This window comes from Streptomyces sp. NPDC003379 (genome assembly GCF_053589195.1).
In genome coordinates, this window is the sequence record NZ_JBSFRK010000002.1 from 153573 (window position 1) to 208893 (window position 55321).

Sequence of the window (55321 nt, forward strand, 5' to 3'; positions counted from 1 at the left end):
GGTGCTCCGCGGTGTGGGTTCAGGAACTCACATCATGTCTTCGATGTCCGCGGCGATCGGATCGGCGTCCGTGCCGATGACGACCTGGATCGCGGTGCCCATCTTGACGACGCCGTGGGCGCCGGCGGCCTTCAGCGCGGCGTCGTCGACGAGGCTCGGGTCGTGGACCTCGGTGCGGAGGCGGGTGATGCAGCCCTCGACCTCTTCGATGTTGTCGATGCCGCCGAGCCCGGCGACGATCTTCTCAGCCTTGCTGGCCATGTGTTTCTCCCTGGTTCCAAAGGACGCGGCCTCAGCACGCCGTAGGTCCGCTGTGTCACGTTAACGCACGGTTGGACCATCTTCGCGGGCGGTCACGGCGGGCGTGCCCAATGATGACGATCAAGGTGTCGGCTCGCGCCGAGGCGGCGCTCCCACCCGTTCCCAACTCGCTCCAACTGGTCTACACCAGTTTCCCACGACCGCCAAACCTGGCTTGTTCCGGGAGGACGCCGATGAGTTCCGACGCCGCCGCGGTACCGCGGAAGAAGTGGTGGAACGGCCTGTTCCAGGGGTTGCAGAAGATGGGCCGCAGCCTTCAGCTGCCCATCGCGGTCCTGCCGGCGGCCGGCATCCTCAACCGTCTCGGCCAGCCGGACGTCTTCGGTGAGGACGGCCTCGGCTGGACGAACGTCGCGAAGGTGTTCGCGGCGGCGGGCGGTTCGCTGCTGGACTCCTCGCTCGGGCTGCCGCTGCTGTTCTGCATCGGTGTCGCGATCGGCATGGCGAAGAAGGCGGACGGGTCGACGGCGCTCGCGGCGGTCGCCGGTTTCCTCGTCTACTACGGGGTGCTGCGGGCCTTCCCCGAGGACTGCCCCGCGGACACGACGTTCGGCGCCGCGGGCATGTGGAGCGGCGTCTGCGTCGCGGAGGACGGCACGGTCGCGCAGGCAGCGTTCCAGAATCCGGGGGTCTTCGGCGGCATCGTGATGGGTCTGCTGGCCGCGTGGTTCTGGCAGCGCTTCCACCGCGTGAAGCTGGTCGACTGGCTCGGCTTCTTCAACGGCCGTCGGCTGGTGCCGATCATCATGGCCTTCGTGGGGCTCGTCTTCGCGGGCCTGTGCGTCTGGATCTGGCCGCCCATCGGTGACGCGCTGACCAGCTTCTCCAAGTGGCTCGTCGACCTGGGCTGGCTGGGCTCGGGCATCTTCGGTGTCGCCAACCGGGCGCTGCTCACGGTGGGTCTGCACCAGTTCCTGAATACGTTCGTATGGTTCCAGTTCGGCGACTACACGAAGCCGGACGGCACGATGGCGCACGGCGACATCAACCGGTTCCTGGCGGGTGATCCGACGGCGGGCCAGTTCACGTCGGGGTTCTTCCCGATCATGATGTTCGCGCTGCCGGCGGCGGCCCTCGCGATCACGCACTGCGCGCGTCCGGAGCGGCGCAAGGTGGTCGGCGGTCTGATGCTGTCGGTGGGCCTGACGTCGTTCGTCACGGGCATCACCGAGCCGATCGAGTACTCGTTCCTCTTCATCGCGCCGCTGCTGTACGCGCTCCACGTGGTGCTCACCGGTGTCTCGATGGCGGTGACGTGGGCGCTGGGTGTGAAGGACGGCTTCAGCTTCTCCGCGGGGCTGATCGACTACGTCATCAACTGGAGCCTGGCGACCAAGCCGTGGCTGATCATTCTGATCGGTCTTGGCTTCGGCGTCGTGTACTACTTCGTATTCCGCTTCGTCATCACGAAGTTCGATCTGGCGACTCCGGGACGTGAACCGGAGGAGGAGGCGGAGGCGTTGGACAGGGAGCAGACGAAGGCGTAATCGTCCGCCGCGGAGAGCCACGGAGAGGCCGCGGAGAGCCTTCCCCGTCCGCTCAGGGCCCTCGGATCGCAAGGTCCGGGGGCCTTTGGCCTGTCATGTCCAGATATGGCCCAGGCCACAGGAATCGCAGGTTCCTTACGCCACCTTCACCGTGCTACAACAGGTCTACACCACTTATTGGTGTAGACCACGCGGCATTCTCGCCGCGTCCCCCGGAGACGCCGCCGTCCCCCACTTCCATGTCCCCAGGCGGCGCCTTGCCCACTGGAGGAAGTTGTGTCCACGGCCAGTTCCGCTCCCGCGGCCGAGAAGAAGAAGGGCGCCGGCGTGATGGCTGTCATGCAGCGCATCGGCCGCAGCCTCATGCTGCCGGTCGCCGTGCTGCCCGCAGGCGCCCTGCTCGTCCGTCTCGGCAACCCCGACATGCTGGGCCGGGACTCCTTCCCGGCCTTCGTCACCAAGATCGCCTCCTTCATGGCGGCGGGCGGCAACGCGATCCTCGACAACATGGCGCTGCTGTTCGCCGTCGGCATCGCGATCGGCTTCGCCAAGAAGTCCGACGGCTCGACGGCGCTGGCCGCCGTCACCGGCTACCTCGTCTTCAAGAACGTACTCGCCACGTTCACCGACCCGAACCTCGACAAGATCGCGAAGGTCGTCGACGGCAAGATCGTCATGATCGAGGCCCCCGTGGACGCCAAGGTCCTCGGCGGTGTCGTGATGGGCATCGTCGTGGCCCTGCTGTACCAGAAGTTCTACCGGACCAAGCTGCCCGACTGGGCGGGCTTCTTCGGCGGCCGCCGTCTCGTCCCGATCCTCTCGGCCTTCGCGGGCCTGGTCCTCGGCATCGCGTTCGGCTACATCTGGCCGGTCCTCGGCACGGGTCTGCACAACTTCGGTGAGTGGCTGGTCGGTTCGGGCGCCGTGGGCGCGGGCATCTTCGGTGTCGCCAACCGTGCGCTGATCCCGGTCGGCATGCACCACCTGCTGAACTCCTTCCCGTGGTTCCAGGCGGGCTCGTACGAGGGCAAGAGCGGCGACATCAACCGCTTCCTCGCCGGTGACCCGACCGCGGGCCAGTTCATGACCGGCTTCTTCCCGATCATGATGTTCGCCCTCCCGGCGGCCTGCCTCGCGATCGTCCACTGCGCCCGTCCCGAGCGCCGCAAGGTCGTCGGCGGCATGATGTTCTCGCTCGCGCTCACCGCGTTCGTGACCGGTGTGACCGAGCCGATCGAGTTCACCTTCATGTTCATCGCGCCGGTCCTGTACGCGATCCACGCGGTGCTCACCGGTGTCTCCATGGCGCTGACCTGGGCGCTCGGCATGAAGGACGGCTTCGGCTTCTCGGCGGGCGCGGTCGACTTCTTCCTGAACCTCGGCATCGCGAAGAACCCGTGGGGCCTGGCCCTGGTCGGCCTCTGCTTCGCCGCGGTCTACTACGTGGTCTTCCGCTTCGCGATCACCAAGTTCAACCTCCCGACGCCGGGCCGCGAGTCCGACGAGGAGCTGGCCGAACTCCTGAAGGCCGAGGCGAAGTAGCCTCCGCCCGAACCGGGGACGACGAGAGCCCCCGCCGTTGACACCAACGGCGGGGGCTCTGTCAGATCTCGTACGTGACTCCGGGCGCCGCCAGGTCCGCCGGGCCGTCGTACACGGCGCGCGCGTCCGCGAGGTTGACCTGGGGGTCCGTCCACGGCGGGATATGGGTGAGCAGCAGCCTCCCCGCACCGGCGCGCTGGGCGCACTGGCCGGCCTCGCGGCCGTTGAGGTGCAGGTCGGGGATGTCCTCCTTGCCGTGCGTGAACGCGGCCTCGCAGAGGAACAGATCGGTGCCGGTGGCGAGTTCGTCCAGGTGGTCGCAGGTGCCCGTGTCCCCGGAGTACGTGAGTGACCTCCCGCCGTGCTCGACACGGATGGCGTACGCCTCGACGGGGTGGTGCACCTTCTCGGTGCGCACCGAGAACGGGCCGATGTCGAAGGTGGCCGGCTTGACCGTGTGGAAGTCGAAGACCTCGCTCATCGAGGAGGCCGAGGGCGTGTCGGCGTACGCGGTGGTCAGCCGCTGCTCGGTGCCCTCGGGGCCGTAGACCGGGAGGGGGGCGCAGCGGCCGCCGTCGTGCCGGTAGTACCGCGCCACGAAGTACGCGCACATGTCGATGCAGTGGTCGGCGTGCAGATGGCTGAGGAAGATCGCGTCGAGGTCGTACAGACCGATGTGGCGCTGCAGCTCGCCGAGGGCGCCATTGCCCATGTCGAGCAGCAACCGGAAGCCGTCGGCCTCTACGAGGTAGCTCGAACAGGCCGATTCCGCGGACGGAAACGACCCCGAGCAGCCGACGACGGTGAGCTTCATGAAGCTGGGACCTCCGCGCTGGCAGGAGAGCTGGGGGGTGGTGTGCGGTCCGTCGAGCGTAAGGCGCAAAAGGCCTGGTCGCTCCTCCGTCGAGGGCCGTTGTGGGGGAACTCACCTGCGCTGTCACCGGTTCGGGGGGCGCGTGGGGCCGTTGGTGGGGCGGCGGGCGGTACGAGGAGTGCGCCGGTACCGTCGTGCGTATGGACACGTCGTGGTGGCTCGCGCTGGCCGCCGTGGTGGTGCTGGCCCTGGTCGTCGCGCTGGTGGACGGCTGGGGCCGCGGGCCGCGGCGGTCGAGCACCCGTCCGCCGGGCCGGCCGCGGCCGCCGCGGGGGCCCCGGCGGCGGTTGCCCGCGCCGCGGCCCGCGGAGATCTGGTGGGCGCGGGTGCCCTACGAGGACGGGCCCGGCGGGAAGGACCGGCCGTGTCTGGTCCTCTCGGTGCGCGGGGAGAGGGCCCTCGTCGCGAAGATCACCAGCCGGTACCACGAGGAGCGGGCGGGCGTGATTCCGCTGCCGCCGGGCTCGGTGGGTGACGCGGAGGGGCGTCCCAGTTTCCTGGAGACCGATGAGCTGAGGGACGTACCGCTGTGGGAGTTCCGGCGCAGGGCGGGGGTGGTGGATCCGGTGTTGTGGGATCAGGTGCGGTACTTGGCCGGTTGAGCCTGGAGATGCCGCTGCCCGGGCTGGAGAACCAGGCCGGGCAGCGGGATTCCGAGCCGACTACGCCCAGAGTTGCCCGTGCAGCGTCTCGATCGCCGCCTCGGTCGTCGCCGCGGTGTAGACGCCCGTCGACAGGTACTTCCAGCCGCCGTCGGCGACGACGAAGACGATGTCGGCGCTCTCGCCGGCCTTGACGGCCTTGTTGCCCATGCCGATCGCCGCGTGCAGCGCCGCGCCCGTGGAGACGCCCGCGAAGATGCCCTCCTGCTGGAGGAGTTCGCGCGTGCGCGTCACCGCGTCGGCCGAGCCGACGGAGAAGCGGGTGGTCAGCACGGAGGCGTCGTACAGCTCGGGGACGAAGCCCTCGTCGAGGTTGCGCAGGCCGTAGACGAGGTCGTCGTAGCGCGGCTCGGCGGCGACGATCTTGATGTCCGGCTTCTGTTCGCGCAGATAGCGGCCGACGCCCATGAGCGTGCCCGTGGTGCCGAGGCCCGCCACGAAGTGGGTGATGGTGGGCAGGTCCGTGAGGATCTCCGGGCCCGTCGTGGCGTAGTGGGCGCCCGCGTTGTCGGGGTTGCCGTACTGGTAGAGCATGACCCAGTCCGGGTGCTCGGCGGCCAGTTCCTTGGCGACGCGGACCGCGGTGTTGGAGCCTCCGGCCGCCGGGGAGGAGATGATCTCGGCGCCCCACATGGCGAGCAGGTCGCGCCGCTCCTGCGAGGTGTTCTCCGGCATGACGCACACGATGCGGTAGCCCTTGAGCTTGGCCGCCATGGCGAGCGAGATGCCGGTGTTGCCGGAGGTCGGCTCCAGGATCGTGCAGCCGGGCGTCAACCGGCCGTCCTTCTCGGCCTGTTCGACCATGTGCAGCGCGGGCCGGTCCTTGATGGAGCCGGTCGGGTTGCGGTCCTCCAGCTTGGCCCAGATGCGGACGTCGTCGGACGGCGACAGGCGCGGCAGGCGGACGAGCGGCGTGTTGCCGACCGCGGCGAGCGGGGAGTCGTAGCGAGGCATCCGGGATCGGGCCTAGACCATGCCGCCGGCGACGGCCGGCAGGATCGTGACGCTGTCGCCGTCGGCGAGCTTCGTGGAGATGCCGTCGAGGAAGCGGACGTCCTCGTCGTTGAGGTACACGTTCACGAAGCGGCGCAGCTTGCCGTCGTCGACGATGCGCTCGGCGATGCCCGCGTGCCGCGAGTCGAGGTCGGTGAAGAGCTCGGCGAGGGTTCCTCCGCTGCCCTGGACGGCCTTCTCGCCGTCGGTGTAGGTGCGGAGGATGGTCGGGATGCGGACCTCGATGGCCATGGCTGAGGGCTCCTGTCGGAAGAGTTCGGGTGAGTGGGCGCGCGGCGGCCCGGTGGTGCGCCGGTGTGCGCGTTCGTACGCGGATGAGGCGCCGCGGCCCGTTTCCGGCCGTACGGCGGCAGGGGTCAGCGCGAACAGATGGCGCTGCTGAGCCTGCACAGGTCGACGTGCAGACGCGCCACGAGCAGCATGCCCGGCATCTTGTCGCTCACGTCGTAGGGAACCATGGGCTCATCGTATCGATTCCCGGTCCGGGTTCTGGAATGTGATCTCGCATGGTGGACGGTTTCCGTCCATTAGCTGGATGCCGGGAGGTAGGTGACCGTCGGGGCGCCCGTCGCCGGGTGCACCGCGACCTCCGCCGTCACGCCGTACACCTCGGCGAGCATCTCGCTGGTCAGGACCTCCTTGGGGGTGCCGGAGGCGACCGGCCGGCCGTCCCGCAGGACGTACAGGCGGTCGCAGTAGTACGCCGCGAGGTTCAGGTCGTGCAGGGCGAGGAGATTGGTCGTGCCGAGGCCGCCGACCAGGCCGAGGATCTCCAGCTGGTAGCGGATGTCGAGGTGGTTGGTCGGTTCGTCGAGGATGAGGACCGTGGGCTGTTGCACCAACGCCCGCGCCACCAGGGCGCGTTGGCGCTCGCCGCCGGAGAGCGCGGCGAAGGAGCGGTCGGCGAGGCCCGCCGCGCCGACGCGGGCGAGGGCGGCCCGCACCAGTTCCTCGTCGCGCCCGGTGTCGCCCTCCCAGAAGCGTTTGTGCGGGGAGCGGCCCATCGCGACGATCTGCCGCACGGTGAGGTCGAAGCCCGCCTGGCCGTCCTGCGGGACGGTGGCGATGTGCCGGGAGCGGGCCTTGGCGCCGAGGCCCGCCAGGTCGGTCCCGTCCAGCAGGACGCGGCCCTCGGTGGGGGTGAGCGCCCCGTACACGCAGCGCAGCAGGGTCGTCTTGCCGCTGCCGTTGGGGCCGACGACGCCGACCGTCTCGCCCTCGGCGACGGCCAGTGAGACGCCGTCGAGCAGGCGTGCGCCGCCGGGAAGGGTGTAGCCGACGTTCTCGGCGCGCAGCATCATGCCGACACCCCTTCGTGCGTCTGGCTCCTGCGCAGCAGCCACAGGAAGAACGGGCCGCCGGTCAGCGCGGTGAGCACGCCGACCGGGATGTCCTGCGGCGCGGCCACCGTGCGTGCGGCGAGGTCGGCGCCGACCAGGAACACCGCTCCCATCAGCGCCACCACCGGCAGCAGCGGGCGGTGGGCGGCGCCGACCAGCATGCGGGCGGCGTGCGGCACCATCAGGCCGACGAAGCCGATGGCGCCGCTGTACGCGACGAGGACTCCCGTCAGGAGCGAGGCGAGGACGAAGACGGCGGCGCGGAAGCGGGCCGTGTCCAGGCCGAGGACGGTGGCGCCCTCCTCGCCGACGAGCAGCAGGTCCAGGGGTCTGGCCAACGCGACCAGGAGCGCCGTGCCGACGGCCAGGACGGCGCAGGGCAGGGCGAGCATGTCCCAGCGGGCGCTGCCGAGGCCGCCGAGCGTCCAGTACAGGACTTCCTTGAGGTGGTCGGCGCTGTCCGCGGTGACCAGGATGAGGCTGGTCAGCGCGGTCAGGATGTACGAGACGGCGACGCCCGCGAGGATCAGGCGCCCGGTGGCGAATCCCCCGCCGCCGGTTCTCGCCAGGGCGTAGACGAGGACCAGGGAGATCAGCGCGCCCGCGAAGGAGGCGGCGGGGATGGTGACGGTGGTGGTGAGGGCGGTGCCGAGGCCGAAGATGCCGCCGAGCACGATCGCGGAGACGGCGCCTACGGAGGCGCCCGAGGAGACTCCGAGCAGGAAGGGGTCGGCGAGGGGGTTGCGGACCAGCGCCTGGAGGACGGTGCCGATGACTGCCAGTCCTGCTCCGACGGTGGCGCCCAGTAGGACTCTGGGGAGTCTTACGTCCAGGACGATGGTTCTGAACGGGGAGGGTTCTGCTCTGCCGCTCAGGATCTCCAGGACCTGGCCCGGGGGGATTCTGACTGAGCCGAGGGCCAGCCCGGCGACTGTCGCTGCCGCGAGGGCTGCGGTGAGGGCTCCGCAGATCAAGAGGTGCCGCCCCTTTGACCTCGGTGTGTCGCCCTTCGGGCTCGTCCTCAAACGCCGGACGGGCTGAAACCTGCCTCCCCCGGGCCGGAACGGGCGCCGGACGGGCTCTGTTTCCTGGCCCCTCACAGCTGTGCCGCCAGCTTTCCCACCGCCTTGGGTGCTCTTACTCCCGTCACCGCGTCCGACAGCGGCAGCACCGCGAAGCGCTTGTGCTTGATGGCCGGGACGTCTGCCAGGGCCGGGTCGTCGAGGAGGCGCTGCTTCTTCTGGGCGACCGTCGTGGCGCCGTAGTCGAGGATCACGATGATCTCGGGCCGGCGCTCGACGACCGTCTCCCAGGACGCGTCGCCGAAGGACTTGTCCACGTCGGCGAAGACGTTGCGGCCGCCCGCCCGCTCGACGATGTCGTTGCCGATGCCCCGGCCGCCCAGCGTGAACGCCGTCTTGTCGCCGCTGTCGTAGACGAAGACCGGGACCGGCTTCCCGGCCTTCGACTTCTTCTCGGTGGCGGCCAGTTCACGCTTCGCGCCGCTCACCCACGTGTCGGCGCGTTCGCGCACCCCGAAGGTGGAGCCGACCTCGCGCACCTCGCGGTACACGTCGTCCATCGTGACCGGGCGCTTCGCGCAGCCCTCGATGTCGAGGCGGCTGTCGATGCCGGACTTGGCGAGCGCGGAGCGGCTGCGGCCGTCGCCCGCGAGGAAGGCGCTGGCGTAGCCGCCGTAGACGAAGTCGGGGTTGGCGGAGAGCAGCTTCTCGTAGGAGGGGTACTCCTTGGCGAGCACGGGGACGGACTTGTACGCCTTCTCGTACTTCGGCAGGACCTTGTCGTCGAGGTAGGCGGTTCCGGCGAGGCGGTCGCGCAGGCCCAGTTCCAGCATCACCTCGGTGACGTGCTGGTTCATGGTGACGGCGCGCTTCGGGGGTGCCTCGTACGTCGTCTTCACGCCGCAGTTGGTGACGGTGTACGGGAATCCGGCGGCCTTGGCGGCGGGCTTCCCGGAGTCGTCGCCGGGTGAGGCGGAGCATGCGGCGAGCGGGATCAGCAAGGTGGTCGCGACGAGGGCGCGTATGGGGCGGGACATGGCGGGGCTGCCTCCTCCAGGGGATTTCCGCGTCCCCTGCGTGGTGTGGAGAAGGGCGGCAGGTCAGTTCCTGACTCCCCCGCCCCCGCGTGGGGTGGGGTCACAGTGGCGGGACCGTGCCGGGTTCGCACCGGCTTCCTGGCTCCTGCCGCCCTAAGAAGGTGGTCGGGGGTCAGTATGCCTCGACGACCTGCACGTCTTCCTCGGTGACCTCGCCGTCCACGATGCGGTACGAGCGGAACTGGAAGGGGCCCGCGTCGTCGGCGTCCGCGGTGGAGACCAGGACGTAGTGGGCGCCGGGCTCGTTGGCGTAGCTGATGTCGGTGCGGGAGGGGTAGGCCTCGGTCGCGGTGTGCGAGTGGTAGATGACCACCGGCTCCTCGTCGCGGTCGTCCATCTCGCGGTAGAGCTTGAGCAGGTCACCCGAGTCGAACTCGTAGAAGGTGGGGGAGCGCGCGGCGTTCAGCATGGGGATGAACCGCTCGGGGCGGCCGGTGCCCGCCGGGCCCGCGACCACGCCGCATGCCTCGTCGGGGTGGTCCTGGCGCGCGTGCGCGACGATCTGGTCGTGGAGGGCCTGGGTGATGGTCAGCATGGCAGTCAGGATAAGCAGAGGGCCCGCGCCGTACCGGAATGTGGTACGGGCGGGCCCGAATGCTGGACAGGTGCCCCGAGAAGGTGCCTGCGGGGCCGGTGTCAGTCCTTCTCGACCGGCTCGCTGTCGGAGGCGACGGCGGCGGGGTACTTGCGCTTGTTGAACGCGGCGGCCTGCGGGTCGCGGCTCTTGAGGATCAGGTAGGCGACCCCGAGGATCGCGGCCCAGACCGGAGCGGCGTACAGCGAGACACGCGCGTCCTTGTCGACGCCCATCATCACGATGACCATGCCGATGAAGAGCAGCGCGAACCAGCTGGTGTACGGGGCTCCGGGCGCCTTGAAGGTGGACTGCGGCAGCTCGCCGCGGTCGGCCATGCGGCGGTAGCGGATCTGGCTGGCCAGGATCATGATCCAGGCCCACATGCCGGAGATGGTCGCGAAGGAGACGACGTAGTTGAACGCCTCGCCCGGCCACTGGTAGTTGATCCAGACGCCGACCAGCATGAACGCGGCGGAGGCCGTGGTGCCGACCAGCGGCAGGCCGTTCTTCGTGAGCTTGGTGAAGAACTTCGGGCCCTGGCCGTTGAGCGCCAGGTCACGCAGCATGCGGCCGGTGGAGTACATGCCGGAGTTGCAGGAGGAGAGCGCGGCGGTGAGGACCACGAAGTTCACGATCGCGGCGCCGACGCCGAGACCCATCTTCTCGAAGGCCGCGACGAACGGTGAGACGCCGGGCTGGAAGTGCGTCCACGGCACGACCGACAGGATCATGATCAGCGCGCCGACGTAGAAGACGGCGATGCGCCACGGCACGGTGTTGATGGCCTTGGGCAGGACGGTCTTCGGGTCCTTGGACTCGCCCGCGGTGACGCCGACCAGCTCGACGGCGAGGAAGGCGAACATCACGATCTGGAGGGTCATCAGCGTGGAGCCGATGCCGTTGGGGAAGAAACCGCCCTGGTTCCACAGGTGCGCCACGGTCGCGGTGTCACCGGCGTCGGAGAAGCCGATGGTGAGGATGCCGACGCAGATCAGGATCATGCCGATGATGGCGGTGACCTTGACCATCGAGAACCAGAACTCCAGCTCACCGAAGAGCTTCACGGAGATGAGGTTCGCGCCGTACAGGATGACCGTGAAGACGAGCGCGTACGCCCATTGTGGGAATGAGTCGTGTGTCCAGTACTGCATGTACTGGGCGGCCGCTGTGACTTCCGTGATGCCGGTGACGACCCAGAAGAGCCAGTACGTCCAGCCGGTCACGAATCCGAAGAACGGGCCCATGAACTCGCGTGCGTACTCCGCGAAGGAGCCCGACACGGCGCGGTACATGAGGAGCTCGCCGAGCGCCCGCATGATGAAGAAGATGACGAGGCCCGCGATGGCGTACGCCAGGATGAGGCTGGGGCCGGCCTTGTGAATGGCCTTGCCCGCGCCGAGGAACAGGCCGGTGCCGATGGCACCGCCGATCGCGATCATCTGGATCTGCCGGGCCCCCAGACCGCGCTGGTAGCCCTCGCCCTCGCCGGACGGGCCGCCTGCGGCCTGCACGGCACCATTGCCGTCGTGCCCGTCGTGCTGCTCTTCGACCTGCACTGAGGTCATGGTGACGCCTTTCTCCATGCTGATCCGCGCCCGCTTACCGCGTGAAGGCTGCGGATCAGGTCCTGATCCCCCCGGATATGTATGGAGTGCTACCGGCGGTCTGCCGGCCCGAGCGCCCTCGGCGACATGGGTGGCGTCACCGAGTGGTCGTGAAGATTTATCACGGCGGCAACAGTGAGGGAATCAGCCACCTGTGGCGCAGACCACAGGGAGAAGCGGACAAAGTTCTCTTCGCGTGGCAAATGTGGGCAATGAAGTGACGGGATCGTTATCCGGATTTGAGCGTCCGCTGAGCGAACGGTCCGCCGGGTGAACGGAAGGTGTCCAGTACAGCAAATTTCGCTGTCCTATGCACCGGATATGGCCGGGATTCAGTCCAGCAACGTACCGACCAGCGTCTCCTGCAATCCGCCCAGCCAGAGATAGGCCATCACCATCGGCTTGCGGGGGTCGGAGTCGGGAAGCCGGTAGAGCAGATCGGCGTCGTCCTCCTCGGTGACTTCCAGGCGCGTGCCGATCGCGAGCCGCAGGTCGTTGAGGGCGCCGAGCCAGTGCCGGCACTCCTCGATCGACAGTTTCAGGACAGCTCCGCCCTCGCCGGAGGACGCCGTCGAGTCGAGCGAACGGATCACGGCCAGCGCGTCGTCACGCTTCTTCGCCCGCAGGTCGTTCTCCGTGAACCGGCGGAACTCGGCCGAATACGCCCGCAGCTCCTCCTCCTGCCCGATGTCCCCGGTCGCACTGCCGGGACCGCCGTACGCGTCCGGCAGCAGCCGCTGCATCACCGGATCGGCGGGCGGCTCGCTCGGGCCCTCGGCGAAGAGCTCCGCCAGGGGGTCGTCGGAGGGCTCGCCACCGGGGCCCGGACCGATCAGCTCCAAGAGCTGCACGGCGAGGGAACGGATGATCGAGATCTCGACCTCGTCGAGCGCGACGGCGGCGCCGCCCCCGGGGATCGGTTCGAATTGTCCTGGCATCAGATGCGTCGCTGCTTCCGGTCCGTCCCGCTACTTGCGGTCCTGCTGAAGGGTGGCCCACAGCCCGTACCCGTGCATGGCCTGCACGTCGCGCTCCATCTCCTCGCGGGTGCCGCTGGACACGACCGCGCGGCCTTTCTGGTGCACGTCCATCATCAGCTTGGTCGCCTTGTCCTTCGAGTACCCGAAGTACGTCTGGAACACGTACGTCACATAGCTCATGAGGTTGACCGGGTCGTTGTGCACGAGCGTGATCCAGGGGACGTCCGGCTCGGGGACGACGAACGTCTCCTCGTCGGATTCCGGGCGGGTGATCTCTGCGGGAGCCGTACTCACGTGCCCCATGCTGCCACCCCCGAGGGCCGCTCGCACAAACGGGCCACGAAATCGTCAGAGTGACGAGATGCGGGGTAGCATTCTCGGCATGAACACAGCGGACCTTGGCCTGCCGGTGGATGTTCCGTCGACAGCGCTCTTCACGGACCAGTACGAGCTGACGATGCTCCAGGCCGCGCTGAAAGCCGGTACGGGCGAGCGGCGTTCGGTCTTCGAGGTCTTCTCCCGCAGACTGCCCGAGGGGCGGCGCTACGGAGTCGTGGCGGGCACCGGCCGGGTCCTGGACGCCGTCGAGAACTTCCGCTTCGACGCCGGCGTCCTCGGCTTCCTGCGCGAGCGCTCCATCGTCGACGAGGCCACCCTCGAATGGCTGTCCGGCTACCGCTTCAGCGGCGACATCTGGGGCTACCCCGAGGGCGAGGTGTACTTCCCCGGCTCGCCGATCCTGCGGGTCGAGGGCGCCTTCGCGGAGTGCGTGCTCCTGGAGACCGTGATCCTCTCCATCCTCAACCACGACTCGGCGATCGCGGCCGCCGCCTCCCGGATGTCCTCGGCCGCCGGGGACCGCCCGCTGATCGAGATGGGCGCCCGCCGCACCCATGAGCTGGCCGCCGTCGCCGCCTCCCGCGCCGCGTACGTCGGCGGCTTCGCCACCACGTCGGACCTGGCCGCCGGCTTCCGCTACGGCATCCCGACCGTCGGCACCAGCGCCCACGCCTTCACCCTGCTGCACGACACCGAACGCGACGCCTTCCGCGCCCAGGTCGACTCGCTCGGCCGCGGCACGACCCTTCTCGTGGACACCTACGACGTCACCGAGGCCGTCCGGCTCGCCGTCGAGATCGCCGGGCCCGAGCTGGGCGCCGTCCGCATCGACTCCGGTGACCTGCTGCTCGTCGCCCACCGGGTGCGTCAGCAGCTGGACGAGCTCGGCGCCACCGGGACGAAGATCGTCGTGACCTCCGACCTCGACGAGTACGCCATCGCCTCGCTGCGGGCGGCGCCCGTGGACGCGTACGGCGTCGGCACGCAGCTCGTCACCGGCTCCGGGCACCCCACCGCCTCGATGGTCTACAAACTGGTGGCCCGCGCCCACTCGGCGGACCCCAAGGCGCCCCTGGAGCCCGTGGCGAAGAAGTCGCTGGGCGCCAAGAGCTCCGTCGGCGGCCGCAAGTGGGCCGCGCGGCGGACCGACGAGCACGGCGTCGCCGAGGCCGAGGTCATCGGCACCGGCCCCGTGCCGGGCGAGCTGGCCGACCGGCAGCTCCTGGTCGAGCTGGTCAAGGGCGGCCAGGTCGTCGCCCGCGAGCCGCTGGACGCGGTCCGCGACCGGCACGCCGCCGCGCGCGCCGGGCTGCCCCTCTCGGCGACGCAGCTGTCGCGCGGCGAGGCGGTCATCCCCACGGAGTACGTCTGATCCCCTCTTCCCGCGGGACCCCCGCAGTCTCTAGGCTCGTAGTCACCCCACAGAAGGACAGCCCATGCGCCGCGCACTGATCGTCGTAGACGTGCAGAACGACTTCTGCGAGGGCGGCAGCCTCGCGGTCGCCGGTGGCGCGGACGTGGCCGCCGCCGTCACCGAGCTGATCGGCCAGGCCCCGGCGTGCTACCGCCACGTGGTGGCCACGCGGGACCACCACGTCGACCCCGGTGACCACTTCTCCGACCATCCGGACTACGTGGACTCCTGGCCGCCGCACTGTGTGGCGGGGACGGAGGGAGTGGGATTCCACCCGAACTTCGCTCCCGCCGTCGCCTCCGGGGCCATCGACGCCGTCTTCGACAAGGGGGCGTACTCGGCCGCGTACAGCGGGTTCGAGGGCGTCGACGAGAACGGGGTCTCTTTGGCGCGGTGGCTGCGGGAGCGGGAGATCACGGAGGTCGATGTGGTCGGCATCGCCACGGACCACTGCGTTCGCGCCACCGCGGTGGACGCGGTGCGGGAGGGGTTCGGAGTGACTGTGCTGCTGGAGCTGACCGCGGGGGTCGCTGAGGCGACCACCGAGGCCGCCATGGCCGAGTTGCGCTCGGCCGGGGTCGAGCTGACCGGGAAGCCCGTCGTCTGACCCGGCTCAACCCGAGGCGCTCTGCCTCCTCAGCGCCCGAATCGGATGCCACAGCTCCCGTACGTCATCCGGTGCCATGCGCCATATCAAGCCGTCCGGATGGTGCAGTACCGCCGTGACCTCGTCCGGCGTGGGCGGCTCCGCGTTGCCCCGCAGGTACACCGCCCGCAGGCCGAGGTTCCGCACCCGTGTCAGCGCCCTCGCGCGGTTCACGGCGTGCGCTATCACCCTGACCGAGCCCCCGGCCGGCCACGGGCTCGGCAGGGTCAGTGCCACCACCACGCTGCCGCTCGGCAGCTTGCAGAAGCCTCCTGCGGACATGCCGGCTCACACCCCCGTCAATAAGAAGTACTCAGCACGCACCTAAACACGATCGGCCGCCGCCCGCTAGAGGACGACGGCCGATCATGGTTTGACCTGCGGAAACGCTAATTACTTCGTGGAGGGAGCCACCTGGACCGTGATCGAGGAGCCGTCCTTCGGCTGCTTCAGGATCTTGATCTGCGTGTTGGTGTCAGTGACCTTGACGCTTCCGGTGGGGTTCTCCTTGTACCAGTAGGTGCCCTTGCGGTCGTCGAAGACCGGGACGCCCTTCCGGGACTTCAGCTTCAGCGCGACGTCCGCGTTGTGGAGCGTGAACTTGTCCGTCGCGTACTTGCTGAACGGCGCGTCGAACGGCTGGATCTTGTTGCGCAGGAGCGAGCCGTCCTTCCACTTCAGCGGCTTGGCGTGCGCGTCGACCGGGAGGATCAGGCCCTCGCCGGGGTGCGCGCTGGTGTTGTTGTCCTTCTGGGAGGTGTCCCACTGCCAGACCATCAGACCGGTCTGGTACGGGTAGTGCTCGACCCAGTCGGGGCGGGACTGCGAGAAGCCGAAGTTGTACGGGCCGACCTTCAGGGTCTTGTCGTACGAGACGTACTGGCGGTTCTCGGCGAGGTAGTACTGGTCGTACTTCTTGGTGAAGGACTCGGCGATGCGCGAGAAGCCCTTCGACGTCCAGCCGTTGTCGTCGCCCTCGGCGCCGTCCTCGAAGAGCTTGGTGCCGTCCGCGGTGATCGTGAGGGCGTCGGCCGCGAAGCCCTTGCCGCCCGCGCCGCCGTCCGTGGCGTAGCGGAAGCGGACGTCGATCTTCTTGCCCGCGTAGGCGTCGAGCGGGAAGACCAGCTTCTTGTACGCGCCGGAGGCACCGGTCAGCGCGGGCTTGTCACCGGCGTCGCGGGTGATCGGCCTGCCGTCGGCGGTGCCGTCGACCGGCGTGTAGTTGGCGCCGCCGTCCGTGGAGACCTCGGTGTAGAGGTAGTCGTAGTTGGCCTCGATGTCCCACCAGCCCTGGAGCGACAGCTCGGCCTTGGCCTTGCCGGTCAGGTCGACGGAGCGCGTGAGGGTGTTCTTCAGGTCGTCGCCCTGGTCGCTCCACCACTGCTTGGCACCCTCGGCGGGCTTCACGATCTTGGTGGTGACGGCCTTCTTCGGCAGGTCGACGAGGAGCGCCTGGCGGTGGCGGGTGTTGTACTCCGCGACGCCCAGCTTGTGCTCGGAGGTCGTGGCCGCCTTGGCCTTGGCGTAGTCGAGCCAGCCCAGCTGGAACTTGTCCCAGGCGGTCATGTCGCCCGGCAGGTCACCGATCGAGTCCTTGCCGGTGCCGAGCCAGGAACCGGCGGACATCAGCGACCAGAAGCCGACCGAGTTCTCGCCCTTGCCCGTGGTGTCGTACAGGTCCGGCAGACCGAGGTCGTGGCCGTACTCGTGGGCGAAGACGCCGAGGCCGCCGTTCTCCGGCTGCATCGTGTAGTCGCCGACCCAGATGCCCGAGTCGCCGATCTGGGTGCCGCCGGCCTTGTTGTTGCCGGGTCCTGTCCTGCCCGCGTCGTTGCCGTACGCGTACCAGCGGTGCGCCCACAGGGCGTTCTCGCCCTCGGCGCCGCCGCCGGCCGACTCGTCCTCGCCCGCGTGGACGATCTGGAAGTGGTCGATGTAGCCGTCGGACTCGTTGAAGTCGCCGTCGTTGTCGAAGTCGTAGCGGTCCCAGAGGTCGTACTTGGCCAGGTCCGCCTTGATCTGCGCGTCCGTGCGGCCCTGGGCCTTCTGGTCCTTGGTCCAGGCGGTCACGCCGTCCTTGACCGCGTCCCAGACGTTGGCGCAGTTGGTGTCGCCGCAGTAGTTCGAGCCGTAGCGGGCCTCGTTGTAGTCGACCTTGACCCAGTCGGAGACCGTGCCGTCGACCGAGTAGCGGCCCGAGGAGGTCTTCTCGTAGTAGGTCTTCAGCGAGTGCTTGGCCTTGCCCTCGCTGTCCTTGCCCTCGCCGAAGTACAGGTCCTTGAAGTGCTTGCGGTTGTAATCCGCCTGCCAGGCCGTGCTGTTGTCCTTCGCCCGGTCGGGCTTGGCTATCTTGTTGTGCAGCGGGCCGGGCTTGCCCCCGTACTTCTTGACGGGCTCCTGCGGGCCCTCGGGTCCGTCCGGGTCGTACATGGTCGTGTCGTCGACCTTGTTCCCGAACTCCACCAGGATCGTGAAGATCTTGTCGGTCTTCTCGCGGCCCAGCTCGACGTACTTCTTGTCGTCGAGCTTGACGACCTGCGAGCCGCCCCGCTTCTGGACCTTGGCGTCGCCCGCGACGACCTGCTGGAGGGCCGCCTTGCGCTGCTGCGCCTGCTGCTTGCTGAACGGACCGTCGAGGTCGTGGTCGACGTGCGCCTTCGGGCGCGACGGGTCCTGCCGGTCGATGGCGGGTGCCCCGCCCGGTGCCCCGTCCCCCGGCGCGGCCGTGGCCGTGGTCGCCGAGTACGTGGCGGCGGCCGCGGCCACCGCCACAGCCACCGCCGTGGCTCTGAACGTGCGTGTTCTGGCTGTCACTTGATGAATGTCCTCCCCACGCGCCCGCGCGAATGGCGGACCGATATCCCGGTCGGAGGAGGTCCGCGCGCGATGTACGCGTCACAAGTGACGACATTCGACCGGAAGTACGGGAGAAAAGACAGTCCTTGACTTGCACAGGCCAAGTGCACTATGCGACCCCCGGATCCGCTATGCGGACACGGGGCGCTCGTCCACGGGGCAGGCCAACGGGCGCGCCGCGCCGTCCACTTCATGGACGCCATGAACCCGTGCGCCCCCTGTGCTCCGGCACCGTGGGTTAGGTCACGCTTACCGCCCGTTCCCGTCGGGCATGCAGCGTCATAGAGTCAATCGACGGTGCGCTACCGCGCGAGGTGGCACATCCCAAGTCGCCGCCGTCGGGTCCCCTTTGATTCGTATACATCCGTGCAGACATCCGCGCAGACAGCCGTACACACATCCGCATCCGCCCCCATCGCCACAGAGCGTGTGGGGGGATCACTGCCGAGGACGGATCACGTCATGCCTCGTCCCATGCCACGTCCGACCACCGCACAGATCGCCTACGGTTCGGTGACCGTCGTCTTCTCCACCCTCGCCATGCTGCTGCTCTCCCGGACCGGTTCCGGGGTCGGCGTCGCGGTGATAGCCGTCGCCGCGCTCGGCCTCGGCATACTGGTCGCGATGACGGTCCCCGCCCCCCAACCCGTGGCGCCCACCGAGTCCACCGCGCCCGCCTCTCCCTCCTCTTCCGCCTCTCCGTCACGCGTTCCCGCTCAGCGCGGCCTGCTCGCCGAGTCCGTGAGCGAACCGGCGGGCCCGTGAGGCGGACACGGCCTAGACGCTGACCACCACCGTCTTCGCGGCCTTGTCGTGCAGGCCCTGCCGGTAGGGCCTGTCGAAGAAGCTCCAGCCGCCGCAGATCGCCGTCCAGACGCAGGCACAGCAGAAGGCGAACGGCAGCCAGAGGACGGCGGCGCGGGCCAGTGCGGTCTGCATGCTCGGCGTGGCTCCGTCGTTGAGGTTCGCGACGCGCATCCCGAGCCACTTCTTGCCGAGCGTCTGCCCGGTCTTGGAGATCATGAAGGTGTCGTACGCGATGTAGAGCACGGCGGCCAGCAGCGACTGGCCGAACGACCTGCCCCTGTTCATCTCGTCCGGGTCGACGTCGTACTCGGCCGTGTTGAACAGCCAGGACAGCAGCCAGACGACGATGCCGACGAGGATCATGTCGATGACGCGGGCGAGGACGCGCTTGGCGCTGTCGGCGAGCGGCGGCATACCGGCGAGGGGGTCCTGCCCGCCGTAACCGCCCGGACCGCCGCCGTAAGGTCCGCCGCCTCCGTAGGGTCCGCCGCCTCCGCCCCCGTAGGGGTCGCCGCCTTCGGGCGGGGGCGGAACGCCGTAGGGGGCGCCGCCGCCGGAGCCCGGGGGCGTGCTCCCGTAGGGGGCGCCGCCGCCCGGTGGCGGAGTGTCGTACGGCGATCCGCCGCCCCGCGGAGGCTGCCCCGGAGGCCGCTTCTTGAATGGGTCGTCGTCCGGCGGCGGGTCTTGCGGCGGTTCGGTGCTCATGGCCCGAGTCGACCGTGAGGGCCCCGGCCGCGCATCCGGCGAGCGGCTGACCGGGTTACCCGACGCCGTGCGTACGCGTCGGACCGCGCCCCTACGTACGGACGCTCATCCCGCCACGAACGTGCCCGCCGCCTTGTCGTGCCAGCACTGCCGCCACGGCCTGTCGAAGAGGCACCACAGCACGCCGACGACGCCGATCACCAGGAGCCCCGGCACGCTGTATACGAGCCAGCGCCGCAGCGCCGCCCCGAACGTCGGCGCCTCGTGCTCCCCGATGTCCCGCACCTCGATGCCGCACACCTTCTTGCCGAGCGTGCGGCCCCACTTGGCGGTGGGCAGCGCCTCGTACACGACGCCGAAGAGGAGGAGGACGGCGAGGATGATGCCGAGGTAGCCCGCGGTGGTGCCGTCGAGCAGCCAGACCGTGGTCTTCTCGCCGGAGAGCTTCGCCGCGTCGATCTTGCTGTCGACGTGGTCGGCGGCCTTGGTGCCGAGCGGCAGGGCCGCCGCTCCGGTGACCGCGACGAGGACGACCGTGTCGATGAGCCGCGCCGCGAAACGCCTGCCGAGCCCGGCGGGCCGCGCCGACGCCTGGGCCTGCGCGACCGCGAGGAACGGGTCGCTGGCCACCGGCTTCCACGGCACGACGGGCTGTCCCTCGCCCTGCTGGTCCGGCGCGGGGGCACCGCCGGACGCCAGCTGGTGAACCTGCTGAGCCCAGGATGCCGAGCCGCCACCGGCCCCGGCGGTGACGGGCGCCGCACCGCCTCCCGGCTGGGGCTGCGGGGTCGCGGCACCCGGCTGGGGCTGCGGGGCCGCGGCGCCCGGCTGGGGCTGCTGTGAGTGCTGGGCCCGCTGGGACTGCTGGGGCAGGGGGGCCTGTCGTGATGCAGGGGCCTGTCGTGCCGCCGAGGTCTGTCGTGACGCCGGGGTCTGCTGCGGGCCGGGGGCCTGCTGACCCGCCGGGGTCTGCTGTGCGGCGGATCCCTGCTGCGGTGCGGGGGTCTGTGCGGGGGCCGACGCCTGTGCAGGTGCGGGTGCCACCTGCGGGGGTACGGAGGGGTGCGGGGCGGGGCCGCTCCGCTGTGCCGGACCCGGGCCGACCGTGCGGATCGACATGGTGCCGTCGGCGCCGGGTGAGGGAGTGGAGGTCGGGGTGGGCGCGCTGCCGTCGGTCGGCTTCACCGGGGCCGTCGGGCGGCGGAACGTCACTGTGCCCTCGCCGGCGGTCGGCTTGGACGACGACCCTCCGGGCTTGACGGCGCGGATGGTGACCGTGCCGGGGTTGCTCTCGTCCTGCAACGGCGGCTCGGACGCCGACGCGGGCACGCGCGGGTCGGCCTGGTCCGGGGCGCCCCACGAGATCCGGCGCTCCTGCTCGCCGCCGAGGCCGGACTGCCGGTTGGCGTCGGCCTGCCAGGCCGAGGCGGGCTCGGGCATGGCGGGCTCGGGCATGGCGCCGTCCTGGTCGGCCGCCGGGTCCTCGTCGAAGAAGTGCGGGCCGGTCTCCTCCACGGCGGGCACCACAGCGGCACCCGCGCTCGCACCCGCACCCGCGCTCACGCCAGGAGGGGCCGGCAGAGGTTCGCCGTCGGACGGCGCGGGACGGCTCGTACCGGGCACCCAGGCGGCACCGTTCCAGTACCGGACATATCCGGGAATGGACGGGTCGGGGTAATAGCCTTCGCGGGGCCTGTCGTCGCCTGGGGCCGGAGTTGGGGCGCTCATGTCCGTCGTCCCGTATCTGCTCGGGGGTCTTTTTGAGGCTCCACATCTATCAGACCTCCGTGTCCCACCGGGCGCCTCCCGCCCTACGGACCACTTTCCGGGCACGCTCCCCACACTTTCCCCGCGAGCCCCACGCCCCTCCCGGCCCGCTCCCCGAAGTCGTCCGAAGAAAATTTGACGAACCCGCGTAATGCTCCGGCCACCACCCGCTCTCCACTCGTACGGGTCCGCCCCCAAGGGCCCCGCGACGAAAGGAAGCACCCGACATGCACTCCGTGGTGGAACGCGAGCTGGAGCTCAAACTCGTCCTCTCACCGGAACGGATCGTCCCCGTCCCGGCCCGCCTCACCTACCGCACCGACGATCCCTACGCCATCCACATCGCCTTCCACATCGGCTCGGAGCACCCCGTGCACTGGACGTTCGCCCGGGAACTCCTGGTCGAGGGGGTGTTCAGGCCGTGCGGCCACGGCGACGTACGGGTCTGGCCGACGAAGGTGGACGGCCGCGGCGTCGTCATGATGGCGCTCAGCTCGCCGGACGGCGACGCCCTCCTCGAAGCACCGGCGGCCGCCGTGTCCGCCTGGCTGGAGCGGACGCTGCGGGTGGTCCCTCCGGGCTCTGAGGGCGAGCGGCTCGGCATCGACGACGGCCTCGCCGAGCTGCTCGCACCCGCTTCGGGCCGTGGCCGTGGCCGTGTGGACGAGCTGTGGCTGCGTGACCCGTGGCCCTCGGACGAGTCCAAGGACGGTGAGTGAGCAGCTTGCCCGGATCTCGGAACAGCTTGCCCGGATCTCGGGAAAGTTCGCCCGGGTCTCAGAACAGCTTGCCCGGGTTGAGGAGTGAGTGCGGGTCGAAGGCCGCCTTGACGGCCCGCTGCATCTCCACTCCCACGGGGCCGATCTCGCGTGCCAGCCACTCCTTCTTCAGGACCCCGACGCCGTGCTCACCGGTGATGGTGCCGCCGAGTTCGAGGCCGAGGGCCATGATCTCGTCGAAGGAGTCGCGGGCGCGCCGGCCCTCGTCGGGGTCCGCCGCGTCGAAGCAGACGGTGGGGTGGGTGTTGCCGTCGCCCGCGTGCGCGCAGACCCCGATGGTCAGGCCGTACTTCTCGCCGATGCGCTCGACGCCGTCGAGCATCTCCGCGAGCCGCGAGCGCGGCACGCACACGTCGTCGATCATCGTGGTGCCCTTGACGGCTTCGAGCGCGGTGAGGGACAACCGCCTCGCCTGGAGCAGGAGTTCCGACTCGGCGGCGTCCTCGGCCGGGACCACCTGGGTGGCGCCCGCGGCCTCGCAGAGCGCGCCGACGGCGGCGAGGTCGGCCGTCGGGTCCGGGGTGTCGAAGGCGGCGAGCAGGAGGGCCTCGGTGGTCTCGGGCAGCCCCATGTTCGCCAGCGCGTTCACGGCCTTGACGGTCGTACGGTCCATCAGTTCGAGCAGGGACGGGACGTGTCCGCCCTCCATGATCTTGCATACGGCGTCACAGGCGGCCTTGGACGAGCCGAACTCGGCGGCCAGTACGAGCTGTTGGGGCGGCCGGGGCCTGAGTGCGAGGACGGCGCGGACGACGATGCCGAGGCTGCCCTCCGAGCCGACGAACAGACGCGTGAGGTCGTAGCCCGCGACGCCCTTGGCCGTGCGGCGGCCGGTGCTCATCAGCCGCCCGTCGGCGAGGACGACGTCGAGCCCGAGGACGTACTCGGCGGTGACCCCGTACTTCACGCAGCACAGGCCGCCGGAGGCGGTGCCGATGTTCCCGCCGATGGTGCACATCTCCCAACTGGAGGGATCCGGCGGGTAGTAGAGGCCGTGCTCGCCCACGGCGCGGGAGAGCGCGGCGTTGACGACGCCCGGCTCGACGACCGCGATCCGGTCGACGGGGCTGATCTCCAGGATGCGGTCCATCTTGACGAGGGACAGCACGACGCAGCCCTCGCTGGCGTTCGCGGCGCCGGACAGGCCCGTGCGGGCGCCCTGCGGCACCACGGGGACGCGCAGCTCGGTGGCCGTGCGCATGACGTGCTGGACCTGCTCGACGGTGCGTGGCAGGACCACGACGGCGGGGACGCCTGCGTCGCAGAAGCTCGCCATGTCGTGGGAGTACGAGGAGGTGACGTCCGGGTCGGTGAGGACCGCCTCGGCCGGAAGGCCCTCCTGAAGGCGTTCGATGAGGGTGCGGCTCATGATCACAGCCTCGCACTCGGGGCCATCGGTGTGAACCCGTGTGCGACGCCGTTCGCCGCGCCGGGATGTGCTCTTCATATTGACGCACAGTGAGCGTCATGAAGCCTTACCGGTCCAGGTCGCCCCTGACGCCTTCCACGTCCCTCATGGAGTCGCCCGCCAAGTCCTCCGTGAGGCGTTCGGCGAAGCGTGCCCTGGTCGCCTCCGTGGCGGGGGCCGTGGTGCTCGGCGCCGCCCATGTGCTGGTGCCGATGGACCGCGGGGCCGGGAAGCCGCCCGCGCTCGGGCCCGCGGGGCGCGCGCTGGCGGCCGTGGGTTCGGGGGCGCCGGCCTCGCTGCCGGATCTGGCGGCGCTCATCGGGGAGCGCGAGACGCATCTGCGGGCGCACCCCGGCGACGACCACTCCTGGGCGGTGCTGGGCTCGGCGTATGTGGCACGGGGCGCGCGCACCGCCGACTTCGCGTACTACCCGAAGGCCGAGCAGGCGCTGCGTACGTCGCTCAAGGTGCGGCCCGAGGGCAATGCTGAGGCGCTGACGGGCCTCGCCGCCCTCGCCAACGCCCGGCACGACTTCCGCGCGGCCCGCATGTGGGGCGAGCGGGCGGTCCGGCAGGCGCCGAAGCGGTGGACGGCGTATCCCGCGCTGATCGACGCGTACACCGGGCTCGGTGACACCAAGGCGGTCGGCAAGGCGCTGGAGTCCCTCAAGAAGCTGGGCTCCGGCGCGGTGGTCAGGGCGCGCGCCGGGCAGGTCTACCGCGACCGCGGCTGGCGCGAGGACGCCGACGCCGCCCTCGGCGACGCGGTGGCGCTCGCCGACGCTCCCGCGGAGAAGGCGGTGTGTCTGCACCGCGTCGGGGAGCTGGCGTGGGAGCGGGGCGAGCCGGCGCAGGCGCTGCGCCACTACGACGCGGCGCTCGCCGCCGACCCCGACCACCACGCGTCGCTGGCGGGCCGGGGCCGGGCGCTCGCGGCGCTCGGCCGCACCTCGGAGGCGCTGCACGCCTACCGCTCGGCGCTCACCAGGCAGCCGCTGCCGGAGTACGCCCTTGAGCTGGGCGAGCTGTACGACGCGCTGAGGCTGCGGCCCGCCGCGCGCGCCCAGTACGACGTGCTGCGGGCCCTGGTGAGCCAGGAGGGCACGGGCGGCGTCAACAACGAACGCGTCCTCGGCCTCTTCGAGGCGGACCACGGTGACGCGGAGGCGGCGGTGGAGCGGCTGAGGGCGGAGTACAAGCGGCACGGCAGCCCGGAGACGGCGGACGCGCTGGGCTGGGCGCTGCACCGTGCCGGGGACGGCGAGGAGGGCCTGAAGCTCGTCACGAAGGCGATGGAGAAGGGCCCGCGCAGCGCGCTCTTCGCCTACCACCGGGGCGAGATCGAGCGGCAGCTCGGCCGCTACGGGGCGGCGCGGCGGCACATCGGGGAGGCCATGCGGATCAACCCGTTCTTCTCCCCGCTGGGCGCGCCCGCGGCGAAGAAGGCCCTGGAGTCGCTGGGCGAGCCCCCGGAGGGCGGCCCTGCGCAGATGTACGAGCCGACCCCGGAGCCCCCCGCACCGGCGGCGGCCCCGCGTCGGCCGTCCGCGCAGCGTCCGGGCCCCCGCCAGGCGACGCCCCGCAGCTCCACGTGGCGCCAGGCCACACCCCGCCGGACGACACCGCGCCGCGCGGCCACCAGCTCACCGCGTCGGCCGTGGGCGCGGACGGGCCCGGTGCGCACGGGTTCACCGCGCCGCTGAACCCGGACCCGGCTCCCGGACGCGCGGTGAGCCGCACGGGCCTCCAGGGCCGTCCGCAGGGCGCCGACGAGGCCCCGGTGCGCACGGGGTCACCGCGCCGCTGAGCCCGGACCCGGCTCCCGGGCGCGCGGGTGAGCCCCACGAGCCTCCAGGGCCGTCCGCAGGGCGCCGACGAGGCCCCGGTACGCACGGGGTCACCGCGCCGCCGAGTCCTGGACCGGGTCAGGGGCGGGCGGCGGCCCCCACGGGGCCTCCAGGGCCGTCCGCAGGACGCCGACGAGGCCCCGGTACGCATGGGCTCACCGCGCCGCCGAGTCCGGGACCGGGTCCGGGGCGGGCGGTGGACCCCACGGGGCCTCCAGGGCCGTCCGCAGGGCGGCGGTGAGGTCCTTGCCGATGCGTTCGGCGAGCTGTTCCTCAAGGCGGGCGAGGGCGGCCTTGGCCTGGCCGTGGGCCTGTTCCCCGGCGCTGGTGCGCCGGATGAGCCGCTGGCGGGCGGAGGCGGGGTCGGGGGCCTGTTCGAGGATGCCGACGGCGACCAGGCCGTGCACGGCCTGGTGCGCGGTCTGCCGGGTGACGCCCATGCGCCGCGCCAGTTCGGAGACCGTGGTGCCCTCGTCGTCCAGGACGGAGCAGAGCTGCACCTGCGTCGGGGACACCGGCGTCGCACCGGCGGCGGCCATGGCCGCGAAGAGGCCCTCTTCGAACCAGCGGCGCGCCTCGCCGAGCAGTTGGGGCAGATCGCGCGGATCGCGCTGGGTGGACGGCATTTCTTCCTCACAGATGTGCTCACCGGCTTGCTCACCGGTACCCTTAATGTCAGGCTGCCTGACATTCCGACGGTCCGACATTCTCGGAGGATTCCATGACCATCGAGTACGCCACTCGCTACCGCCCCGCCTCCCGCATCCCCGCGGACCCGAGCAAGCCCTACTTCATCGAGAAGGGCGAGGGGGACCGCGCCCACCTCTTCGGCGACCTGGTCACCGTCTACGCCGGTGGCGAGCAGACCGAGAACTCCTTCAACTTCTTCACCGTAGAGGGCCCCAAGGGCGACCTCATCCCCGCCCACATGCACGCGGACACCCACGAGGTCTTCTACGTCACCCAGGGCGCCGTCCGCCTCTTCGTCGAGGACACCGAGGGCATCCAGCAGGAGAAGCTGCTCACCCCGGGCGACTTCGGCTTCGTACCGAAGAACTGCACGCACGCCTACCGCATGGAGCGCCACCACAGCCAGGTCGTCGGCGTCGCCGCGGGCCCCGGCGGCACCTTCGAGCGGTTCTTCGAGAACCTCGGCGCGCCCACGGAACAGCACGGCCTGCCGCACCGGCCGCTCATACCCGAGCCCCACAAGTTCGGAACCGTCCCCCAGCAGTACGACGTGAACTTCCTGCCCGACCACCAGTGGCGGACCCGATGACCGGCCCCTCGCTGCGCCGGCTGATCGCCGCGCCCCACCCGGACGTGGCCCCCCTGCCGCCCCCGGCCCCGCGCGAGCCCGGCGTACGGGAACTGCGCGGCGTGCCCTACCAGCAGGCCATGGGCAGCCGCCCCCTGGAGCTGGACCTGTGGCTGCCCGGGACCGCCCCGGCGGCCGACCCGGTCCCGCTGGTGCTGTTCCTGCACGGCGGCGCCTGGCTCCAGGGCCGCCGCGACGACATGGGCATGCGCACCCGGCACTGGTCGCCGGGCCCGTTCGCCCGCATCGCGGCCGCCGGTGTCGCCGTCGCCTGCGTCGACTACCGGCTCAGCGGCGAGGCCGTCTTCCCCGCCCCGCTGGACGACGTACGGGCCGCGCTGCGCTGGCTCACCGTGCGCGGCCCCGAACTGGGCGTCGACGCCGGGCGGACCGTGGTGTGGGGCGAGTCGGCGGGCGGCCACCTCGCCTCGCTCCTCGCGCTGGGCCCGGCCGAGCCGCCCCTGGCGGGTGCCGTGATCTGGTACGGCCCGAGCGACCTCACCACCACCCGGGGCCACTTCACTCCGGAGGACCCCGCCACTCCGGAGGCGCTCCTGCTGGGCGCGGCCCCGGCGACCGTCCCCGAGCGGGCCGAGTCGGCCAGCCCACTGGCCCAGGCCGGTCCGGGGACCCCGCCGTTCCTGCTGGCGCACGGTGACGCGGACACGATGGTGGACCACTCGCACAGCGCGTCCCTGGCGGCCGCGCTGCAAGGGTCGGGGACCTCGGCGGAACTGTGGACGGTCCCGGGCGCGGACCACGGCTGGCACGGCCTGCCGGAGGCGGAGGTCGAGAAGATCTTCCTGCGCTCACTGGACTTCGTACGCGACTGTACGAGGCCATAGAGCCCGGTCGCCGGACAGGCGGTGACACGTGAGCCTGTCCGGCGACTGATCACGGATTCCAGCCCGTCCGGCGTTTGAGGACGAGCTGGGCGCAGCCCGCGATCAACGGTGCCTAAAGATTGCCCCGCTTCTCCTGCTCCCGCTCGATCGCCTCGAACAGCGCCTTGAAGTTGCCCTTGCCGAAGCCCATCGACCCGTGCCGCTCGATCATCTCGAAGAACACGGTCGGGCGGTCCTGGACCGGCTTGGTGAAGATCTGGAGCAGGTAGCCGTCCTCGTCGCGGTCGACGAGGATCTTCAGCTCGCGCAGGGTCTCGACGGGTACGCGCGTCTCACCGGCCCACTCGCCGAGCGTGTCGTAGTACGAGTCGGGGGTGTCCAGGAACTTGACCCCGGCCGCGCGCATGGTGCGTACGGACTCCACGATGTCGTTCGTGGCGAGCGCGATGTGCTGGACGCCCGCGCCGCCGTAGAACTCCAGGTACTCGTCGATCTGCGACTTCTTCTTCGCGATGGCGGGCTCGTTGATCGGGAACTTCACCTTCAGCGTCCCGTCGGCCACCACCTTCGACATCAGCGCGCTGTACTCGGTCGCGATGTCGTCGCCCACGAACTCCTTCATGTTCGTGAAGCCCATGACCTTGTTGTAGAAGCCGACCCACTCGTTCATCCTGCCGAGCTCGACGTTGCCGACGCAGTGGTCGATCGCCTGGAAGGTCCGCTTGGCCGGCGGCTCGACGATCGGCTTCGCGGCGGTGAAACCGGGCAGATAAGGACCGTCGTAGTCGACGCGCTCCACGAGCGTGTGGCGGGTCTTGCCGTAGGTGGCGATGGCGGCGAGGACGACCTTGCCGTTCTCGTCCTTCTCCTCGTACGGCTCGGTGATCCCGCGCGCGCCGTGCTCGACGGCGTACGCGTACGCGGCGCGCGCGTCCGGCACCTCGATGGCGAGGTCGACGACGCCGTCGCCGTGCTCGGCCACGTGGGAGGCGAGGAAGTGGCCCCGGTCGGTGGAGGCCTTGATGACGGAGGTGAGGACGAAGCGGGCGGCGCCGTTCGAGAGCACGTAACTGGCGGTCTCGCGGCTGCCGTTCTCCGGTCCGGAGTAGGCCACGAGCTTCATTCCGAAGGCAGTGGAGTAGTAGTGCGCGGCCTGCTTGGCGTTGCCCACGGCGAAGACGACCGCGTCCATTCCCTTCACCGGGAAGGGATCGGCCTCGCGCGCGGTGTTCGGAGTGGTGTGGGTGGTGGTCTCAGTCATGGCTTGAGGCTCCCGCCGAACTGCAAGGTGCGCAATAGTTGGCGTTTTCAGTGGTCAATCTGACCAGCGGATGGCCGGTGCGAGCGGGCTATCTGTACATCATGACCATCCTGGAGGCCGCATGGCGATCGATCATCTGGACGGGAGACTCATCGTGCTGCTGGCGCGCGAGCCGCGTATCGGGGTTCTTGAGGCGTCCCGCAGGCTCGGTGTCGCGCGCGGCACGGTGCAGGCGCGGATGGACCGGCTTCAGTCAAATGGAGTCATCCGGGGGTTCGGCCCGGAGGTCGATCCGGCGGCGCTCGGCTACCCCGTCACGGCGTTCGCGACGCTGGAGATCAAACAGGGCCAGGGCGCGGACGTACGGGCCCACTTGGCGACCGTCGCCGAGGTGCTCGAACTGCACACCATCACCGGCCACGGTGACATGCTCTGCCGTCTCGTGGCCCGGTCGAACGCCGATCTTCAGCGGGTGATCGACCGGGTGGTGGGTTTTGATGGCATCGTCCGGGCCTCCACGGCGATCGTGATGGAGAACCCCGTTCCGCTGCGGATCATCCCGCTTGTGGAACAGGCGTCCGAAGACCCCTGAGTCGACGACCCCCGAGCACTGCGAACCCCGAGTACTCCTGACCCGTACTTCGGAAAGGCGAGGTGAGCACTTCAGTGAATTTCTGGGACTACCTCGGCAACCGTCACCAGCAGTTGCTGTCGGACACGTACCAACACGCCAGCGCCGTCTTCCAGTGCATGGTCGTGGCGACCGTCATCGGCGTACTGATCGGCGTCCTCACCTACCGCAGCGACTGGGCGGGCAATCTGGCGACGACCGTCACCTCCACCATCCTGACCGTCCCCTCGCTCGCCATGATCGGTCTGCTGATCCCGGTGGTCGGGCTCGGCGTCGCGCCGACCGTCATCGCGCTGACCCTCTACGGCCTGCTCCCGATCGTGCGCAACGCCATCGTCGGCCTGCGCGGCGTCGACCCCTCGCTCGTCGACGCGGCGAAGGGCATCGGGATGTCCAGGATCGCCCGGCTCCTGCGGGTGGAGCTGCCGATCGCCTGGCCGCCGATCCTGACCGGCATCCGGGTCTCCACCCAGATGCTGATGGGCATCGCCGCCATCGCGGCGTACGCGTCCGGGCCCGGCCTCGGCAACGAGATCTTCCGGGGCATCGGCTCGCTCGGCTCCAAGAACGCGCTCAACCAAGTACTGGCGGGCACGCTGGGCATCATCGTCCTGGCGCTGCTCTTCGACGCCGCGTACGTCCTGATCGGCCGGCTCACGATTCCGAGGGGTATCCGTGCCTGAGACCATCGCACCGTCCGGGACCGGCGAACCGTCCGGGGCCGACGAACCCTCGGGGACCGCCACCTCCGGGGCGACGATCGAGCTGGAGCACCTCACCAAGCGCTACCCGGGCAGCCACGAGCCGGCCGTGGACAGCGTCAGCATGGAGATCAAGGCGGGCGAGACCGTGATCTTCGTCGGCCCGTCCGGGTGCGGCAAGTCGACGACTCTGAAGATGATCAACCGCCTCATCGAGCCGACCAGCGGCCGTATCCGCATCAACGGCGAGGACGTCACCGACATCGACCCGGTGAAGCTGCGCCGCAAGGTCGGGTACGCGATCCAGTCGTCCGGCCTCTTCCCGCACATGACGGTCGCCCAGAACGTGGCTCTCGTACCGAAGATGATCGGCTGGGGAAAGGCGCGGATCAGGTCGAGGGTGGAGGAGATGCTCGACTTGGTCGGCCTGGACCCGGGCGAGTTCCACGGCCGCTATCCGCGTCAGCTCTCCGGCGGCCAGCAGCAACGCGTCGGTGTGGCGCGGGCGTTGGCGGCCGACCCGCCCGTTCTCCTCATGGACGAGCCGTTCGGCGCCGTCGACCCGATCACCCGCGACCACCTCCAGGACGAGCTGATCCGGCTCCAGCGCGAGCTGCACAAGACCATCGTCTTCGTCACGCACGACTTCGACGAGGCGATCAAGCTCGGGGACCGTATCGCCGTGCTGCGGGAGCGCTCGCACATCGCGCAGTTCGACACGCCCGAGGCGATCCTGACCAACCCCGCCGACGACTTCGTGTCGGGCTTCGTGGGCGCGGGGGCGGCGCTCAAGCGCCTCAACCTCACCCGCGTACGGGATGTGGAGATCGCCGACATCCCGACGGTGACCGTCGACGACCCGCTCCAGAAGATCTTCGACAAGCTCCGCGGGGGCGGCGTCAACGAACTGCTGCTGCTCGACAAGCGCGGCCGCCCCTACAAGTGGCTGCGCCGCGGTGACCTGATGCGTGCCAGGGGCTCGCTGGCCCGCGCGGGCACCCTCGTCCACGACACGGTGACCCGCGACGCCACGCTGCGGGACGCGCTCGAAGCGGTGCTCACCGACAACGCGGGCCGGGTCGCGGTGACCGGGCGGCGCGGCGAGTACACGGGCGTCGTCGACATGGAGACGCTGATGAACTCCGTGCACGAGATGCTGGAGGCGGACCGCCTCGACGCGATCGAGAACCAGCATGAACTGGTCGAGCAGCGGGCGCAGTTGACGCACATGGAGCAGGAGGGCGCGGGCCACTCGGATCCCGGAGGGGCGGCGAAGGCATGAGGCCGACCGAGCGTCGTCCCGAAGGTGAGCACGAGGTCAAGGGGCTCGCCTTCCGTGACGTCGGCGAGGCGGAACTGGAGGGGCCGCCGCCACCGGCGGTCCAGCGGCAGCCGCGCCGGGTCACGTGGCAGAAGGTCACGTTCCTGCCGGTCGTCCTCGCGGTGATCCTGCTGCTGACGTGGTGGTGGTTCCGGCAGGCCGACCTGGACTCGATCTCCAGGAACGCGCTGGCGAACGGAAACGTGGGGCTGCGGCTCCGCCAGCACATCGAACTCACCGCAATCTCCACCTTCTTCGTCCTGATCATCGCCATCCCGCTCGGCATCCTGCTGACCCGCGGGAGGCTGCGGAGGGCGGCGCCGGCCGCGATGGCGCTGGCCAACGTCGGCCAGGCGACACCGGCGATCGGCCTGCTCGCGCTGCTGGTGATCTGGCTGGGCATCGGCGAGAGGGCGGCCCTGATCGGCATCATCGTCTACGCGGTCCTGCCGGTCCTGTCCAACACGATCGCGGGCCTGAAGGGGAACGACCCGACGCTGCTCGAAGCGGCGCGGGGCATCGGCATGTCACCGCTGGGCGTCCTGGCGAAGATCGAACTCCCGCTGGCCGTCCCCCTGATCCTCGCGGGTGTACGCACTGCGCTCGTCCTGAACGTCGGCACGGCGACGCTCGCCACGTTCGGCGGGGGCGGCGGCCTCGGCGACTTGATCACCACCGGGATGACCAACCAGCGCATGCCGGTCCTGATGCTCGGCTCGATCCTGACGATCACGCTGGCGCTCCTGGTGGACTGGCTGGCCTCACTGGCCGAACTGGTCCTGCGTCCGCGCGGACTGGAGGTGCGGTCATGAGAGTCACCGCACGCACGTCGGCTCTCGCCGTGCTGGCCGGGGCGCTGCTGGTCAGCTGCGGCCTGACCAGCGGCAGCCCGATGGTGGACGACGTCAAGCCGGGCTCCATCGGCCGCGGCCTGCCCCTCAAGGGCGCCGACCTCACCGTCACGTCCAAGGAGTTCACGGAGCAGCTGATCCTCGGCGCGATCATGGGCATCGCCTTCGAGGCGGCGGGCGCGGACGTGCTCGACCGCACGGGTATCCAGGGATCGATCGGCGCGCGGGAGGCGGTCAAGGGCGGTGACGCGGATGCCATGTACGAGTACACGGGCACGGCCTGGATCACGTACCAGGGCAACTCGGAGCCCATCGACGACCCGCGGAAGCAGTGGGAGGCGGTGCGTGACGCGGACCTGAAGAACGGCATCACGTGGCTGCCGCCGGCGACGCTCAACAACACGTACGCGCTGGCGACGAACGAGAAGAACGCGGCGAAGTACAAAACGGGCACGCTCTCGGAGGTGGCAGCCCTCTCCAAGTCGGACCCGAAGGCGGTCACGCTCTGCGTGGAGAGCGAGTTCGCGTCCCGCGAGGACGGTCTGCCGGGCATGCAGAAGGAGTACGGGATGAGCGTCCCGTCCGCCAACATCACCAAGATGGACACCGGCATCATCTACACGCAGGCGTCCAAGGGGTCGTGCACCTACGGCGAGGTCTTCACGACCGACGGCCGCATCAAGGCGATGCACCTCACGGTGATGGAGGACGACAAGCGCTTCTTCCCCAATTACAACGCGGCCCCGGAGATCAACAGCGACTCGCTGAAGAAACACCCAGAAATGGCGGAGATCCTGGCCCCCATCACGGCGAAGCTGAACAACACGGTGGCGCGGGACCTGAACTCAAAGGTGGACGTGGACGGCCAGGACCCGCACACGGTGGCGAAGGAGTGGCTGATCGAGGAGGGGTTCGTGAAGGAGTAGCGCCAACTCCCCTGTGACGGTCGGTGAGTTACCAAGACTCCGTTGCAAAGAAGGTGTTGCAACGGAGTCTTTGCATGCCTACGCTGACGGGCATGACGGCCTCCAAGCCTCGCAAGATGGTCACGCTCACCGCCCGTTCGCTGCGCGGGCTCGCCCATCCGCTGAGGATCCGCCTGCTCGGGTCACTTCGGCATGACGGCCCCGCCACGGCCTCCCAGCTGGGTGCCCGACTCGGCGAGTCCAGCGGGTCGACCAGCTACCACCTGCGACAGCTCGCAGCGCACGGCTTCGTCGAGGACGCCCCGGAGCGGGGCAGAGGCCGGGAACGGTGGTGGCAGGCAGCGCACCAGGGGACGAGTTTCGACGACGCGCTGTTGCGCGACGCGGACCCGACCGTGCGCGGGGCCGCCCAGCTGTACCTCCACGAGGTCACGTCCCTCCACATCGAAGCCCTGACGACCTGGGTCGGTACAAGTCACGAGTGGTCCGAGGAGTGGCTGAACAGCTCCGACATGAGCGACTCACAGCTGCACCTGACCCCGGAGCTGACCGCCGAGCTGAAGGCCAAGCTCCACCAAGTCATCGAGTCCTACCGCCCCTTGGCCAAGGACAAGGACGATCCCCGGGCCGCTCCGGTGCGCATCCAGACACAGCTCATCCCGACACGCCCCACCGACTGAGAGGTCCGAAGCCCGTGCACCCGGACGTCCACCTGCTCCTGCACCACGCCCGCGCCGCCGAGCTCCACCAAGCGGCACCCTTACGGAGGCGGCGTCCCCAGCTGCGTACTCGGCTGGGCTGGTCGCTGGTCGAGCTGGGTCTCCGCCTGGTCAGCAGCTCGGGACGTTCTCGCCCTTGTTCAGGGCCCGCAGCGCGTCGACCGTTTCCGGCAGTGTGGTGACGGGGATCAGGCGCAGGCCCTTCGGGAGTTCTTCCTTGGCGTCCGCGCACTCTGCCTTCGGGACCAGGAAGACCGTCGCGCCGTCGCGGCGTGCCGCCTGGGTCTTCAGGGCGACGCCGCCGACCGGGCCCACCTTGCCGGAGGCCGTGATCGTGCCGGTGCCCGCGATGTCGCGGCCGCCCGTGAGGTCGTTGCCGCTGCCGTCGCCGTCCAGTTTGTCGATGATGCCGAGCGACAGGAACAGGCCCGCGCTGGGGCCGCCGATCTTGCCGAGGTCGGCCTGGACGTCCACCTTGTCGGTGTTGTCCACGCCGTTCGCCTTGAGGTAGCCCAGCGCCGCCTTCGTCGCCTCGTCCTGCGACTTCTTCATGTCGCCGAGGTTGTGCTTCTGGACTTCCTTCACGTTGTCGCCGGTCGGGTAGACCGAGTCCTTCGGCATCACCGCGCGGTCCGTGCGGAACCACCCGTCGATCACGTCACCGAGCCGCACGTCCATCTGCGGGCCCGTCGCCACGATCGTCGTCATGCGCAGCGCGCCTCTCGTGTCGCGGGTGGGCGCGCCGGTGATGGTGAGGACCGGCTTGCCCTCGTGCTTGCCCAGCACGTTCGCCGTCCCGCCTGGCTGCGCCACGGCAAACGGCAACGGCGCAAGCCCCGCCACGGCGAGCAGGGCCGCCACGGGCAGGGCGCAGACGGCGAGGGCCTGGGGTCGCGTGAAACGAGAGAGGGAGAAGACCACGGGATCAATCTAACGTCAGGGGCGGGCCAGCAGAATTCACCCCGGACGGCAGAATTCAGACCCCGGACGGCAGAATTCAAGCCGGGACGGCAAATTTCAAGCCGGGACGGCAAAATTCAAGCCCGTCCGGCGTTTGAGGACGAGCCCGGCGCAGCCGGCGGACAGCTCCCAGCCCGTCCGGCGTTCGAGGACGAGCCCGGCGCAGCCGACGGATGGTTCTCAGCCCGTCCGGCGTTCGAGGACGAGCCCGGCGCAGCCGACGGATGGTTCTCAGCCCGTCCGGCGTTCGAGGACGAGCCTGGCGCAGCCGACGGATGGTTCTCAGCCCGTCCGGCGTTCGAGGACGAGCCTGGCGCAGCCGGCGGATGGTTCTCAGCCCGTCCGGCGTTTGAGGACGAGCCCGGCGCAGCCGGCGATGTGCGGTACCAGAAAGGGACCGCTCGCCCGCGCGGCCTCAGCGCAACGCGTCGGCGACCTCCCGTGCCGCGTCCACCACCCGCGGCCCCACCCGCTCCGGTACCGAGTCCGCCAGCATCACCACTCCCACGCTGCCCTCTATGCCGGTCACCCCGACCAGCGGGGCGGCGGCTCCGCTCGCGCCCGCTTCCAGTTCGCCGTGGGTGAGCGCGTAGCCGGGGTCGGTCACCAGGTTCTGGCGGGCGGCGAGGATGGCGCGGCCCGCGGCGCCCCGGTCCAGGGGGTGACGGAAGCCGGTGCGGTAGGCGACGTGGTAGTCCGTCCACGTCGGCTCGACCACGGCGACCGCGAGGGCCTCCGTGCCGTCGACGAGGGTCAGATGTGCCGTCGCCCCTATGTCCTCGGCGAGCGACCGCAGCGCGGGCAGCGCGGCCTCGCGCACCAGCGGGTGCACCTGGCGGCCCAGGCGCAGCACGCCGAGGCCGACGCGGGCGCGGCCGCCCAGGTCCCGTCGTACGAGGGAGTGCTGTTCGAGCGTGGCGAGCAGGCGGTACACCACGGTCCGGTTCACGCCGAGCTTGTTCGACAGCTCGGTGACCGTGAGTCCATGGTCGGTGTCGGCCAGCAGCTTGAGGACACGCAGTCCTCGGTCCAGCGTCTGGGATGTCTCCGCGGTCACGACGCCCACTCCTTAAGTGAGGGTCGGCGGCCCCCTTACGCGGCGGTTGCGCCGCCGGTCCCGGGGGCGACGCGCGTCAGAGGCCGCCGGTCGGAACACCGGCTGCGCTCCGCGGCGGCGCTGCCACGGGGCGTGTGCGTTGCGGGGACAGTAGCGAGGCCGTCCCGCTGAGCGGAAGACTCCGTCCAGAATCCGGGCAGGGAGACGCCCCGAGCGCCCCCACTTGCCCCGTTACGCGGGGGCCGGGAGGGAAGACGTACGCACGACCTTCGCACACACTCCCCGCACTTGGAGCGTCACGCTCCACCGGTCACTTCATGCGCGTAGCCCACTCCTGCACCTTCTCGATGCGCTGCCGCAGCTGCCCCGCCGTGGCCTCCGCGCTCGGCGGTCCGCCGCAGGTGCGCCGCAGCTCGGTGTGGATCACGCCGTGCGGCTTCCCGCTCTGATGGACGTACGCGCCGACCATCGTGTTCAGCTGCTTCCGCAGCCCCAGCAGCTCCTTGTGGGAGACCACAGGGCGCCGCTCGGCGGGCAGTTCGAGGAGGTCGGCCTCCTCGTCCGGCTTCTTCCTGCTGTGGGCGATCTGCCGGGCCTGCCGCTTCTGGAGCAGCATCTGCACCTGGTCGGGTTCGAGGAGTCCGGGGATGCCCAGGTAGTCCTGCTCCTCCTCGCTCCCCGGGTGTGCCTGCATGCCGAACTCGGCGCCGTCGAACAGCACCCGGTCGAAGACGGCCTCGGACTCCAGCGCCTCGAAGGAGAACTGCTCCTGCTCGCCGGTGTCCTCGTCCTGCTCCTTGTTCGCCTCGTCCATCTCCTTCTCGGACTCGGCGTAGGGGTCCTCTTCCCCCTCCTTCTTCGGCTTGTCGAGGGCGTGGTCCCGCTCGACCTCCATCTCGTTGGCGAAGGTCAGCAGGTCGGGCACGGTGGGCAGGAAGACGGAGGCGGTCTCGCCGCGCCGCCGCGAACGCACGAAACGGCCCACGGCCTGCGCGAAGAAGAGTGGAGTCGAGATGGTGGTGGCATACACGCCCACCGCCAGGCGCGGCACGTCGACGCCCTCGGACACCATGCGGACGGCGACCATCCACCGGGAGGTGCTCGCGCTGAAGTCGTCGATGCGCTTGGAGGCGCCGGTGTCGTCGGAGAGGACCACCGTCGCCTTGTCCCCCGTGATCTCCCGGATCAGCTTGGCGTAGGCGCGCGCCGAGTCCTGGTCGGAGGCGATGACGAGCCCGCCCGCGTCGGGGATGGCCTTCCTGACCTCGGTGAGCCGCGTGTCGGCGGCCTTCAGCACGTTCGGCATCCACTCGCCGCGCGGGTCCAGGGCGGTCCGCCAGGCCTGCGAGACGGCGTCCTTGGTCATCGGCTCACCGAGCCGCGCGGCGATTTCGTCTCCCGCCTTCGTGCGCCAGCGCATGTTGCCGGAGTACGAGAGGAAGATGACGGGCCGCACGACACCGTCGCTGAGCGCGCTGCCGTAGCCGTACGTGTAGTCGGCGGAGGAACGCCGGATTCCGTCATTCCCCTCCTCGTACGTGACGAAGGGGATCGGGTTGGTGTCGGACCGGAACGGCGTACCGGTGAGCGCGAGCCGCCGCGTCGCGGGCTCGAACGCTTCGAGGCAGGCCTCGCCCCACGACTTGCTGTCCCCCGCGTGGTGGATCTCGTCGAGGATGACGAGCGTCTTGCGCTGCTCGGAGCGGTTGCGGTGCAGCATCGGCCGCACGCCCACACCCGCGTACGTCACGGCGACGCCGTGGTACTCCTTGCTGAGGGGCCCCGCGCTGTACTCCGGGTCCAGTTTGATGCCGATCCGGGCGGCCGCCTCCGCCCACTGCTTCTTCAGGTGCTCGGTCGGCGCGACCACGGTGACCTGCTGCACGACATGGTGGTGCAGCAGCCATGACGCGAGCGTGAGCGCGAACGTCGTCTTGCCGGCGCCGGGGGTGGCGACGGCCAGAAAGTCTCGCGGCTGCTCCTGGAGGTACCGCTCCATCGCCCCCTGCTGCCAGGCACGCAGCTTGTTGGCGGTGCCCCAGGGGGCGCGGCCGGGGAAGGCGGGCGAGAGGTGGTGGGAGTTGGCGGCGGCGCTGGTGGTAGTCACGGTCTCCGGGTTTTTACGGCTCGGGTACGTACGACAACCGGGCCACCTTACCGGTGATGGATTGACGTACCCGCGAGTTCGGGGCGGGGGCCGGGGCGGGTGCGACGGGTCTCACATCCACGTCCCACCGCGTACGTACGTTCGACTCACGGCGTACGTTCCTTCACTTCACCGCGTACGTTCCTTGAGCCGCGTCCCCACCCAGGCGCCGACCAGGGCGACCGCGGCCATCGGCAGGAAGACGGCGACGAAGGCCCCCGGATGCGTCGCCGAGACCCCGTCCGCCCCGTGGCCCGCGCCCACCGTGCCGCCCCCGAGCGCGGCGAACGCGGCGCCGCCGACGGCGAGGAGCAGGACGTTCGAGAGGCCGTCGGAGATCTGGAGCGCGGCGGAGTTCGAGCCCGCGTCCTCGGGCGCCGAGAGCCGCAGCAGCAGGACACTGGTCGAGGCGATGACCATGCCCATGCCGAAGCAGCCGAAGCCCCACGCGACCCCCACGATCCACACGGGCACCGCCTCGATGAGGACGGTGGGCGCGGTGAGGATGGCGGCGGCCACGAGGATCATCCCGACGACCATCAGGCGCGCCCGGTACGGCTCCATGCGGGGCCGCGACTGGACGTACGACCCGAGCGCCCACGTCGCCCCGCCCACGGCGAGCGAGAGCCCGGCCATGGTGGGGCTGAGCCCCCGCTGCGTGACGAGCATCAGCGGCACGAAGGACTCGGCGGCGATGAACGACCCGGCGGCCACGCCGCGCAGCAGTGGGGTGGTTATGCGCCTGACCGGGGGTGGGGCGTCACGTACGTGATGAAGGTGGACCAGGTTTGGGGGGTGACGGTCAGGTGGGGGGTGGTGGGGGTTTTGGAGTCCCGGATGTGGATGGTGTCGGGGGTGGGGGCTATTTCGACGCAGTCGTCTGTCTCACTGCTACTGCTGTAGCTGCTCTTGCGCCACTCCAGGGCGAGTTCGACGCAGTCGTTGGGGTCGCTGCTGCTGCTGTAGCTGCTCTTGAACCACTCCAGCCCGGAGGTGTTCCCGACAGAGGCCTTACGGATCATGTCTCTCCCAGCAGTTGCTCGATGAAGGCCAGCGACTCTCGTGGCCTGAGAGCCTGGGCCCGGATCATCCCATAGCGCAACTCCAAGATCCTGAGCTGCTTCGGGTCGGAGACAGGGTGGCCGTTGTAGGCTCCGTCGGATCGTCCAACCGCTGTGCCGTCACGGAACTTCAGCACTTCGATCAGGCCTCCCATTCCGGCGTGGCTCTCACAGTCGAGCGGCATCACCTGGAAGGTGACATTCCGCAACTGGGCCACTTCAGACACGCGTTCAAGCTGTCGCCGCAGCACCATTCTCCCCCCGATGGTGCGTCGCAGCGTCGCCTCTTCCTGGACGAAGTGGACGGCTGGCGCGGGCATGCGCTCGAAGATTGCCTGCCTGCCCAAACGTGCGGCCACACCTCGCTCCACTTCATCTTGCGAGAAGGCGGGCTGCCGCATCTCAAACAGCGCCCGCATGTGCTCCTCCGTCTGGAGCAGACCGTGGATGTTGTGGTTGCTGTACAGCCCGATCTCCACCGCCTGCGCTTCCAACTTCGCCAGGTCCCTCGCCTTCTTCGGGTACCGAGCCTCCCGCATCTCCTTCTTCATCGCGGAGACAAGGCCCCTCGCCTCCACGACCTGGTCCACCTTGTCCAGGTACTCGGAACGAGGAATCCGCGCCCCGCGCTCGATCTTCCGGATCAGATCCTCCCCGTACCCGATCGCGTTCCCGAAATCGGCGACCCGGAGCCCCGCCGCCTCCCTCCACAGCTTGAGCTGATGGCCGACCATCTCGACGACCGCACTGATCTCGTCCTCGGGATCAACGTCCCAACCGGGTTCGTCCACACTGTCGTTACCGTCGTTGCGTTCCACCGCGCCACCTCCCGACGTACCGTCCAAGCCCAACGCGCACGCGTACGCGGACGTCACCCGGGACAGCCAGGACAAGCCGGGACAACGACCGGACATACGCGGGACGCAAAGCCCGCATGGCTATTCACGGTACGCACGGACGGCCACGCTGAGTGACGTGAACCAAGAAATCACCCGTGCCCCCGCGCCCGTACACCAGTTCACGGTGCTGCTCTCGGCGACCCGCAGAGGCGCGCGCCTGGCAAGGCTGCTGGTGGGCGAGCAACTCCGCACCTGGGAGCGGCCGTACGAGGCGGCGGAGCAGATCGTCGCCGAGCTGGCGAGCAACGCCGCGCTCCACGGTGCCGTGCCCGGCAGAAGCTTCCGCCTCGCGCTGACACTCAGCGAGACGGACACGCTCCGTATCGAGGTGACGGACGCGAGAGCGGACCGCCACCCACCGAGCGCCGCGCGGCTCCCCGCGGCCGATGCGGAGTCGGGCCGGGGCCTCTTCCTGGTGGAGGCCCTCTCCAGCCGCTGGGGCACGTCGGAGGGCCCGGCCCCCTGCAAAACGGTCTGGGCAGAGCTGCCCGCCCCGCCCTCGCGGTGAACCCGGCGGGTCAGTCGCCGCGAGGGCGGGTGAACTCCTCGATCAGTACGGGGTACTGCTCCCCGCCGTGCCCCGCGGCGATAGCGCGGTCCGCCATCGCCTTCAACAGCCTGGGGAGTTCCGCGTTGATGCCCGCCGCCTCGCTCTCCTCAATCAGGTGGCCCATCGCCCGCACGTCGGTCTCCAGGGCCGACACCTCGGCCGGGAAGGAGCCGCCGTCGATCTGCTCGGCGTACCCGGGCAGCCATTCGGCCACGCCCGCGGCGATCTGCCGTGCGAACGGCGCGTACGTCGCGGCGTCGACCCCGGCCGTCCGGAGCAGGGCGGTGCCCTGGAGCCAGGCGTTCAGGACGCTCCACATCATGGCGAGGCCCGCCACGTCGTACAGGGCGGCGAGGCCGTGGTCCGCGCCGAGATGGGTGACGGTACCGAGCGCCGCGAGTGTCGCCTCGTGCGCATCGAAGTCCGACCGCGGCCCGCTGTGCAGGATGAACGCGTCGGCGGTCCCGATCGCGGGCGGGACGGCCATGATGGCGCCGTCCAGGTAGCGGGCGCCGCGCTGTTCGGCCCACTGGGCGGTCTTCCGGGCCTGGGTGGAGTCGCCCGAGGTCAGGTTGATCAGCGTCGTGCCGTTCAGCTCGGCGTCGCTCGCGCCGCCGAGCAGTTCGCGTACGGCCTGGTAGTCGGTGAGGCAGATGATCGTGAGGGGACCCGCCTTGAGCGCGTCCCCGACCGTCGGGGCCAAGAGGGCTCCGCGCGCGACCAGTTCGTCGGCCTTGGACGCCGTGCGGTTCCACACGGTCGTGGGGTGCCCGGCCTTCAGGAACGCGCCCGCGAGCGCCTGGCCCATCAGGCCGAGTCCGATCACTGTCACGGGAGTAACAGGAGCAACAGGAGTAAGGGGTGTAGCGGTTTCGTTGGTCATGACAGGATCGTCAACGTTGATGCCGGTGTGAAGGTCAAGCGAGGTTCTGATGCTGATCGGGGAACTGAGTCGTCGGACGGGCGTCAACGCCCACCAGTTGCGCTATTACGAGGCCCACGGCCTGCTGGAGGCGGACCGCGGCGTGAACGGCTATCGCGCGTACGACGAGAGCGCGGTGCTGCGGGTGAAGCAGATCCGGCACCTGCTCGGCGCCGGTCTGTCCTCCGAGGACATCGCGTACGTGCTGCCCTGCGCGGTCGGCGAGGCCCCGGAACTGCCCGGGTGCCCGGAGTTGCTGACCGCGATGCGGACACGGCTGCGGCGGCTGGACGACCAGATGGACAAGCTGGCGCAGTCCCGCGACGCCCTGGCCCACTACATCGACGCGGCCGAGCGGACGGGCGGCGAGAGCTATCCCCCGTTCGACGGCACCGGCTTGGAATCCAGCCCCGCCGCCTGAGTGGTTCATTGCAGGCACATGGCAGTCCCGTTGCGGCGCCCGCCGGTCCCTTGAGCCGTCCGTCCGGTTCCGGTTACGTTCATGGAGTCAGGTCGACGACTTGGCCGTGTGCCCGAGTGGCTCAGGGGCTGGACTGCAAATCCAGTAACGCGGGTTCGAATCCCGCCACGGCCTCTACGAAGTTCTCTACGAAGTTCTCCACGAAGTTCTCCACGGGGTTTCCGCGAGGGGCGTCAGGCGACCCGCGCCTCTTCCATCCGCTCCAGAATCGCGTCCACCGTCTCCCCCACCGACAGTTCCGAGCTGTCCAGCCAGAGCCCGAGGCGCGGCGTCGTCTCGCGCAGGCCCGTGTCCAGGTCCTGGACCGTCCACGCGCCGTAGCCCGTCTTGCCGCGACCGGTCTCGCGGGCGGCGACCACGTCGGGGCGCGGGGCGAGGACGATCACGTACAGCGGGCGGGTCCGCACGAGATCCACGTACGTCTTCAACTGCTCGCCCAGGATGACGTCCTGGACGACCGCCATGAAGCCCGCGCCCGCGTACGCGTCCGCCGTGGACGCCGACAGGCCGTACCGCAGGCGGAGTTGCGCCTCGGCCTCTCCCCCGGCCCCCGGCTCGTACTCCACGCCGCCGGAGACGATCATCCGCCGGTAGACGTCGCCCCGCACATGCGCGGCCTTCGGCAGCCGCTCGGCCAGGGCCTGCGCCACCGTGGACTTTCCGGACGCCATGATGCCGGTGATGACGACGACACCGGCGGAGTCAGAGGTAGTCATGCGCTCCATGGTGCCACCGGTGCCACGCCCCCGGCCTCCGGTTGACGCGCTCCCGGCCTCCGGTCAATGCGGCGCCGCCACCGCCGCCTGCGGGCGGATCGGGAGGCGGTTGACCGGACGACCCGTCGCCGCGCGCACCGCCGAGGCGATCGCCGCCGGGGACGTCACGACCGGGACCGCGCTGGCCGCCTTCGCGCCGAAGGGGGCGACGACATCCCGCTCCTCCACCAGTTTCACGATGCGGATGTCCGGGGTGTCCAGGGCGGTCGGAAGGGCGTAGCCGGTCAGGTCGGGGTGGCGGACGATGCCTCGCGGGGTGCGGAGGTTCTCCGTGAGCGCCGCGCCCACGCCCTGCGTGACGCCCGCCTCGATGCGGGCCTTCAGCTGGACGGGGTTGAGGATGCGGCCCACGTCCTGCGCGACGGCCAGTTCGACGACCCGGACCGAGCCGATCTCGATGTCGACGTCCACCACCGCGCGGATGGCGCAGAACGCCATGCCCACGAAGGCGTCGCCCTGCCCGGACTCGTCCAGCGGCTCGGTCGGATGCGGGCGGCACTGGGCCGTGGCCCACAGCTCCTTGCCGTCCAGCGCCTCGGTGACCGTCGTGGAGAGCACGCCGTCGTACGAGGTGATCTTGCCGTCGGTGATCTGGAGCAGCTCGGTGGACATGCCGAACTTGTGGGCCAGCGGCTGGAGCAGCTGGGTCCTGACCATCTTCGCCGCGCGCTCCACCGCGCCGCCCGACACCCAGGTGTGGCGGCCGCGGCAGCTCGGGCCCGCCGGGGGCTGGTCGGTGTCGACGGGGGCGACGCGGACGTCGTCGATGCCGAGCGTCTCCTGGACGATCTGGCGGGCCAGCGTGGTGAAGCCCTGGCCGGTCTCGACGGCCGCGCAGATCACCGTCGCCACGCCGTCGTGGACCTTCACGGTGGCGGTGGAGACCTCGTCCGTCCCCTCGGCGCCGAGGAGCTGGACCATGCCGAGGCCGTAGCCGACGCCCCGCCGCACGGCGGCCGGTTCGCCCGCGCCCTCGGGGCCGCCGGGCAGCAGCCACTCGTCCTCGGGGCTGTCCTTGGGAAGTTCGGGGAGGGGGACGTCCCGTACGGCGGCGAGGAGTTCGGCCACCGGGGCCGGGCACGTCACCGTCTGGCCCGTGGGCATGATGTCGCCGGTCGCCATGGCGTTGCGCAGCCGCAGCTCGGCGGGGTCGATCGACAGCTTCTTCGCGATCTTGTCCATCTGGGCCTCGTACGCGGCGCACACCTGCATGGCGCCCTCGCCCCGGACGTGCCCGGAGGGCGGGTTGTTCGTACGGACCGCCCAGCCCTCGATGAACGCGTTCGGTACGACGTAGGGGCCGCAGGCGAAGGAGACGGCGGCGGCCAGCGCCTCCGACGACGTGTCCGCGTACGCGCCCGCGTCGAGCAGGATCTGCGCCTCCACCTTGACCAGGCGGCCCTCGGCGTCCGCGTGGTGGCGGTAGCGCAGGAGCGTGGGGTGGCGGTGGGCGTGGCCGAGGAAGGACTCCTCGCGGGTCGCGGTGAGCTTGACGGGACAGCCCGTCCGCAACGCGAGGAGCCCGAGCGGCAGTTGGAAGCTGGCGTCCTCGCGGTCGGCGGTCGCGCCCGGCACGCCCGTGACGACGACCTTCACCTGGTCGTGCGCCAGGCCGTAGCAGGCGGCGGCCCGGTCGCGGTCCGCGTGCGGGTCGGTGGAGGCGATGTACAGCTCCACTCCCCCGTCGGGGCGCGGCACGGCGAGGCCCGCCTCGGCGCCGACCGGCGCCGGGTCCTGGCGGCCGATGCGGTACAGGCCCTCGACGACCAGCTCGCCCACCACCTCCGGGTCGCCGTGCCGCAGCGGGATGTGGCGGATCAGGTTGCCGTCGGGATGCAGCGGTTCGGCCTCGAACGCCTTCTCCGGGTCGGTGACCGGTTCGAGCACTTCGTACTCGACGATGACGGCGGCGGCGGCCATGCGCGCGGTGTCGGGGTGGTCGGCGGCGACGGCGGCGATGGGCTCGCCGTGGTGGCGTACGACATCGGAGGCGAAGACCGGCCGGTCCGGCGTCCTGCGGCCGTGCAGCGCGTCGCCGGGCACGTCCTCGTGGGTGACGACGGCGTGCACGCCCGGCATGTCGCGCGCGTGGCTGGTGTCGACGGAGACGATGCGCGCGTGCGCGTGCGGGGAGCGCAGGACCGCCGCCCACAGCAGGCCCTCGGCCCACAGGTCGGAGGCGTACGGGAAGGTGCCCTCCGTCTTGGCGCGGCACTCGGCCGGCGACAGGGACGTACCGATGCCGTGCGGCAGCGGCTCGGAGCCCGGCGCGGTGGCGGGGGGCGCGGCCGTGGTGGTGGTCTCGGTGCTCACGCCTGGCCTCCGTCCTGGCCGTAGGGCCTCTGCGGTCCTTCTTGTCCGTCGTACGGCCCGTCGTCGTACGGCCCTTCGTACGGCCCGTCGTACATGCCTTCGTACGTCGTGCCTTCGTACGTCGTGCCGTCGTACGCGCTCTGGTGGTGGTGGACGCCGCCCGCGCCCGGGCCCGCCTGGTGCGGGATGCGCGCCTCGTCCGTCTGCTCGTCCTGCGCCGGGGCCTGGGCCTGGGCCTGAGCTTCGGCCTGGGCCTGGGCCTGGGCCTGAGCTTGGGCCTGGGCCGAGTTCTCGGCGGCGGACGACTCGCGCTCGGCGACCACCTCGCGCACGGCGTCGAGGACGCCGCGGTAGCCCGAGCAGCGGCAGAGGTTGCCGCACAGCGCGCGGCGGGTCTCCAGCTCGCTGGGCGCGGGGTTGCCCTCAAGGAGGTCGTGCACGGTCATGGCCATGCCCGGCACACAGAAGCCGCACTGCACCGCGCCGCACGCGGCGAGCGCGCGCTGCACGTCGGAGGGCTGCCCGTCGACGGCCAGACCCTCGACGGTGCGGATCTCGCTGCCCGCGGTGGTGGCGGCGGGCACCAGGCAGGACGCGACGAGCCGCCCGTCCACCTGGACGTTGCAGGCCCCGCACTCACCCTGCGAACAGCCGTCCTTGGCGCCCGCGAGGCCGAGCCGCTCACGCAGGACGTAGAGCAGGGACTCGCCGATCCAGGCGTCGGTGACGGGACGGTCGGTGCCGTTCACGCGCAGGACGTAGGAGCCGAGGGGGTGGTCGTCGTGCAGGGGGTTGGGGGCGATGACGGGGGCGGCGCGTTCCTCGGCCGCTTCCGCGGCGCTCTCCTCGACCGTTCCGGCAGCCGGTTCCGCGGCACTTTCCCCGGCCGTCCCGGCAGTCGCTGCCGCGGCGTTTTCCCTGGCCATTCCGGCAGCCACTCCCGCGTGGACTCCGTCAGCCGCCCCGGCAGCCGCCTCCGCGCCGCTTACCCCGGCCGTCCCGGCAGCCGCTACCGCGTGGACTCCGTCAGCCGCCCCGGCAACCGCCTCCGCGGCATTTTCCCCCGCCGTCCCGGCAGCCGCTACCGCGGCGCGTTCCCCGGCCATTCCGGCAGCCACTCCCGCGTGGACTCCGTCAGCCGCCCCGGCAGCCACTCCCGCGTGGCCTCCGTCGGCCGCCCCGGCAGCCGCCTCCGCGGCACTTTCCCCCGCCGTCCCGGCAATCGCTGCCGCGGCGTTTTCCCTGGCCATTCCGGCAGCCGCTACCGCGTGGACTCCGTCAGCCGCCCCGGCAGCCGCCTCCGCGCCGCTTACCCCGGCCGTCCCGGCAGCCGCTACCGCGGCGCTTCCCCCGGCCATTCCAGCAGCCGCTTCCGCAGCACTTCCTCCGGCCGTCCCGGCAATCGCTACCGCGCCGCCTCCCCCGGCCGTTCCGGCAGCCACTTCCGCGGCGCTTCCCCCGGCCGTTCCAGCAATCGCTGCCGCGGCGCGTTCCCCGGCCGTCCCGGCAGCCGCTGCCGCGCCGCTTCCCCCGGCCATTCCAGCAGCCGCTACCGCGCCGCCTCCCTCAGCCGTTCCGGCAATCGCTGCCGCGTGGGCTCCGTCCGCTTCGGCGGGCCCGGTCGTGTCGCTCGGCTCTTCGGTCGCGTTCGCTTCACCCGGCACACCCGGCACACCCGGCTCGTCCGGGCCGTCAGCCAGTTCCGCGACTGCTTCGGCGGGTGCGTCAGGCGTGGGGGATACGGCATCCACCGCGCCCGTCGGCTCCGATGAGCCCGGAAGCTCCGGCGTCTCCGTCAGTTCCGCCAGCTCCGAAGGCTCCGCGAACTCCAGGGCCTCCGCGATCTCCGCGGCCTCGGCCGCCTCCTGGGCGGCCTCCACAGTCTCCTGAGCCGCTTCGGCGGCCGCCGCCGCCTCGGCCCCGGACTGCCCGGCGGGCGGCACCTTGACCGCCCGCAGCAGCGTCGTCTGCTCGAACCGGCTCTCCTGCGGCGCCTGCTCCGAGGCATCGGGAAGCGGCGGCGCGGCCTCCTGGGGCGGTGCGCCCCAGGGCGCTCCGGCTCCCGCGCCCGTCGCCCACGGCGCGGGCGCGCCGCCCGGCAGCGTCGCGGGAGGCGTGCCGCCCCCGGCCCAGCCGCCCACCTGCGTACCGAGGGGGTAGGCGCCGTCCCCGGTCAGCGAAGACGCGGTGAACTCGCCCGACTCGTCCGGGAGATCCCCACCGGCGACCGGGATCGACCACTGCCCCGTCACGTCGGAGGAGGGAGCGGCGACGCCATTCCCGTCGTACCGCTGTCCGTAGCCCTGGCTGTGGCCTTGGTCGTGGCCTTGGTCGTGGCCCTGCGCCTGCCCGTACTCCTGGTGGTCGTACTCCTGGTGGTCGTAATCCTGCTGCTCGTACCCCTGCTCGTATCCCTGTCCGTACGTCCGTCCCTGCGCCGCGCCCGCGTCGGCGAAGCTCCACTGTCCGGTCGCGCGGGAGTCGTAGCCGTGTGCCGTGTCCGCGTCGGGCCACCGCACCGCACGTCCGCCGTCGGCCGCGCCCGTCACCTCGGGCGGCATGACCCACGCGCCCGTGCCCGCGGGGTCGGTGGCGTCGGCCGTGGTGGGGGTGACCGTTATCTGCGGCGGCACATAGCCGTGGCCGGGCGCGGCGAGCGGGATGTCCAGCATGCCTTCGGGGAGCTGCACGAACGCCGTGGCGTCCGAGTCGTACTCACCCTGTGGATGCGGCTGCCAGCCGCCGTTGTCGGTGTTGCGGTCGTCGCTCACGACAGCGCCCTCCCCAGTGCTCGTCGGGCCAGCACGGCGACGGTGCGCCGCAGGTGCAGTACGCCGGGCGACAGCGGCTGTTCGGTGCCGTCGGCCGACGGGGGCTGGTCGGGGATGCACGCGGCGGCGACGTACTCACCGAAGGCGGCGACCGCCTCGGGCACGAGGCTGCCGCGCTCGCCGTCCCAGTCGATCAGCGAGGCGACCCACTGCTCGGCCTCCAGGGGCCGCAGCGGCATCGGCGCGATGGCGCCGACCGCGCACCGCACGCCGCGCCGCGCGGGGTCGAGGACCAGCGCGACGGAGGCGGTCGCCCGGCCGGGGCCGGTGCGTCCGGTCGCCTTGAGGAAGACCTGGGGGGCGTGCAGCAACGGCACGCGCACAAAGCCGATCAGCTCGCCGGGGCGGAGCATCTCCATGCCCGCGAGCAGGTGCGGGACGGGGACCTCGCGGCGGGTCCCGCCGGGCCCCGCGATGATCAGGACGGCTTCGAGCGCGGCGAGCACGGGCAGCGCGTCGCCGGTGGGCGCGGCCGAGGCGATGTTGCCGCCGAGGGTGCCCGCGTTGCGGATCTGGGGCGGTCCCGCGGCGCGCGCGGCGGCGGCCAGGGCGGGGATCAGCGCGGCGAAGTCGGGGCGGCCCATGCGGGCGTGGGTGAGACCGGCGCCGAGCAGGGCGTGGCCGTCCTGGTACTGCCAGCCGCGGATCTCGTTGATGCGGCCGAGGCCGACGAGGGCGGTGGGGCGCAGCTGTCCCGAGTTGACCGAGGCCATGAGGTCCGTGCCGCCGGCGACGGGTACGGCGGCGGGCATGGCGGCGAGTGCCGCCACGGCCTCGTCGAGCGTGGCGGGCAGCTTCACCGACCGCGGTGTCCGCGCCGCCTGCGGTGCGTGCGTGCTCAAAACCGGCTGCCCCTTCCCGATGCCCGGCCGCGTACCTCACCTACGTCGCGTACGTGCAGTGCTCGCCGTTCGTGACGTGTCGCCGTTACGCCTGTTCCGCCGTACGGTACGTGCTCACAACCCGGACGTGGCAACTCTGGCACATCTTCGCCGGGGCCCGACGCGGGGGTCCGCTAGGAGGCATTCGTCCCCGGTCCAGGGGGATATGCCGTTTTCGCACGGCTTTCCGGCGGCCCGTGCCCGGCCCGCACCCGGCCCTCGTTCGGCCCCCGTTCGGGGCGCGTTCGGTCCGCGTTCGGTCGCGTCCGTGGCGCGGGCCGCCGGGGTTCACGCACTCGGACGGAACCTCACACGTTCGGGGGCGGCCCCTCGATCGGGCGTCCGAGACCGCTGCTCGTCAGCCCTTCGGGGGCGGGTCGCCGCTGCCAGGGCAACGGGCCGCCCGGCGGGCGGTAGTCGACGCCGAGGGCGTCAAGTCGTGCGTAATGGGCCGTCATACGCCGTTCGAAGTCGGTGAAGTCCCGCTCGGCCGGGGTGGGCAGGCTGCGCCAGGCGACCTCGCAGAAGGCTGCGAGGCGGGGGAAGACCTGGTAATCGACGCGTCCTTGGTGCTCCATCACCTCGGTCCAGACGTTGGCCTGGGTGCCGATGACGCGCGCGGCCTCCTCCTCGGTCAGCTCCGCGGGGACGGGCTCGAAGCGGTAGACGTCTTCGAGGGTGCGGATGAAGCCGATGGGCATCGGCTCGTCGGGGCCGCCGTCCTGCCGGTGGTCCAAGTACACGTGCTGTTCGGGGCACATGATGACGTCGTGGCCGGACTTGGCCGCGGCGATGCCGCCGCGGTAGCCGCGCCAGGACGAGACGGTGGCGCCCTCGGCGAGGCCGCCCTCCAGGATCTCGTCCCAGCCGATGAGCCGCCGCCCGCGGGCCGTGAGCCAGGTGTCGAAGTGGCGGATGAACCAGCTCTGCAGCCCGTCCTCCCCCTCGACGCCCAGCTCCTTGATGCGGGCCTGCGCGGCGGGCGAGGCCTTCCACTGGCCCTTGGGGCACTCGTCGCCGCCGACGTGGACGAAGGTGGAGGGGAAGAGGTCGAGGATCTCCTCGAAGACACCTTCGTAGAAGCGGAGTACGTCCTCGGTGGGAGCGAGGACGTTCGGGCTGACGCCCCAGGTGTCCCAGACGGTCAGCGCCCCGGTGTCGACGACGTCCGCGTTGCCGAGGTGCGGGTAGGCGCTGATGGCGGCCTGCGAGTGGCCCGGGATGTCGATCTCGGGGACGACCGCGATGTGCAGGGAGTCCGCGTACGCGACGATCTCGCGGATGTCGTCCTGGGTGTAGTAGCCACCGTGCGGGCGCTCCTCCCAGAGCGGCGAGGCGCGGTGCCCCCACTTGGAGCGGGCCCGCCACGAACCGACCTCCGTCAGCTTCGGGTGGCGCTTGATCTCCACCCGCCAGCCCTGGTCGTCGGTGAGGTGGAAGTGGAAGACGTTGAGCTTGTGGGCGGCGAGCAGATCGAGGTAGCGCAGGACGCCGTCCTTCGGCATGAAGTGCCGGGCCACGTCGAGCATCATGCCGCGCCACCCGAAGCGGGGGGCGTCCTCGACGACGCCCGCGGGGACGGAGCGCGGCGCGCCGGGCCACAGTCGCGCGCGCCGGAAGGCGTCCGGGCCGAAGAGCTGGCGGAGCGTCTGGGCGCCCCAGAAGACGCCCGCGGCCGCTCCGCCGCGGATCTCGACGCGGTCGCTGTCGATGGTGAGCCGGTACGCCTCCGGCTCCAGGGAGTCGTCGACGAGCAGGGAGACGGAGTCGCCCGCGCCTTCGACGCCGGGGTGCAGCGGCAGGCCGAGGGCGGCGCCGAGCGTGGCGCGCAGCCAGCACTCGGTGGACTCGGTGCCGGGACCGGCCCACAAGGTGGTCGAGGGTCCGGCGGCGAAGGTAGAACCAGGCACGGCCTCGGCGCGTGCGGGCGCCGGGATGAGCTGCTCGAATGTCATGCCACAGAAGGCTGTCACGCGATTGCGCAACGCAAAAGGGGCGTTGCGGCACACGCAACGCCCCTTGGGCGAAGGGGTCTCACCGGGACGGAAAGGGAGTCTCGGCGGGACAGAAAGGGACTACTTCTTGCCGCCCTTGCCGTCCTTGCCGCCCTTGTCCTTGTCGCCGCCGGCGCCCATGGACTCGTAGATCTCCTTGCACATGGGACAGACGGGGTACTTCTTCGGGTCGCGGCCGGGGACCCACACCTTGCCGCAGAGCGCGACGACGGGGGTGCCGTCGAGCGCGCTCGCCATGATCTTGTCCTTCTGGACATAGTGCGCATAGCGCTCGTGGTCGCCGTCACCGTGCGACACCTGCGGCGTCGGCTCCACGAGGGTCCCCGTACCTGCCCCGCGCTCGGGCTCGGGCTCAAGAGTGCTCATAAGGGCCAAGGGTACTCACGCCCGCGGCGTCCTGGCAGCGACCGCCCTCGGGAGTCCGTCCGCGAGTACCGGCGGGGCCCCGGTCAGTTCAGCGACGGGTCGTCCGGATAGGTCGCCACCATCGCCAGCTCACTGCGCTGGCGTCTGAGCACCGCGCGCCACAGCTGCTCCGGGTCGGGCGACGAGACGTCACCGGGCTCGGACTCGACGACGTACCAGGCGCCGTCCGCCAGTTCGGTCTCCAGCTGGCCCGGACCCCACCCCGAATACCCCGCGAAGATCCGCAGGCTGCCGAGGGCCGGGGAGAGCAGCTCCGGCGGGGCCTCCAGGTCGACGAGGCCGATCGCGCCGTGCACACGGCGGAAGCCGACGGGGTCCGCCCGGCCGGGGCGCGGCCGGGTGCCGAGGGACGCGCCCTCCTCGCCGGGGATCACCGCGACGCCGAGCGCCGAGTCGAGCGAGACGGGGCCGCCCTGGAAGACGACGCCCGGCGCGCCGGCCAGCGCGCCCCATCCCTCCAGGATGTCGGCGACGTCCACGGGCGTCGGGCGGTTCAGGACCACGCCGAGCGAGCCCTCCTCGTCGTGGTCGAGGAGCAGCACCACCGCACGGTCGAAGTTCGGGTCCGCCAGGGCCGGTGTGGCCACGAGCAGCCGCCCTGTGAGCGAGGACACCTCGGTCATGGTCCACATGATCCCGCATCTTCGCCCCGCGCGGGGAGGTAATGGCCGTACGTGAACCGGTGCAGATCAGGGCGCATGAGGGCGACCGGAGCGCACAGGGAGGGCGGTGACCCGGAGTGTCCGGTTCCGCACGGTTCGTGTTGTGGCGAACTCATGACCTGTTTTGCACGGCCTTGGCCTTACGGAAGGGGGGTACGCGGCCATTACGCTTGGCCCTTTGGTCCCCCCGTCCATCCAATCGGAACGCGAGATTCATGACCGTCACCGGCACCGAAGACGTACTGCTTGTCCATGGCGGAACCCCGCTGGAGGGCGAGATCCGTGTCCGCGGCGCGAAGAACCTCGTGCCCAAGGCCATGGTCGCCGCGCTGCTCGGCAGCGCTCCGAGCCGGCTGCGCAATGTCCCCGACATCCGCGACGTACGCGTCGTACGCGGCCTGCTGCAGCTGCACGGCGTGACGGTCCGCCCCGGTGAGCAGCCGGGCGAGCTCATCATGGACCCGTCGCACGTGGAGAGCGCGAACGTCGCCGACATCGACGCCCACGCCGGTTCGTCGCGGATTCCGATCCTCTTCTGCGGACCGCTCCTGCACCGCCTCGGGCACGCCTTCATCCCCGGCCTCGGCGGCTGCGACATCGGCGGCCGTCCCATCGACTTCCACTTCGAGGTGCTCCGCCAGTTCGGCGCGACCATCGAGAAGCGCGAGGGCGGCCAGTACCTGGAGGCCCCGCAGCGGCTCCGCGGCACGAAGATCAAGCTGCCGTACCCGTCCGTGGGCGCCACCGAGCAGGTCCTGCTCACCGCCGTGCTCGCGGAGGGTGTGACCGAGCTCTCGAACGCCGCGGTCGAGCCGGAGATCGAGGACCTGATCTGCGTCCTGCAGAAAATGGGCGCGATCATCGCCATGGACACCGACCGGACCATACGGATCACCGGTGTCGACAGCCTCGGCGGCTACAACCACCACGCCCTCTCGGACCGCCTGGAGGCCGCCTCCTGGGCTTCCGCGGCCCTGGCGACCGAAGGCAACATCTACGTCCGCGGCGCCCAGCAGCGCTCGATGATGACGTTCCTGAACACCTACCGGAAGGTGGGCGGTGCCTTCGAGATCGACGACGAGGGCATCCGCTTCTGGCACCCGGGCGGCTCGCTCAACGCGATCGCCCTGGAGACGGACGTGCACCCCGGCTTCCAGACCGACTGGCAGCAGCCGCTCGTCGTCGCCCTGACGCAGGCCGCGGGCCTCTCCATCGTCCACGAGACGGTCTACGAGTCGCGGCTCGGCTTCACCTCCGCGCTCAACCAGATGGGCGCGCACATCCAGCTCTACCGCGAGTGCCTGGGCGGCTCCCACTGCCGCTTCGGCCAGCGGAACTTCCTGCACTCCGCGGTCGTCAGCGGCCCCACGAAGCTCCAGGGCGCCGATCTGGTCATCCCCGACCTGCGCGGCGGCTTCTCGTACCTCATCGCGGCCCTCGCGGCCCAGGGGACGTCCCGCGTCCACGGCATCGACCTGATCAACCGCGGCTACGAGAACTTCATGGAGAAGCTCCAGGAGCTGGGCGCGAAGGTCGAACTCCCGAACGGCAAGACGGCGCTGTAGCCAGTCCAGCCCGGCCGGCGTTTGAGGCCATCTTTTAGGCGGCACGCGAAAGGGCGGCCACCCAACCGGGTGGCCGCCCTTCTTCGCTGCTTAAGGCTTACTTGCCCTTAGCGGCTTCCTTCAGCTTGGAACCAGCCGAAACCTTGACGCTGTAGCCGGCCGGGATGTTGATCGGCTCGCCGGTCTGCGGGTTACGGGCGGTGCGAGCGGCACGGTGGGTGCGCTCGAAGGTCAGGAAGCCGGGGATGGTGACCTTCTCGTCGCCCTTGGCAACGATCTCGCCGACGGTCTCGGCGAACGCGGCCAGCACGGCGTCGGCGTCCTTGCGGGTCACCTCGGCGCGGTCGGCCAGCGCGGCCACCAGCTCACTGCGGTTCATGTTTGTACTCCCGTGTTCTTTTGCCGTTGAGGCGTGATCGAAGCCGATGCTGCCAGGGTCCTCGGACAGTCCCCGGACCCGGGTCTGGCGTCAGACCCTCGCGCCCGATTACGCATCCTGCCCCCACCTGCGGCGGGAAAGCCAATCCGGCACCCTCCGAAGGGCCGCAGGGCCATGGTCCGCCACCCTAAAGGGGCGTTTACGAACCGGTGTCCCGCGACGCGCCGACGGTCAGGCGGACGTGGGACCCGTCACAGTGGCCCCCGCGGCCTTCGCGGCGGTGCGCACCGCACCGGCCACCGCGCCCGCGACCTTGTCGTTGAAAACGCTGGGGATGATGTAGTTCCGGTTCAGCTCGTCCTCGGCGACGACGTCGGCGAGCGCGCCCGCGGCGGCCAGCATCATCTCCGTGTTGACCGTACGCGACTGGGCGTCGAGCAGGCCGCGGAAGACGCCGGGGAAGACCAGGACGTTGTTGATCTGGTTCGGGAAGTCCGAACGCCCGGTGGCCACAACTGCCGCCGTCTGACGGGCGATTGCCGGGTCGACCTCGGGGTCCGGGTTCGCGAGCGCGAAGACGATGGCGTCGTCGGCCATGGCGGCGACGTCCTCGCCGTTCAGCACGTTCGGGGCGGAGACGCCGATGAACACGTCGGCGCCGACGACGGCCTCCTTGAGGGTGCCGGTGAGGCCCTCGGGGTTGGTGTTGTCGGCGATCCAGCGCAGCGGCGAGTCCTGCTCGGCGCCGACCAGGTCCTCGCGGTCGGCGTGCACGACGCCGTGGATGTCGGCCACCACGGCGTTCTTGACGCCCGCGGCGAGCAGCAGCTTGAGGATGGCCGTGCCGGCCGCGCCGGCGCCCGACATGACCACACGGACGTCGCCGATGCCCTTGGCCACCACGCGCAGCGCGTTGGTGAGCGCGGCCAGGACCACGATCGCGGTGCCGTGCTGGTCGTCGTGGAAGACGGGGATGTCCAGGGCCTCGCGCAGCCGGGCCTCGATCTCGAAGCAGCGGGGCGCGGAGATGTCCTCCAGGTTGATGCCCGCGAAGCCGGGGGCGATCGCCTTGACGATCTCGACGATGGCGTCGGTGTCCTGGGTGTCCAGGCAGAGCGGCCAGGCGTCGATGCCGGCGAAGCGCTTGAAGAGGGCCGCCTTGCCCTCCATGACCGGCAGAGCGGCCTTCGGGCCGATGTTGCCGAGGCCGAGAACGGCCGATCCGTCCGTTACGACCGCAACGGAGTTGCGCTTGATCGTGAGGCGGCGCGCGTCCTCGGGGTTCTCGGCGATCGCCATGCAGACCCGGGCGACACCCGGGGTGTAGATCATGGAGAGGTCGTCACGGTTCCTGATGGGGTGCTTGGACGCCATCTCGATCTTGCCGCCGAGATGCATCAGGAACGTACGGTCGGAGACCTTGCCGAGGGTCACGCCCTCGATGGTGCGCAGCTGCTCGACGATCTCGTCGGCGTGCGTGGTGGAGGACGCCGCGATCGTCACGTCGATCCGCAGCATCTCGTGGCCGGAGGCCGTGACGTCGAGGCCGGTGACCGAGCCCCCGGATGACTCGACGGCCGTGGTGAGCTGGGAGACCGCCGTTCCGCTCGCGGGCACCTCCAGCCGGACCGTCATCGAGTAGGAGACGCTGGGCGCCGTTGCCATGGCCGACTTCCTCTGCTTTCACCTTGTAGCTCTTGCCGTCCGATGGTCGCACCTACCGCCGAGTACGTGGT

At 70.6% G+C, this 55321-nt stretch carries 53 protein-coding genes, 1 tRNA gene, 2 pseudogenes and 1 riboswitch; of the genes and pseudogenes, 21 read left to right on the forward strand and 35 right to left on the reverse strand.

Going from position 1 to position 55321, the window contains the following annotated elements:
- Positions 1–27: 27 nt before the first annotated feature.
- A pseudogene (locus ACWDVB_RS03240) lies at positions 28–264 on the reverse strand (glucose PTS transporter subunit EIIB); the annotation flags it as partial.
- Positions 265–494: 230 nt separating this feature from the next.
- Between ACWDVB_RS03240 and ACWDVB_RS03245 the strand changes: the two are divergent.
- A complete protein-coding gene (locus tag ACWDVB_RS03245) occupies positions 495–1808 on the forward strand; it encodes a PTS transporter subunit EIIC (RefSeq protein ID WP_451515587.1) in 1314 nt (437 codons plus the stop codon).
- 276 nt (positions 1809–2084) lie between these two features.
- Positions 2085–3350: a PTS transporter subunit EIIC gene (locus tag ACWDVB_RS03250; protein ID WP_451515586.1), complete on the forward strand. Its 1266-nt coding sequence runs from the start codon at positions 2085–2087 to the stop codon at positions 3348–3350.
- 61 nt (positions 3351–3411) lie between these two features.
- Here the strand turns inward: ACWDVB_RS03250 and ACWDVB_RS03255 are convergent, their stop codons facing one another.
- Positions 3412–4164, reverse strand: coding sequence for an MBL fold metallo-hydrolase (locus ACWDVB_RS03255; protein ID WP_451515585.1), 753 nt, complete (start codon positions 4162–4164; stop codon positions 3412–3414).
- 200 nt (positions 4165–4364) lie between these two features.
- On the opposite strand from ACWDVB_RS03255, the gene ACWDVB_RS03260 reads away from it, so the two are divergent.
- Complete coding sequence (locus ACWDVB_RS03260; protein WP_451515584.1) at positions 4365–4826, forward strand: type II toxin-antitoxin system PemK/MazF family toxin; 462 nt, start codon at positions 4365–4367, stop codon at positions 4824–4826.
- A gap of 60 nt (positions 4827–4886) precedes the next feature.
- On the opposite strand, the gene ACWDVB_RS03265 is transcribed toward ACWDVB_RS03260, so the two are convergent.
- The 10 genes from ACWDVB_RS03265 to clpS form a co-directional block, all read right to left on the reverse strand.
- The gene (locus ACWDVB_RS03265; protein WP_451515583.1) at positions 4887–5840 is read right to left on the reverse strand and encodes a PLP-dependent cysteine synthase family protein; all 954 of its coding nucleotides are present in this window, start codon (positions 5838–5840) and stop codon (positions 4887–4889) included.
- A 12-nt stretch (positions 5841–5852) separates the two neighbouring features.
- Positions 5853–6131, reverse strand: a complete 279-nt coding sequence (locus tag ACWDVB_RS03270) for a MoaD/ThiS family protein (RefSeq protein WP_451515582.1) — start codon at positions 6129–6131, stop codon at positions 5853–5855.
- 125 nt (positions 6132–6256) lie between these two features.
- Positions 6257–6358 carry a putative leader peptide gene (locus ACWDVB_RS03275; protein ID WP_451515581.1) on the reverse strand — a complete coding sequence of 34 codons (102 nt, stop codon included), beginning with the start codon at positions 6356–6358 and terminating at the stop codon, positions 6257–6259.
- A 69-nt stretch (positions 6359–6427) separates the two neighbouring features.
- Entirely contained in the window at positions 6428–7201 is a 774-nt protein-coding gene (locus ACWDVB_RS03280) for an ABC transporter ATP-binding protein (RefSeq protein ID WP_451515580.1), read from the reverse strand.
- Positions 7198–8214: a FecCD family ABC transporter permease gene (locus tag ACWDVB_RS03285; protein WP_451515579.1), complete on the reverse strand. Its 1017-nt coding sequence runs from the start codon at positions 8212–8214 to the stop codon at positions 7198–7200. The genes ACWDVB_RS03280 and ACWDVB_RS03285 overlap by 4 nt, the downstream gene beginning before the upstream one ends.
- Before the next feature lie 122 nt (positions 8215–8336).
- Positions 8337–9299, reverse strand: coding sequence for an ABC transporter substrate-binding protein (locus tag ACWDVB_RS03290; RefSeq protein ID WP_451515578.1), 963 nt, complete (start codon positions 9297–9299; stop codon positions 8337–8339).
- Positions 9300–9343: 44 nt separating this feature from the next.
- A riboswitch (cobalamin riboswitch) is annotated at positions 9344–9463 on the reverse strand.
- Positions 9464–9471: 8 nt separating this feature from the next.
- Entirely contained in the window at positions 9472–9894 is a 423-nt protein-coding gene (locus ACWDVB_RS03295) for a Mov34/MPN/PAD-1 family protein (RefSeq protein WP_451515577.1), read from the reverse strand.
- 101 nt (positions 9895–9995) lie between these two features.
- The gene (locus ACWDVB_RS03300; protein ID WP_451515576.1) at positions 9996–11501 is read right to left on the reverse strand and encodes an amino acid permease; all 1506 of its coding nucleotides are present in this window, start codon (positions 11499–11501) and stop codon (positions 9996–9998) included.
- A gap of 371 nt (positions 11502–11872) precedes the next feature.
- Positions 11873–12478, reverse strand: a complete 606-nt coding sequence (locus ACWDVB_RS03305; protein ID WP_451515575.1) for a DUF2017 domain-containing protein — start codon at positions 12476–12478, stop codon at positions 11873–11875.
- 30 nt (positions 12479–12508) lie between these two features.
- On the reverse strand, positions 12509–12823 hold the full coding sequence (clpS, locus tag ACWDVB_RS03310) for an ATP-dependent Clp protease adapter ClpS (protein WP_451515574.1): 315 nt from the start codon (positions 12821–12823) through the stop codon (positions 12509–12511).
- A 79-nt stretch (positions 12824–12902) separates the two neighbouring features.
- Here clpS and ACWDVB_RS03315 point away from each other — a divergent pair, with 79 nt between their 5' ends.
- Both ACWDVB_RS03315 and ACWDVB_RS03320 read left to right on the forward strand, forming a co-directional pair.
- The gene (locus ACWDVB_RS03315) at positions 12903–14231 is read left to right on the forward strand and encodes a nicotinate phosphoribosyltransferase (protein ID WP_451515573.1); all 1329 of its coding nucleotides are present in this window, start codon (positions 12903–12905) and stop codon (positions 14229–14231) included.
- A 64-nt stretch (positions 14232–14295) separates the two neighbouring features.
- Complete coding sequence (locus ACWDVB_RS03320; protein ID WP_451515572.1) at positions 14296–14880, forward strand: isochorismatase family protein; 585 nt, start codon at positions 14296–14298, stop codon at positions 14878–14880.
- A gap of 6 nt (positions 14881–14886) precedes the next feature.
- Here ACWDVB_RS03320 and ACWDVB_RS03325 read toward each other — a convergent pair whose 3' ends face one another.
- Together ACWDVB_RS03325 and ACWDVB_RS03330 are read right to left on the reverse strand one after the other, a co-directional pair.
- Positions 14887–15201, reverse strand: a complete 315-nt coding sequence (locus tag ACWDVB_RS03325) for a hypothetical protein (protein ID WP_451515571.1) — start codon at positions 15199–15201, stop codon at positions 14887–14889.
- A 111-nt stretch (positions 15202–15312) separates the two neighbouring features.
- Entirely contained in the window at positions 15313–17733 is a 2421-nt protein-coding gene (locus ACWDVB_RS03330) for an immune inhibitor A domain-containing protein (protein ID WP_451515570.1), read from the reverse strand.
- Between the two features lie 516 nt (positions 17734–18249).
- Here ACWDVB_RS03330 and ACWDVB_RS03335 point away from each other — a divergent pair.
- Positions 18250–18540 (forward strand): hypothetical protein, encoded by a 291-nt coding sequence (locus ACWDVB_RS03335; RefSeq protein WP_451515569.1) that lies wholly within the window; start codon positions 18250–18252, stop codon positions 18538–18540.
- Positions 18541–18552: 12 nt separating this feature from the next.
- On the opposite strand, the gene ACWDVB_RS03340 is transcribed toward ACWDVB_RS03335, so the two are convergent.
- Both ACWDVB_RS03340 and ACWDVB_RS03345 read right to left on the reverse strand, forming a co-directional pair.
- The gene (locus ACWDVB_RS03340; protein ID WP_451515568.1) at positions 18553–19287 is read right to left on the reverse strand and encodes an RDD family protein; all 735 of its coding nucleotides are present in this window, start codon (positions 19285–19287) and stop codon (positions 18553–18555) included.
- Between the two features lie 105 nt (positions 19288–19392).
- The gene (locus tag ACWDVB_RS03345; protein ID WP_451515567.1) at positions 19393–21015 is read right to left on the reverse strand and encodes an RDD family protein; all 1623 of its coding nucleotides are present in this window, start codon (positions 21013–21015) and stop codon (positions 19393–19395) included.
- A 266-nt stretch (positions 21016–21281) separates the two neighbouring features.
- Between ACWDVB_RS03345 and ACWDVB_RS03350 the strand changes: the two genes are divergently transcribed.
- Positions 21282–21773 (forward strand): SsgA family sporulation/cell division regulator, encoded by a 492-nt coding sequence (locus ACWDVB_RS03350; protein WP_451515566.1) that lies wholly within the window; start codon positions 21282–21284, stop codon positions 21771–21773.
- Between the two features lie 58 nt (positions 21774–21831).
- Here the strand turns inward: ACWDVB_RS03350 and ACWDVB_RS03355 are convergent, their stop codons facing one another.
- Positions 21832–23202 (reverse strand): FAD-binding oxidoreductase, encoded by a 1371-nt coding sequence (locus ACWDVB_RS03355; protein WP_451515565.1) that lies wholly within the window; start codon positions 23200–23202, stop codon positions 21832–21834.
- Between the two features lie 98 nt (positions 23203–23300).
- Between ACWDVB_RS03355 and ACWDVB_RS03360 the strand changes: the two genes are divergently transcribed.
- The gene (locus ACWDVB_RS03360) at positions 23301–24944 is read left to right on the forward strand and encodes a tetratricopeptide repeat protein (RefSeq protein WP_451515564.1); all 1644 of its coding nucleotides are present in this window, start codon (positions 23301–23303) and stop codon (positions 24942–24944) included.
- Positions 24945–25243: 299 nt separating this feature from the next.
- Here the strand turns inward: ACWDVB_RS03360 and ACWDVB_RS03365 are convergent, their stop codons facing one another.
- Complete coding sequence (locus tag ACWDVB_RS03365) at positions 25244–25714, reverse strand: MarR family winged helix-turn-helix transcriptional regulator (protein WP_451515563.1); 471 nt, start codon at positions 25712–25714, stop codon at positions 25244–25246.
- Between the two features lie 95 nt (positions 25715–25809).
- Between ACWDVB_RS03365 and ACWDVB_RS03370 the strand changes: the two genes are divergently transcribed.
- Positions 25810–26367 (forward strand): quercetin 2,3-dioxygenase, encoded by a 558-nt coding sequence (locus tag ACWDVB_RS03370; RefSeq protein ID WP_451515562.1) that lies wholly within the window; start codon positions 25810–25812, stop codon positions 26365–26367.
- Positions 26364–27251, forward strand: coding sequence for an alpha/beta hydrolase fold domain-containing protein (locus ACWDVB_RS03375; protein WP_451515561.1), 888 nt, complete (start codon positions 26364–26366; stop codon positions 27249–27251). The genes ACWDVB_RS03370 and ACWDVB_RS03375 overlap by 4 nt, the downstream gene beginning before the upstream one ends.
- A gap of 112 nt (positions 27252–27363) precedes the next feature.
- Here the strand turns inward: ACWDVB_RS03375 and hppD are convergent, their stop codons facing one another.
- A complete protein-coding gene (gene hppD, locus ACWDVB_RS03380; protein ID WP_451515560.1) occupies positions 27364–28512 on the reverse strand; it encodes a 4-hydroxyphenylpyruvate dioxygenase in 1149 nt (382 codons plus the stop codon).
- A 121-nt stretch (positions 28513–28633) separates the two neighbouring features.
- Between hppD and ACWDVB_RS03385 the strand changes: the two genes are divergently transcribed.
- The 7 genes from ACWDVB_RS03385 (at position 28634) to ACWDVB_RS03415 (ending at position 33843) form a co-directional block, all read left to right on the forward strand.
- Positions 28634–29104 carry an Lrp/AsnC family transcriptional regulator gene (locus ACWDVB_RS03385; protein ID WP_030794967.1) on the forward strand — a complete coding sequence of 157 codons (471 nt, stop codon included), beginning with the start codon at positions 28634–28636 and terminating at the stop codon, positions 29102–29104.
- A gap of 74 nt (positions 29105–29178) precedes the next feature.
- Positions 29179–29826: an ABC transporter permease gene (locus ACWDVB_RS03390; protein ID WP_451515714.1), complete on the forward strand. Its 648-nt coding sequence runs from the start codon at positions 29179–29181 to the stop codon at positions 29824–29826.
- Positions 29827–29830: 4 nt separating this feature from the next.
- Positions 29831–31126 carry a betaine/proline/choline family ABC transporter ATP-binding protein gene (locus tag ACWDVB_RS03395; RefSeq protein ID WP_451515713.1) on the forward strand — a complete coding sequence of 432 codons (1296 nt, stop codon included), beginning with the start codon at positions 29831–29833 and terminating at the stop codon, positions 31124–31126.
- A complete protein-coding gene (locus ACWDVB_RS03400; RefSeq protein ID WP_451515559.1) occupies positions 31123–31977 on the forward strand; it encodes an ABC transporter permease in 855 nt (284 codons plus the stop codon). Before ACWDVB_RS03395 ends, ACWDVB_RS03400 begins: the two co-directional genes overlap by 4 nt.
- The gene (locus ACWDVB_RS03405; RefSeq protein ID WP_451515558.1) at positions 31974–32942 is read left to right on the forward strand and encodes a glycine betaine ABC transporter substrate-binding protein; all 969 of its coding nucleotides are present in this window, start codon (positions 31974–31976) and stop codon (positions 32940–32942) included. Before ACWDVB_RS03400 ends, ACWDVB_RS03405 begins: the two co-directional genes overlap by 4 nt.
- A gap of 74 nt (positions 32943–33016) precedes the next feature.
- Positions 33017–33622: an ArsR/SmtB family transcription factor gene (locus tag ACWDVB_RS03410; protein ID WP_451515557.1), complete on the forward strand. Its 606-nt coding sequence runs from the start codon at positions 33017–33019 to the stop codon at positions 33620–33622.
- Between the two features lie 14 nt (positions 33623–33636).
- Positions 33637–33843 carry a hypothetical protein gene (locus ACWDVB_RS03415; protein ID WP_451515556.1) on the forward strand — a complete coding sequence of 69 codons (207 nt, stop codon included), beginning with the start codon at positions 33637–33639 and terminating at the stop codon, positions 33841–33843.
- Here the strand turns inward: ACWDVB_RS03415 and ACWDVB_RS03420 are convergent.
- From ACWDVB_RS03420 to ACWDVB_RS03445, 6 genes and pseudogenes are all read right to left on the reverse strand, one after another.
- The gene (locus ACWDVB_RS03420) at positions 33773–34582 is read right to left on the reverse strand and encodes a S16 family serine protease (RefSeq protein WP_451515555.1); all 810 of its coding nucleotides are present in this window, start codon (positions 34580–34582) and stop codon (positions 33773–33775) included. The two genes, ACWDVB_RS03415 and ACWDVB_RS03420, sit on opposite strands and share 71 nt — an antisense overlap.
- A gap of 454 nt (positions 34583–35036) precedes the next feature.
- A complete protein-coding gene (locus tag ACWDVB_RS03425; RefSeq protein ID WP_451515554.1) occupies positions 35037–35678 on the reverse strand; it encodes an IclR family transcriptional regulator in 642 nt (213 codons plus the stop codon).
- Positions 35679–35988: 310 nt separating this feature from the next.
- Positions 35989–37785, reverse strand: coding sequence for a DEAD/DEAH box helicase (locus ACWDVB_RS03430; RefSeq protein ID WP_451515553.1), 1797 nt, complete (start codon positions 37783–37785; stop codon positions 35989–35991).
- Positions 37786–37953: 168 nt separating this feature from the next.
- A pseudogene (locus ACWDVB_RS03435) lies at positions 37954–38550 on the reverse strand (MFS transporter); the annotation flags it as partial.
- An 8-nt stretch (positions 38551–38558) separates the two neighbouring features.
- A complete protein-coding gene (locus ACWDVB_RS03440) occupies positions 38559–38846 on the reverse strand; it encodes a DUF397 domain-containing protein (RefSeq protein WP_451515552.1) in 288 nt (95 codons plus the stop codon).
- Positions 38843–39703, reverse strand: a complete 861-nt coding sequence (locus ACWDVB_RS03445) for a helix-turn-helix domain-containing protein (protein WP_451515551.1) — start codon at positions 39701–39703, stop codon at positions 38843–38845. Before ACWDVB_RS03445 ends, ACWDVB_RS03440 begins: the two co-directional genes overlap by 4 nt.
- Positions 39704–39860: 157 nt before the next feature.
- On the opposite strand from ACWDVB_RS03445, the gene ACWDVB_RS03450 reads away from it, so the two are divergent.
- A complete protein-coding gene (locus tag ACWDVB_RS03450) occupies positions 39861–40292 on the forward strand; it encodes an ATP-binding protein (RefSeq protein ID WP_451515550.1) in 432 nt (143 codons plus the stop codon).
- A 10-nt stretch (positions 40293–40302) separates the two neighbouring features.
- Here the strand turns inward: ACWDVB_RS03450 and ACWDVB_RS03455 are convergent, their stop codons facing one another.
- Entirely contained in the window at positions 40303–41217 is a 915-nt protein-coding gene (locus tag ACWDVB_RS03455) for an NAD(P)-dependent oxidoreductase (protein WP_451515549.1), read from the reverse strand.
- A gap of 49 nt (positions 41218–41266) precedes the next feature.
- Between ACWDVB_RS03455 and ACWDVB_RS03460 the strand changes: the two genes are divergently transcribed.
- Both ACWDVB_RS03460 and ACWDVB_RS03465 read left to right on the forward strand, forming a co-directional pair.
- On the forward strand, positions 41267–41677 hold the full coding sequence (locus ACWDVB_RS03460) for a MerR family transcriptional regulator (RefSeq protein WP_451515548.1): 411 nt from the start codon (positions 41267–41269) through the stop codon (positions 41675–41677).
- A gap of 102 nt (positions 41678–41779) precedes the next feature.
- A tRNA-Cys gene (locus tag ACWDVB_RS03465) sits at positions 41780–41851 on the forward strand.
- A 59-nt stretch (positions 41852–41910) separates the two neighbouring features.
- Here ACWDVB_RS03465 and ACWDVB_RS03470 read toward each other — a convergent pair.
- The 7 genes from ACWDVB_RS03470 to ACWDVB_RS03500 form a co-directional block, all read right to left on the reverse strand.
- A complete protein-coding gene (locus ACWDVB_RS03470; RefSeq protein ID WP_451515547.1) occupies positions 41911–42453 on the reverse strand; it encodes an AAA family ATPase in 543 nt (180 codons plus the stop codon).
- Positions 42454–42516: 63 nt separating this feature from the next.
- Complete coding sequence (locus ACWDVB_RS03475) at positions 42517–44826, reverse strand: xanthine dehydrogenase family protein molybdopterin-binding subunit (RefSeq protein ID WP_451515546.1); 2310 nt, start codon at positions 44824–44826, stop codon at positions 42517–42519.
- On the reverse strand, positions 44823–47597 hold the full coding sequence (locus tag ACWDVB_RS03480; RefSeq protein WP_451515545.1) for a 2Fe-2S iron-sulfur cluster-binding protein: 2775 nt from the start codon (positions 47595–47597) through the stop codon (positions 44823–44825). The genes ACWDVB_RS03475 and ACWDVB_RS03480 overlap by 4 nt, the downstream gene beginning before the upstream one ends.
- On the reverse strand, positions 47594–48499 hold the full coding sequence (locus ACWDVB_RS03485; RefSeq protein ID WP_451515544.1) for an FAD binding domain-containing protein: 906 nt from the start codon (positions 48497–48499) through the stop codon (positions 47594–47596). Before ACWDVB_RS03485 ends, ACWDVB_RS03480 begins: the two co-directional genes overlap by 4 nt.
- A 347-nt stretch (positions 48500–48846) precedes the next feature.
- Entirely contained in the window at positions 48847–50493 is a 1647-nt protein-coding gene (locus tag ACWDVB_RS03490; protein WP_451515543.1) for a beta-N-acetylhexosaminidase, read from the reverse strand.
- A gap of 120 nt (positions 50494–50613) precedes the next feature.
- On the reverse strand, positions 50614–50919 hold the full coding sequence (locus ACWDVB_RS03495; RefSeq protein WP_055550135.1) for a DUF3039 domain-containing protein: 306 nt from the start codon (positions 50917–50919) through the stop codon (positions 50614–50616).
- An 83-nt stretch (positions 50920–51002) separates the two neighbouring features.
- A complete protein-coding gene (locus ACWDVB_RS03500; protein WP_451515542.1) occupies positions 51003–51602 on the reverse strand; it encodes a YqgE/AlgH family protein in 600 nt (199 codons plus the stop codon).
- Between the two features lie 254 nt (positions 51603–51856).
- On the opposite strand from ACWDVB_RS03500, the gene murA reads away from it, so the two are divergent.
- The gene (murA, locus tag ACWDVB_RS03505) at positions 51857–53206 is read left to right on the forward strand and encodes a UDP-N-acetylglucosamine 1-carboxyvinyltransferase (protein WP_451515541.1); all 1350 of its coding nucleotides are present in this window, start codon (positions 51857–51859) and stop codon (positions 53204–53206) included.
- 97 nt (positions 53207–53303) lie between these two features.
- Here the strand turns inward: murA and ACWDVB_RS03510 are convergent, their stop codons facing one another.
- Both ACWDVB_RS03510 and ACWDVB_RS03515 read right to left on the reverse strand, forming a co-directional pair.
- The gene (locus tag ACWDVB_RS03510; protein ID WP_016645140.1) at positions 53304–53585 is read right to left on the reverse strand and encodes an HU family DNA-binding protein; all 282 of its coding nucleotides are present in this window, start codon (positions 53583–53585) and stop codon (positions 53304–53306) included.
- Positions 53586–53816: 231 nt separating this feature from the next.
- Complete coding sequence (locus ACWDVB_RS03515) at positions 53817–55250, reverse strand: malic enzyme-like NAD(P)-binding protein (RefSeq protein ID WP_451519287.1); 1434 nt, start codon at positions 55248–55250, stop codon at positions 53817–53819.
- Positions 55251–55321: the final 71 nt, after the last annotated feature.

Bases quoted from the DNA above. Each gene is read 5' to 3' on its own strand.
- ACWDVB_RS03510 (WP_016645140.1), bottom strand. From the start codon at position 53,585: ATGAACCGCAGTGAGCTGGTGGCCGCGCTGGCCGACCGCGCCGAGGTG.
- ACWDVB_RS03340 (WP_451515568.1), bottom strand. From the start codon at position 19,287: ATGAGCACCGAACCGCCGCAAGACCCGCCGCCGGACGACGACCCATTC.
- ACWDVB_RS03355 (WP_451515565.1), bottom strand. From the start codon at position 23,202: ATGAGCCGCACCCTCATCGAACGCCTTCAGGAGGGCCTTCCGGCCGAG.
- ACWDVB_RS03315 (WP_451515573.1), top strand. From the start codon at position 12,903: ATGAACACAGCGGACCTTGGCCTGCCGGTGGATGTTCCGTCGACAGCG.
- ACWDVB_RS03410 (WP_451515557.1), top strand. From the start codon at position 33,017: ATGCCTACGCTGACGGGCATGACGGCCTCCAAGCCTCGCAAGATGGTC.
- ACWDVB_RS03245 (WP_451515587.1), top strand. From the start codon at position 495: ATGAGTTCCGACGCCGCCGCGGTACCGCGGAAGAAGTGGTGGAACGGC.
- ACWDVB_RS03500 (WP_451515542.1), bottom strand. From the start codon at position 51,602: ATGACCGAGGTGTCCTCGCTCACAGGGCGGCTGCTCGTGGCCACACCG.
- ACWDVB_RS03365 (WP_451515563.1), bottom strand. From the start codon at position 25,714: ATGCCGTCCACCCAGCGCGATCCGCGCGATCTGCCCCAACTGCTCGGC.
- ACWDVB_RS03460 (WP_451515548.1), top strand. From the start codon at position 41,267: ATGCTGATCGGGGAACTGAGTCGTCGGACGGGCGTCAACGCCCACCAG.
- ACWDVB_RS03360 (WP_451515564.1), top strand. From the start codon at position 23,301: ATGAAGCCTTACCGGTCCAGGTCGCCCCTGACGCCTTCCACGTCCCTC.
- ACWDVB_RS03255 (WP_451515585.1), bottom strand. From the start codon at position 4,164: ATGAAGCTCACCGTCGTCGGCTGCTCGGGGTCGTTTCCGTCCGCGGAA.
- ACWDVB_RS03270 (WP_451515582.1), bottom strand. From the start codon at position 6,131: ATGGCCATCGAGGTCCGCATCCCGACCATCCTCCGCACCTACACCGAC.
- ACWDVB_RS03305 (WP_451515575.1), bottom strand. From the start codon at position 12,478: ATGCCAGGACAATTCGAACCGATCCCCGGGGGCGGCGCCGCCGTCGCG.
- ACWDVB_RS03280 (WP_451515580.1), bottom strand. From the start codon at position 7,201: ATGATGCTGCGCGCCGAGAACGTCGGCTACACCCTTCCCGGCGGCGCA.
- ACWDVB_RS03275 (WP_451515581.1), bottom strand. From the start codon at position 6,358: ATGGTTCCCTACGACGTGAGCGACAAGATGCCGGGCATGCTGCTCGTG.
- clpS (WP_451515574.1), bottom strand. From the start codon at position 12,823: ATGGGGCACGTGAGTACGGCTCCCGCAGAGATCACCCGCCCGGAATCC.
- ACWDVB_RS03490 (WP_451515543.1), bottom strand. From the start codon at position 50,493: ATGACATTCGAGCAGCTCATCCCGGCGCCCGCACGCGCCGAGGCCGTG.
- ACWDVB_RS03495 (WP_055550135.1), bottom strand. From the start codon at position 50,919: ATGAGCACTCTTGAGCCCGAGCCCGAGCGCGGGGCAGGTACGGGGACC.
- ACWDVB_RS03385 (WP_030794967.1), top strand. From the start codon at position 28,634: ATGGCGATCGATCATCTGGACGGGAGACTCATCGTGCTGCTGGCGCGC.
- ACWDVB_RS03295 (WP_451515577.1), bottom strand. From the start codon at position 9,894: ATGCTGACCATCACCCAGGCCCTCCACGACCAGATCGTCGCGCACGCG.
- ACWDVB_RS03470 (WP_451515547.1), bottom strand. From the start codon at position 42,453: ATGACTACCTCTGACTCCGCCGGTGTCGTCGTCATCACCGGCATCATG.
- ACWDVB_RS03405 (WP_451515558.1), top strand. From the start codon at position 31,974: ATGAGAGTCACCGCACGCACGTCGGCTCTCGCCGTGCTGGCCGGGGCG.
- ACWDVB_RS03350 (WP_451515566.1), top strand. From the start codon at position 21,282: ATGCACTCCGTGGTGGAACGCGAGCTGGAGCTCAAACTCGTCCTCTCA.
- ACWDVB_RS03345 (WP_451515567.1), bottom strand. From the start codon at position 21,015: ATGAGCGCCCCAACTCCGGCCCCAGGCGACGACAGGCCCCGCGAAGGC.
- ACWDVB_RS03300 (WP_451515576.1), bottom strand. From the start codon at position 11,501: ATGACCTCAGTGCAGGTCGAAGAGCAGCACGACGGGCACGACGGCAAT.
- ACWDVB_RS03335 (WP_451515569.1), top strand. From the start codon at position 18,250: ATGCCACGTCCGACCACCGCACAGATCGCCTACGGTTCGGTGACCGTC.
- ACWDVB_RS03290 (WP_451515578.1), bottom strand. From the start codon at position 9,299: ATGTCCCGCCCCATACGCGCCCTCGTCGCGACCACCTTGCTGATCCCG.
- hppD (WP_451515560.1), bottom strand. From the start codon at position 28,512: ATGACTGAGACCACCACCCACACCACTCCGAACACCGCGCGCGAGGCC.
- ACWDVB_RS03515 (WP_451519287.1), bottom strand. From the start codon at position 55,250: ATGGCAACGGCGCCCAGCGTCTCCTACTCGATGACGGTCCGGCTGGAG.
- ACWDVB_RS03320 (WP_451515572.1), top strand. From the start codon at position 14,296: ATGCGCCGCGCACTGATCGTCGTAGACGTGCAGAACGACTTCTGCGAG.
- ACWDVB_RS03375 (WP_451515561.1), top strand. From the start codon at position 26,364: ATGACCGGCCCCTCGCTGCGCCGGCTGATCGCCGCGCCCCACCCGGAC.
- ACWDVB_RS03325 (WP_451515571.1), bottom strand. From the start codon at position 15,201: ATGTCCGCAGGAGGCTTCTGCAAGCTGCCGAGCGGCAGCGTGGTGGTG.
- ACWDVB_RS03260 (WP_451515584.1), top strand. From the start codon at position 4,365: ATGGACACGTCGTGGTGGCTCGCGCTGGCCGCCGTGGTGGTGCTGGCC.
- murA (WP_451515541.1), top strand. From the start codon at position 51,857: ATGACCGTCACCGGCACCGAAGACGTACTGCTTGTCCATGGCGGAACC.
- ACWDVB_RS03400 (WP_451515559.1), top strand. From the start codon at position 31,123: ATGAGGCCGACCGAGCGTCGTCCCGAAGGTGAGCACGAGGTCAAGGGG.
- ACWDVB_RS03455 (WP_451515549.1), bottom strand. From the start codon at position 41,217: ATGACCAACGAAACCGCTACACCCCTTACTCCTGTTGCTCCTGTTACT.
- ACWDVB_RS03370 (WP_451515562.1), top strand. From the start codon at position 25,810: ATGACCATCGAGTACGCCACTCGCTACCGCCCCGCCTCCCGCATCCCC.
- ACWDVB_RS03265 (WP_451515583.1), bottom strand. From the start codon at position 5,840: ATGCCTCGCTACGACTCCCCGCTCGCCGCGGTCGGCAACACGCCGCTC.
- ACWDVB_RS03440 (WP_451515552.1), bottom strand. From the start codon at position 38,846: ATGATCCGTAAGGCCTCTGTCGGGAACACCTCCGGGCTGGAGTGGTTC.